The organism is Sphingomonas sp. 22176 (assembly GCF_052045505.1).
In the GTDB taxonomy this organism is placed as follows: Bacteria; Pseudomonadota; Alphaproteobacteria; order Sphingomonadales; family Sphingomonadaceae; genus Sphingomonas.
Window position 1 is genome coordinate 115,344 of record NZ_JBQEPL010000008.1, and the last position, 48,137, is coordinate 163,480.

Genomic DNA, 48,137 nt, shown 5'->3' on the forward strand with positions numbered 1-48,137 from the left:
CGGTGCCCGCGCGATCGTGCAGCCGGCCTCGGCCACCCTCGCGTGCAGCGCGTCGACATCGGCGCGGCTGTCTGCCGACAGCGCAATCACGTCGATCCGGTTCTCGTCAGCGGGGCGGAGGCGGACGACATGATGCTCATCATGCCCCTGTGCCTTGAACCAAGCGAGGCCATCGTCGCTGGGCACGGGCTCCAGGCCCCATACTTCTTCGTAAAAGCGCTTCTCGGCGTCGAAGTCGGCGACGGCATAGCCGACATAGCGGATCTCGGTGACACGGGTCATGATCGGTCTTCCTGGGGGAGGGTCAGAGAGGTTGGGCGGTGACGGCGAACATCTCGGCCGTCGCCTTGGCGTTATCGACCGGCGGGCCCTTGCCGAGCTGGCCATGGCAGATCGCCAGGCTCTCGCGGACGATGTAGGCGCAGCGATCGAAGCGGCGGGCGCGATAGGCGGTGAAGGCCTCTTCCACCGTCTCGCCCTTGGCGAGTTCGTCGGCGAGGACGAGGCTGTCCTCGATCGCCATGCCGGCGCCCTGGCCGAGATGCGGGGTGGTCGCATGCACCGCATCGCCGAGCAGCACCACCCGGCCGTGATGCCACGGCCCCTCGACCAGCATGCCTTCGAGCGGCCGATAGACGACACCGTCATCGTCGGTGATCTGCTCCGCGAGGTCCCGGATCACGGGCGCGCAGCTGGCTAGCTTGGTGCGCATCGTCGCCGCCAGTCCCTCGCGCGGATAGCGCGGATTGTCCGGCTCCGGCGTGGTCGCGTACATGTACATCAGCGCATCGCTGATCGGCACGAAGCCGACGCCGGTCGGGCCGTTATAGACGTGAAGCGAATCCAGCCCCGGGAAGCGCGGGAAATTGTAGCGCCACACCGCCTGCCCGGTAAATTGCGGCCGCTCGACATCGGGGAACAGCGTCTGACGAGTCTGCGAATAGACGCCGTCGGCACCGATCACCAGATCGTAGATCCCGCTGCTCCCGTCCGAGAAAGTCACCGCGACGTGCTCGCCATCGTCGACGATCGTCTCGGCGGTGATACCCAGCCGCACCTTGGCCCCCACGGCTATCGTGCGGTCGCCCAGCACCTTGTGGAGCGCCGGCCGGCCGATTCCCACATTCGCCGGATAGCCTTCGAGCAGCCGGGGCGCCGGCACCCGGGCGACCTGCACCCCGTCGGGGCGAAAGATCTCCACCGCGTCGAAGCCGACGCCCGCGTCGAGATAGTCGTCGAGCAGATCGAGCGCCTTCATCGCCCGCAGCACATTGGCCTGCTGGATAATGCCCACCCCGTACACCGACCAATTGGGATCGCGCTCGATTACGTCGACCGCGAAGCCCTTGCCGCGCAGCGCGATGGCGGCGGTAAGCCCGCCGATGCCGCCGCCGATGACGAGGACCTTGAGAGACTGCATGCTGATCTTCCTCAGAATTTCGACGTCACCCGCACGCCATAGGTACGCGGCGGCGAATAGACGGCGAGTGCGGCCGAGCCCGCGCTGTAGATTTGCGCGCTCGCCTGGTAGCGTTCGTTCTCGATGTTCCGGACATAGGCGGCGATCGACCAGCGATCGTCGGCCGCGCTGAAGGCGATCTGGGCGTTGCTCACCCAGGTCGCGCCGACCAGCTGGTTGGGCATATATTCGAAGCCCACCACCCGGCTGGAGCGATATTGGGTATCGGCCGAAAGCACGGCCTTGTGCTCGCCCAGCGGCACGGTCTGCTGCGCGCCGAGGTTCATCGTCCATTTGGGCGACAGATAGGCGGTGCGCCCCGAGCAATCGATGTCGTACATCCCCGCCGTCGCGCTGGCGCGATAGGGGCAGCCGGTCACCGGCGGCGTTGGGCCGATCGGCTCGCGATAGACGAAGCTGTCATATTTGGCGTTGAGATACTGCACGTTCGCGCTGAGCAGCGTCGTCGGCGTCGCGAGCAGCTGGGCTTCGACCTCGACACCCTGGTTCGTGGACTTGCCGACATTCTCGGTGAACTGGCCCTGGTTGCCGTTCTTGTCGATGCCGGTGTGGTTGACCTGCTGGTTGCGATATTTCCACAGGAACGCCTCGACGTTCAGCTGCAGCCGGTTGTCGAAGAACCGGTTCTTCATGCCGATGGTGTAGGCATCGATATATTCGGGCTGGAACGTCTCGTAGCCGGCCGACAGCGCGAAGCCGCCCGAGCGGTAGCCGGTCTCGTAATTGGCATAGAGCAGCGAGTGCGGACCGACGTCGAATTCGGCGCCGAGATGATAGGTCAGCCGATCGTTGGACAGCGGCGTGTTCACCGGCGTTACCGCATGGATCAGCAGGGCGCCGGTCGTACCGATCGGCCGCGCCTGGTTGTCCGGCACGCTCGGATAGATGGCGGTCGGCAGATCCTGATAGCGGCCCGCGGAGGGCAGCAGCGGTGCGGTCGGGCAGCTTGGCTGGCCCTGCACCACCACTGTGCAGCGCACCAGGAACACATCAGCGCGACCGTCGAAGTCCTTGTCGTCCTTCGTGTAGCGCAAGCCTCCGATCAGCCGCAGAGGATCGCCCAGGTTGGCGGTGACCCGCCCGAACCCGGCATAGGACTTGGTGCCCGAGGTGAACTTCTGATAGGCGTTGAGCGCCTGCTGCGCATAGAGATAGGTCGCGGCGACCGACTCATCGAAATAATTGGCGCCCAGCATATAGTCGAAGATGCCGACGCGATTGCCGGCGAAGCGGACTTCCAGGCTCTTCTGCTCGTCGGTCTCGGCAACGTCGCCGTAGAAGGCGGGCACGGCAAAGCGGTTGTTGAGCTTGGAATAGCGCCAGGACGGGATCACGGTCAGCGTCCCCGCGCCGGTGCGCAGGGTGATCTCGGCATTGGCGCCGTAATAATTGTTGTCGAGATAGGGCTGCACGTCGAGCGGCGCGAGCGTGCGTCCGGCAAGCCCGCTGTACAGGGTCTGGCGATAGGCCTGGGCGTCGGCGGAGAACAACCCGCTGTCCGCCCCGAAGCCCGAAGGGACGAACTGGTTGGTGGTGCCGTTGAAGACGATCCGACCGGAATAGGTCGAACCCGGCCCCTTGCCGCCGCTGTGCGAGAAGTCCCCGCCGACGCGCACGGTAAGGTCCGGCGTCAGTTCGGTGAGCAGCTGTACGCGCAGCGCCTGGGTCTTCTCGTCGCTGGTGCCGTCATTCTGATAGCCGTCCCGGCTCACGACATTGCCCGCGATGCGCAGCGCACCATGCTCGCCCATCGCCAGATTAACCGCGCCCTGCACGTTGACGGCGTCGTAATTGCCATAGCTTGCGGTGACGAAGCCGCTGTTCTCGCCCAGCTTGGGGCGCGTCGGCAGGACGTTGATCGCGCCGGCGGTGGCGTTGCGGCCGTAGAGCGTGCCCTGCGGGCCCTTCAGCACCTCCACCCGCTCGAGATCGTAGAAGACGCCCGAGGTCGAGGTGGCTCGGCCGAGATAGACGCCGTCATAATTGAAGGCGACGGCCGGATCGCTATAGCCGTTGACGGTGAAGTTGCCGACGCCGCGCAGGAAGAAGGTCGTGTTGGCACCGCCCTGCGGCTGCGCGCTGAGCGAGGGGACCGAGTTCCCCAGCTCGTTCGAGCTGGTAAGGCCGCGGCTGACCAGCTGATCGCCGGTGACCACCGCTACGGGAATACCCGCGCGCTGCAGATTTTCCGCCTTGCGCTGCGCGGTGACGATGATTTCCTGCAGCCCCTGCTGGTCCGTCCCGCCGGCCGGGTTCTGCTGCTGTTGCTGCTGCGGTGCGTCGCTCGCTGCCTGGGTCTGCGCCTGCGCCTGTGACCCAACGCCCGCGATCGTAAGCGCCAGTATCGAACTGGTCCGCCTCCATGCCCGGTTCACATCCATTCTCCTGATCATGCGGATCTTCGATCGTCCGCTGCGCACGAGAATGGGGGGCCTTTGACATTAATCAAAATTCTAATATTTTATGGTGATGCAATCACAGGATTGATACATGCGGCTCGATCGTTTTGACCTGAACCTGCTCGTCGCCTTCCACACGCTGATGGAGGAGCGCAGCGTCACCCGTGCGGCGGAGCGGCTCCATCTCACCCAGCCGGCGATGAGCGCGGCGCTGCGGCGGTTGCGCGACTCCTTCAACGATCCGCTGCTGGTCGCCAACGGCAAGCAGATGGTGCCGAGCCCGCACGCGCAGGAACTCGCGCCCCGGGTAGCCGAGATCGTGGCGAACGCGCAGGCACTGATCTCCAGCTCGACGCTGTTCGATCCGCGCACCTCGCGGCGCAGCTTCCGGATCGCGGCCTCGGATTATGTCACCTCGATCGCCGTCCAGCCGCTGCTCGCCGAAATGGCGGTGCAGGCGCCCGGCATTCGCTGCTCGGTGATCCCGCCGCATACCGCCGTCACCGAGCAGATGGAGCGCGGCGAGGTCGACTGCATCATCTCGCCCGAGCAGTTCCAGGCGCACGGGCACCCGACGGAGCTGCTGTTCGAGGAGGAGCATGTCCTGCTCGGCTGGGCCGAGAACCCGCTATTCGCGAAGCCGATCACCGAGGCCGAGTACCAGGCGGCCGGCCATGTCGTGGTGGAGCTTTCCAACACGCCGGCCTTTGTCGAGCAATTCGTCCGCGCCCGCGGCGACACGCGGCGCATCGAGGTGACCGTCACCTCCTTCACCCTGGTGCCGTGGCTGCTGCCGGGCACCCATCGGATCGCGCTGGTGCACGCGCGCCTGGCGCGGCTGTTCATGGGCAAGCTGCCGCTTGCGATGGCGCCGCCCCCCTTTCCGCTGCCCAGGATGCGCGAGATGATCCAGTTCAATCGCGCGCGTGCCAGCGACCGTGGCCTGGTATGGCTGCGCGAGCGTCTGCGCCACCATGCCAGTGCGACGGACGCAGGCAGCTAAGTCCCAGACGCAGCGGCGGCAGCCATCATCACATGCCGCCGTCGCGCCAACGCTTCCGGTCGCTCAGGCGCCTTGCGCATAATCGGTCGAGCGCGTCACCGTTTCCCAGCGATCGATCTCGTCGATCACCGCGTCCAGCTTCTCGCGGGCGCGCCGCAGCGCGTCGCTGCCGAGCAGCAGGTGCAGCGGCGGGTTGGGTGCGTCGACCAGCGCAAGGATTGCCGCAGCCGCCTTGCCCGGATCGCCGATCTGGCGCCCGGCCATCGCATCGAGCCGCGCGATGCCCGTCCCGACGCTCTCCGCATAGGGTGCGCCGCCCTGGCTGCGACGGATCGAATGGTCGCTGAGAAAGTCGGTGCGAAAAGCACCCGGCGCGATCGCCGTGGCGTTGAGACCGAGGGGCGCGATTTCCTGTGCCAGGCTCTGCGTCAGACCTTCCAGTGCTGCCTTGGTCGCGGCGTACAGGCCCGATGATCCCGCGGGGGCACGGCCCGCGATTGAAGTGATGTTGAGGATGTGACCGCTGCCCTGCCGCCGCAGAGCGGGAAGTGCGGCGCGGATGATCGCGAAGGGCGCGAAGACGTTGACCGCGAACAGCCGCTCGAACTCCGCGTCGGTCGCTTCCTCCAGCGCCCCCAGCAGGCCGTAGCCGGCATTGTTGACCAGCACGTCGATACGCCCGGCCTTGTCGAAGGCCGCCTGCACGGCGGGTGCGATCGCCGTGGCGTCGGTGAGGTCGACGGGGATGACATGCAGCGTGCCGCTGCCCGTCGCCAGGTCCGGCGCCGCCTCGCGCACCGTGCCGACGACGGTATCGCCGCGCGCGAGGGCGGCCTCCGCAAGGGCCTTGCCGAGACCGCGCGAAATGCCCGTGATGAACCAAGTCTTCATAGCTGTTCTCCTTCGCCGCCGGATGTAGCCGTTCAGCCGAACCGGATAATCGGCCGGTTGCTACCCGGGCTTGTAAGTCCAGCTTCACAATGCTGAGATGCGCCGCATGATCCATCCCAGCGAATTCGGTGCCTTGCGCGCCTTTGCGGCCGTGGCCGACCAGCGAAGTTTCAGCCGGGCGGCCGAGCAGCTGGGAGTATCCTCTTCGGCGCTGAGCCAGCTAATCCGCGGGCTGGAGGAACGGCTGGGTATCCGGCTGCTCCATCGCACCACCCGCAGCGTTTCGCTCACTGAGGCGGGCGCTGCCCTGCTGGCCGACGTCGCGCCCGCGATCGACAGTCTGGCTGGTGCGCTGGAGCAGGCACGCACCGCCGCGCGGCAGCCCACCGGCACCGTGCGCTTGCACTGCTTCCATGCCGCTGCGGACCGGTTCGTGGTGCCGATCCTGCCCACGCTGGCGCGCACCTTCCCCGACATCACGCTGGATCTCACGATCGACGACACGGTCGTCGATCTCGTCGGCAGCGGCTATGATGCCGGAATCCGCATCGGCGAAGTAATCGAGCGGGACATGGTCGCGGTTCGGCTGGGCGGCGATATTCGGCAGCTGGCGGTGGCTGCACCTGCCTATCTCGCCGAGCACGGGGTTCCGCAAACACCGAAGGACCTGCTGCAGCATCGCTGCATCCGCTGGCGCTGGCCGGGGCAACCCGGCCCCTATGCGTGGGAGTTCTTCGAGAAGGGGCACTGGTTCTCGGTCGCCGTGGAGGGCCCGCTGATCACCAGCAGCCGCGCGGTGATGATGGACGCGGCACTGGCCGGCGTCGGCATCGCATTCCTCAAGGAGGAGTCGGTGCTCGGCGCCTTCGCCCGGGGCCAACTCGTTCCGCTGTTGACGGGCTGGTCGATCCCCTTTCCCGGCTATTATCTGTGCTACCCCCAGCAGCGGCAAATGGCGCCGGCGCTGCGTGCGGTGATCGACACGATCCGCGCGGGCGAGACCGACTAACGATTGTCGTTCCTGGACAGGCGGAGGCGCGAGGGCGTTTCCCACCCACCGATTTGCCGCCGCCTCGTGTCACCGCCGGCTGAGAAACCGGACCGCTGCCGCCCTTCATACAGCCCTTCGGACTCCCTCCCCGGCTTCATCGCCGCTATGCCGCTATGCCGCTTTTGCCTTTCGCTTCGCGCGCCTGGCCCGTTGAATGTTCCACTGCGACCGCCAGAACGCATAGACTGCCAGGCTCCCGAGCAGGGTCAGCGCGATGCCGGACCCGGTCATCGCCAGTTTCCACAGCAGGCCCCCGGCCTTGGCAGCATGAAGCGGGTAGAGCTTCTCGCGGATCGATGCGGCAGCGCCTGCCGTCGCCGGATCCTCCCGGCCGACGATCGCCAGCGTGTCCGGGTCGGCATAGACGAAGGTCCGGCCGTTCGGCGTCCATTCGAACGGCTGGCGAAGCCGGAGGGCGATCGGCGCACCGGCTTTGCGCGGCCATTGCAGGCGGTGGAACTCCGCGCCGGGGAAGGTCGCAGCGGCGGCCTCGAACAGCGGGCGCAGATCATGGCTCCCCCGCCCCGCCCGGACCTCGACCCGCGGCGGACGCGAACGCGTCTCGGCAAGCAGCCCGCCGCCCAGCGCGGGGAAGACCATCAGCACGCCCGTCACCAGCGACACGAGCAGCAACGGCGCGGCCACCACGCCGAGGTCTCGGTGATGGTGGACGATCGCGCCGGGCTTCATCGTCATGGGCCAAAGCCGCAGGCGAAAGCGGCGCCGCGTCCGCCACCACAGCAGGATGCCCGTGACGACGAAGAACAGGCCGACAAGCCCGGCGATGCCGGTGATCGTCTCCCCCGTATCCCCGATCAGCAGGCGATGGTGGAGATCGAACAACCAAAGCTCGGGCCGCTGCCACGCGCTGGACCAATGGGCGACGGTCTCACCCGCCTGGCTGAGATAGGCGCCGCTGCCGTCCCTGAACACGACCTGGTGGACGCCGAGTCCGTCGCCGGCGAAGGTGATCCGATCGATCGGCTTCGGCCCGCTGGTTATGCTGGCAACGGCCTTGGCAAGCGACGCAGGATCGGCATGGACGGGATCTCCCGCATGGGGAACGAAGGTCAATTCGTCCCGCCACACCAGCAGCGTGCCCGTCAGGCCGAGCAGCGCGAGCAACAGGCCGCCGATCGCGCCGATCCAGCGGTGCAGCAGGGCCAGAAGGTGCATCAGAACCCGGCCTGCCAGCTCAGCGTGAAGTTGCGGCCGCGGCCCGTGTAGAAGCGGGCGTTGTCGGTCGGACCCTGGGTGTCGCTATAGTAGGTCACATAGGCGGTGTTGCCGAGGTTCTGGACGCTCAGCATCATGCGGCCGATCGGCAGGTCATAGGCGATATAGGCATCGAACAGCCGATAGCCGACGAAATCATTGGCGATCGGCTGTCCCTGGAACCGGCGCGACAGATAATAGCGGCCCTGCACGCGGGCGCTGAACCGGCCGCGGCTATAATCGATGTTGAGGTTGAGCCGGTCCGGCGAGATGTTGGCGCCGTCGAGATCGGCGTCCATCTTGCCGTCCCCGTTGGTGTCCGTGCGCCCGCTGACATGGGCGAAGCCGGTGCCGAGCTTGAGCCCCGGCAGCGGGGTGCGGACGTTGAGGTTCAGTTCCAGGCCCTGGATGTCGATCGGCTGGCGCGAAACGTTGAAGATGCCGTCGCTACCGCGGACCAGCACCTGGCCCAGATCGCTCGACGACCAGTAATAGGTGGCGCTCGCGTCCAGCGGGCCTTGGGTGACTTCGACGCCGATTTCGCGGTTGTTCGAAACCACCGGCGTCAGGTCGAGGAAGTCGGTGATGCGGATGTTGGGCTGGGTGATGCCGCGCAGAACGCGACCGATATCGGCGATCGTATAGCCTTCGGCATAGCTGCCATAGGCGCGGATTCCCTTGATCGGCTCCACCACCACCCCGCCATTCCACAAAGCACGCTCGAACGAGGGCTTGCCGCCGATCACCGCCCGCGCGCCAGCGCTGGCCAGCGTCGTATAGTTGGGGATGTCGAGCTGGACGTTTTCGTAGCGCACGCCGCCGGCGAGGCGCACGACGCCGTCGAACAGCTTCAGATTGGCCTGGCCGAACGGCGCCAGGCTGCGAAAGTCGGTCTGCGGCACCCAGGCGCGGCCGGTCTGGACGAGGTCCTGCTTGGTGCGATCGATCAGCGCGTCGAACCCCGCGGTCAGCGTCAGCGCCTCGAAGCCCGGCACGGCGCGTTCGTAGCTGACCTTGCCGCCAATCTTGCGCGACACGTTGCGCGACTGGTCGAACAGCGTGCCCACCGGCGCGATCCGCGCATCCTGGAACGTCGCGACGACACCGCCGGCGAACGTGTCGCTGGTGCGGTTGTAGAAGCCCTGCAGCGTGAACGCGCCGCCGGCCAGATCACCGTCGGTCAGCGATGCGGACAGCATCTCGGCCACGCCGGTGGACGGCTGCCCGGACGTCTGCCCGCGCCGGCTGGTGGCGGGAATGCCCAGCACCCGGTTGCCGTCGACGGGCAGATAATGGTTGTTGCCTTCCAGCCGGAAACGGTTGGCGATCACCTCCAGCCGCGCGCTGGACGACAGGTCCACCCCGACACGGCCGAAGAAGGACAGACTGTCGGTATCCTGGATCTCGCTCTGGTTGCCGTCGAGCCCGACGCGGCGCCCGCGCCCGTCGAGGAACACGCCGCGCCGCTCGAAGGCAACGCCGCCGGTGGCATCGAACGAACCGCTGCGGACATTGACCAGCCCGGCGATCTTGCCTCCGAGCGAGGCACCGGAGAAATCGTCGCCGCTATTGCCCTGGAGCAGGGTCCGCCCGCTCCAGCCATTTTCCTTGGGCGCCGCCACGGTCACCTGATTGACCACGCCGCCGGTCGCGCCGATTCCCTGCAGGGCGTTGGAGCCGTAGATCACCTCGACCCGATCGATGAAGAAGGGATCGATGGTGTAGCCGTCGCGCGCGCCGTTGCGGATCGGCGTCGTCTGCGGGATGCCGTTGATCGCGTAGAGCAGCGACCGACCGCGCAGCGTTTCGCCGAAGCCGGTGATCTTCTCACGCGTCGGCGAGAAGGACGGCAGCAGGGCAGACACGGCATCGACGGTGGAGCCAGAAACCGCGACCTGGCGCGACAGCGTCTCGCGATCAATCACGTCCACCGTCAGCGGCAGCGCGCTGGCCGGTAATTTGGTCCGCGCCGCGGTCACGACGATCTCTTCCCGCACGGTGGTGGCATCGATATCGGAACGGCCTTCCTGGGCCTGTGCGCTTCCCGTCGAAATGGTAGCTGCGGCAAGCACGCTGAGTGCGAACTTCATCATTTTCCCCTTTCGGGGGGCAATAGAAAACTCGCACCACTTTTGCAACAGCCTCGCATTAGCAGGCTGTTGCTGTGCTCCTGGGTTTGCCGGATCGTGGCGGTTCGTGATGCGCACGGTGACGCCCGTCGGCGCCCATGCGCTCATGCAGATTGCGGGACCGCCTTGGCAGCGCGTGCTGCGTTCCGCCCGGCCGCCACCGCAAGTGCCTCGCCGACGAGGATGAGAGTCGGCTGCTCGTTGGAAAAGCCGGCGACGGCGATGTGCAGCAGATCCAGCCGGGTATGCAGCAGCCGCTCGCTGTCCAGACTGACATCGCACGCCAGCAGCACCGGCGTGGCGCCGGGAAGCCCTGCGGCCTGAAGGTTGCGGCTGATTTCCGCGGCGGCGCTGCGGCCCATGTAGAAGACGGTGGTGCAATGCGGATCCGCCAGCGCGGCCCAGTCCAGGTCGAGGGGCGCAGCGCCGCGCTTGTGTGCGGTCGCGAACTGTACCCGCCGTGCCAGCCCGCGCAGCGAGAGCGACACGCCGGCGGAAGCGGCCGCCGCGCTGGCGGCGGTGATGCCCGGGCAGATCCGCACCGGCACCCCCGCCTGGACCAGCGCCGAACACTCCTCCATCGATCGCCCGAAGATCGAGGGATCGCCCCCCTTCAACCGCACGACGCGCTCGCCTGCCAGCGCCGCGGCGACGAGCAGGTCGTTGATCGCGCCTTGTTCCTTGGAATGCCGCCCGGCACGCTTGCCCACCGGCACCTGCCGCACCGATGCCGGGATCAGTGCCAGAACCCCGTCCCCGACCAGCGCGTCGTAGAAGACGATGGTGGCGGTGCGGAGCAGCCGCTCCGCCTTGCGGGTGAGCAGGTCGGGATCGCCGGGGCCGGCGCCGACCAGCCAGACGCTGCCTGCAGGGAATTCGTCAGCCATGCGCGGCCTCCTTTGGCATGTCGTTGAGAATGCGGGCAAGCGCCGGACGGCACGATCCGCAATTGGTCCCCGCCCCCAGTGCCGCCCCGATCGCGGCAACGTCCTGCAAGTGCTGATCACGGATCGCCGCGGTGATGCTGTGCAGGCCGACGTCGAAACAGGCGCAGACGACGGGCCCGCGATCGCTCCTGCGGCCTGGCGCGCGACCGGCGAGCACCTGCGGGCCTTGCGGCTGCTGCAGCTGGCCGATCAGCCAGTCGCGGCTCGGCAATTCCCCATGGCGCGTGACGAACAGCACCGCCGCCAGTCGCCCATCGCGCAGCACGCCCACCCGCAGGCTGCCCCGCGCAGGATCGCTCGCCTCGATCCGCTCTCCGGGCGGCAGCGCCCGGTCGAGCCCGGTCGGCGCGCCGATGCCGGCCAGTTCGTAGAGCACGCCGCCCGGCACCGCCACGCGCGTCGCCCACAGGCAATCCGGGGCGGGCGCGTCGCCATGCACGATCAGGAAACCGCGCCAGTCGACGGCCACCGGCGCCACCCGTGCGGGCGCGAGCTTGAAGCCGGGCTGCCCCGAATGCGGATCGGCGAGATCGCGGGCGAGGAATCCCGTGCGCCCACCGCAGGATTGCTGGTCCGTCCAATGGATCGGCGTGAACAGCTCGCCCCTGCGCTGGCCGCTGCTATGGGCCGCGCGGAACAGGCTTTCGCCCTGCGGCGTCGTCACCCGCGCGAGCGCGCCATCGGCGATCCCCAGGGCCGCGGCGTCCTCCGGGTGGATCTCGACCAGCGGCTCCTCGCGGTGCCGGGCGAGCTTGGGGGAGAGGCCGGTACGCGTCATCGTATGCCACTGGTCGCGGTATCGGCCGGTGTTGAGCGTCATCGGCCAGTCGCGCAGCGGCGCGTCGAGCGGGCGCTGCGCCACCGGCACCAGCTGCGCCCGGCCGCTCGCCGTCGGAAAGCGGCCATCGGCGAAGGGCACCACGGCCCATTGGAAGGGCGCCATGTCCGCATAGTCCTGGTTGCCGATCGCCGCCTTGGCCGTGAGGTCGAGCAGGCGCGTGCCCGGATTGCGATAGGCGGTCAGGCGGGCATGTTCGCGCCAGATGTCGGCGGGGCGATCATAGGCGAAGGCGGTGCGGAACCCCATGCGCCGCGCCACCTGGCTGACGATCCACCAGTCGGGCTTCGCCTCGCCCGGCAGCGGCAGGAAGGCGCGCTGGCGGCTGATCGTGCGTTCGGAATTGGTGACGGTGCCGTCCTTCTCGCCCCAGGCGGCGGCGGGCAGACGGACATGGGCGTGCACGCTGGTGTCGGTCTCGGCGACCACGTCGGACACGACGACGAACGGGCATGCGGCCAGCGCTTCGCGCACCCGGCCGGCATCGGGCATCGAGACGGCAGGGTTGGTCGCCATGATCCACAAGGCCCTGATCCGCCCCTCTCCGACCGCGCGGAACAGGTCGACCGCCTTGAGGCCCGGCTTGGTCGCCATCCGCTCCGCGGCCCAGAAGCGACCGACCTCGGCGACGTCCTGATCGCCGAACCCGCGATGCGCCGCCAGAGTCGAGGTGAGCCCGCCCACCTCGCGTCCGCCCATCGCATTGGGCTGTCCGGTGATCGAGAAGGGCGCGGCACCGGTCACGCCGATTCGGCCGGTGGCAAGGTGGAGGTTGAGGATCGCGTTCACCTGATCGGTGCCGCGGATCGACTGGTTGATACCCTGGCTGAACAAGGTCACCGTGCGGGGATGTGCCGCAAACAGCTGGTAGAAACGCTGGAGATCGGCGGGGGCGAGGTCGCAGGTCTGGGCGGTGGACCAGAGGTCGTGTCCTTCCCCCAGCGCCTCCCAGAACCCTGCCGGCACGTCGAGGTTCGCGGCATCGGCGAGCCCCTCTGCCCGGCAATGCGCGAGCAGGCCGTTGAACAGCGCGACGTCGCTGCCGGGGCGGACGGCCAAATGCAGGTCCGCCTCCTCGGCGGTCTCGGTGCGGCGCGGGTCGATCACCACCAGCTTGGCGCCGCGCTCGGCGCGTGCGGCCATGATCCGCTGATAGACGACCGGATGGCACCAGGCGGTGTTCGATCCCACCAGCACGATCAGGTCGGCGGCGTCGAGATCGGCATAGCTGCCCGCCACCACGTCCTCGCCGAACGCGCGCATATGCCCGGCGACCGCACTCGACATGCACAGCCGCGAATTGGTGTCGATGTTCGCCGATCCGATGAAGCCCTTCATCAGCTTGTTGGCGACGTAATAATCCTCGGTCAGCAGCTGGCCCGAGACGTAGAAAGCGACGCTGTCCGGTCCATGTTCGGCGATGGCCTGGCGAAAGCGCCGCGCGACGAGGTCGAGCGCCTTGTCCCAGCCGGCGCGGCGGTCGCCGATCATCGGGTGGAGCAGGCGCCCCTCCAGCCCGATCGTCTCGCCGAGATGCGTGCCCTTGGAGCAGAGCCGGCCGTGATTGGCGGGATGCTCGGGATCGCCCTCGATGCGAACGGCGCGCGCGTCGCTGACGGTCGCGCGGATGCCGCAGCCGACCCCGCAATAGGCGCAGGTGGTGCGGACGGCGTCGCTCACGTCGCCGTCCGCACCGGCATGGCGAGCAGGATACGCTCGCCCTCCACTCGCACCGGCACCACCGGCGTGCAGCCGGCATCCTCTCCCAGGGCAGCCCCGGTCGCGAGCGAAATGCGCATATTGTGGAGCGGGCAGGCCACCGCATGGCCATGCACGATCCCCGCGCTCAGCGGCCCGCCCTTGTGCGGGCAGCGGTCGATCAACGCGAAGACCCTGTCGTCATGGGTGCGGAACACCGCGATGGGCTCGCCACCCAGAGTCAGGGTGCGGCTGCCCCGCAGCGGCAGGTCGGCAAGGGTGCCGATATCGATCCAGTCGGTCATGGGCATCACTCTGCGGCGGCGAGAAGGGGCTGGTGGAGGGCGGCGTCGGCCCCGGCGACGCGATCGGCCCAGGGGTCGTCCTGGCTGAAGGACTGCGAATGCCAGAAGCGCGCGGCGAGCGCGTCACGGCCGGGCTCGTCCTCCACCACCCGCGACTTCACATAAGCGAGCCCGGCCCGCTCGATCCACGGCGCGGTGCGCTCCAGATAGCGCGCCTCCTCGCGGTAGAGCTGCACGAAGGCGGCGGCGTAGTGCATCGCTTCCTCTTCGGTCGCCACCTTCACCAGCAGGTCGGTGGCGCGGACATGGATGCCGCCATTGCCGCCGACATGCAGCTCGTAGCCCGAGTCCACGCACACCACGCCGAAGTCCTTGATCGTCGCCTCGGCGCAGTTCCGCGGGCAGCCGGAGACCGCCATCTTGAACTTGTGCGGCATCCAGCTGCCCCAGAAGCCGCGCTCCAGCTTGATGCCGAGCCCGGTCGAATCCTGCGTGCCGAAGCGGCACCATTCGGAGCCGACACAGGTCTTCACCGTGCGCAGCGCCTTGGCATAAGCATGGCCCGAAACCATTCCCGCCGCGTTGAGATCGGCCCACACCGCAGGCAGATCCTCCTTGCGGATGCCGAAGATATCGAGCCGCTGGCCGCCGGTGACCTTCACCATCGGCGCGTTGTACTTCTCCACCACGTCGGCGATCGCGCGCAGCTCGGTGGGGGTGGTCACCCCGCCCCACATGCGCGGCACCACCGAGTAGGTGCCGTCCTTCTGGATGTTGGCGTGGAGCCGCTCGTTGACATAGCGGCTCTGCTGGTCGTCGACATAGTCGCCCGGCCACGCGCAGAGCAGATAGTAATTGAGCGCGGGGCGGCACGAGGAACAGCCGTCGGGCGTCGACCAGTGCAGCGTCTGCATCACCTCGGGAATGGCACGCATGCCCTGCTCGACGATCGCGCGGCGCACCTCGTCATGGCCGTAGCTGGTGCATTTGCACATCGTCTTGGGGCCGGCCTGCACGCCGTCCTCACCCAGCGTCAGCGCAAGCAAATTCTCGACGATACCGGTGCACGACCCGCAGCTGGCAGATGCCTTGCAACCGGCCCGCACCGCATCGAGACTGCACGCGCCGCCGTTGATCGTGGCGACCACCTTACCCTTGGAAACGCCGTTGCAGCCGCAGATCTCGGCATCGTCCGAGAGCGCCGCAACGGCCGCCTTAGGGTCCAGCTGCCCCCCTCCCGAGGCGAAGGCCTGGCCGTAGATCAGCACGTCGCGAATGGGGGCGACATCCTCGCCCTTCTTGAGCAGGTCGAAATACCAGCCGCCGTCGCTCGTATCGCCGAACAGCACCGCGCCGATCACGCGGTCGTCCTTCAGCACCACGCGCTTGTAAATGCCCCGCGTCGCATCACGCAGCACGATGTCCTCGCAGCCGTCGCCGCCGGAGAAGTCACCGGCCGAGAATACGTCGAGCCCGGCCACCTTGAGCTTGGTCGAAGTGACCGAGCCGCGATAGGGATTGGCGCGCGCGACCAGCCCGTCCGCCAGGCTGCGGCACATATCCCACAAGGGCGCGACCAGCCCGTAGCACTGCCCGTCATGCTCGACGCATTCGCCGACCGCCAGCACATCGGCATCGCTGGTAACCATATGGTCGTCGACCTGGATGCCGCGGCCTACCGCCAGCCCGGCTTCGCGGGCCAGCTTCACCGAAGGCCGGATGCCGACCGCCATCACCACCAGCTTGGCGGGGATGACGCGGCCGTCCTTGAGCTGCACGCCCTCGACCTTGCCCTCGCCGAGGATCGCGGCGGTGTCGGCGCCGGTGAGGATGGTCTGCCCGCGCGCTTCCAGCGCCGACTTGAGCAGCCAGCCCGCGGCTTCGTCGAGCTGGCGTTCCATCAGCGTCGGCATCAGGTGGAGCACAGTGACCTTCATGCCGCGCAGGGTGAGGCCGTGCGCCGCCTCCAACCCCAGCAGCCCGCCGCCGATCACCACCGCGTCCCCGCCCTCGCTCGCCGCGGCCAGCATCGCATCGACATCGGCCATGTCACGGAAGCTGATCACGCCGGGCAGATCGTGCCCCGGCACCGGGATGATGAACGGGTCCGAGCCGGTGGCGATCAGCAGCTTGTCATAGCCGGTGACGCGGCCCGACCTGGCGGTGACGGTGCGGGCGGCGCGGTCGATCGCCACCACCGGATCGCCGGCGACCAGCTCGATGCCATGCTGGGCGTACCAGCCATGATCGTTGATCACGATCTCCTGGTACGTCTTCTCGCCGGCCAGCACCGGCGAGAGCATGATCCGGTTGTAGTTCACATGCGGCTCGGCGCCGAAGATGGTGACCCGGAAGCGCGTGCCGTCGCGCGCCAGCAGTTCCTCCACGGCGCGACACCCGGCCATGCCGTTGCCGATCACCACCAGATGCTGGCGCGTCTCGGCCGCCTGGGCAGCCTCGGCGGGGCGTTCATCGGCAAGAATCGCCGTGGCTTCGAGAAACTCCATCCGCTTCGCTCCAAAACGAAAAAAGCCGCCATCCGGCGCCCGGTCTGGTGAACCGAGCGCTGGATGGCGGCTTTGCCATCAACAGGACCACGTTTTGCCCATCATCGGGCTGGCGTGGCTATGTGGGGAAGGACAGCCTTGTCCTTCGCGTTGCAACATAACGCGATTCGTGGAACCGCTCAAGCGATTCCGCTCAGTAACTCCAATCCAGCTGCAGCCAGAACTTGCTGGTATCGGTCGCCAGCCGATCGGCCTCGTACCGGGCATAGCGTGCCGAGAGCAGCGTCTTCTTGACCTTCACCGTGGCGAGCAGATCGATTTCGTCGCCATAATGCTGGTCGAGCCGATCGCTTTCGAAGCGATGCCAGGTCGCCTGCAGCGTCAGCGCGTCCACCTTGCCCAACTTCTTCCAGCCATAGCCGCCGCCGGCATAAAGATCGCGGACGCCGTTGGGCGGCGTGGTCAGGAACTTGTCGGCCCAGCCCTGGAACTTGAAGTTGGTGCCGAGCGGCATCTGGAAGCTGGTCAGCGCCGCGCCCTTGTACGCGCCCAGCACTTCATAGCCGGTGTTCAGCTTCCAGCCGCGCAGGTCGAGCGTGGCATCGGCCAGCCAATAATCGGCGCTGTAGCGATTGGGGTTGCGGTGATAGTCCGACTGGGTCGCCCAGCTGAGCTGGTAGCTCAGCTTCACCTTCGGCGCGAGGCCGCGGCTGCCCGCCAGCCGCCCGCCAAAGGTCTGGCTGGCCAGGCGATAGCCCTGCACTTCCGGCTCGTCCTGGTCGATCAGATAGGCGAAGCCGGTCAGCGTGCCGATCGGCGTCGCCACGCCGAGATTGGCGAACACATTATCGCCGCCCACCCCGCGCTGCCGCGCGCCGCGCCCGTCGGTGCCCCAGATCGTCCGCACGTCCCAGGCATAGCTGAGGTCGAGCTTCACGCCCTTCAGCGGCACCAGCTCGGCGCGCACCGCATCGAAGGTCTGGGCATTGTTGCGGAAGCCGACATTGCCGACGAAGCGCTCGTCGTCCAGCGCGATCCGCTGGCGCCCGGCGGTCACCGTCAGCGGCGCGGTGCGATATTGCAGCTGCGCGCGGTAGATCGCGACGTCCTGCGGATCGGCGACCAGCGGCCGGTTTGCGGCGCCGTGCAGACCGTCGTCATAGTTGCCGGCCAGCGCCAGATTGCCCTGCGCCTCGCCCAGCACGGCCCAGGGGCCGCTGCTGAGTTCGGCACCGGCGCGCACGCGCAGCGTCCAGGCGTCGGCGGCCTGCGCCAATCCGTCCTGGTCGACATGCTCGTAGCGGGTACGCGCCTCGATCAGCGGCCTCACCGCGATATCCTGGGCACAAGCCGGCCCGGCGACGGCCAGCGCGGCCGCCGTGCAGAAGATGGTTCGCATGGAATTCCCCCGAAACGGGGCGGCGCGGTTCGTCCTGCGCCGCCCCCCTCTCCGATTCAGATACGCGCGCCGGTTGTCCAGCGGGCGCGCCACGAGGCCTTGACCAGCATCAGACCCAGCAGCGCGACCAGCGCCAGCCCGGCAAAAATCAGGAAGCCCGGTGCAAAGCTGCCCGCCAGCTGCTTGGCCAGGCCCAGCGAGGACGCGAGGTAGAAGCCGCCGATGCCGCCGGCCATGCCGACGAGCCCGGTCATCACGCCGATCTCGGCCTGGAAGCGCTGCGGCACCAGCTGAAACACCGATCCGTTACCGGTGCCCAGCGCCAGCATCGCGACGACGAAGCAGCCGAGCGCCACCGGCAGCGTCGGCGCGACGCTCACCCCCGCCAGCGCGGCGGCGGCCACCAGGAACACGCCCGTCAGCGCCTTCACGCCGCCGATCCGGTCCGCCAGCGCACCGCCCATCGGCCGCACCAGCGAGCCCGCGAAGACACAACCCGCGGTGCAATATCCCGCGACCACGGTGCTCAGCCCGAACTGATCGGTGAAATAGATCGGCAGCGATGCCGCCAGCCCGACGAACCCGCCGAAGGTGACGGCGTAGAAGCCCATCAGCCACCACGCATCCGCCGACTTCAGCGGGTGGAGATACTCGATCAGCGTCTTGGGCGAGGGCGGGTTCGGCGCATCCTTGGCCAGCGCCAGATAGAGCAGGAAGACGATGCCCAGCGGAATGCAGGCGAGCCCGAGCACGGCGTTCCAGCCGAACAGCTTGGCAAGCGCGGGCGCGAACAACGCCGCCAGCACCGTGCCCGAATTCCCCATGCCGGCGAGCCCCATCGCCTTGCCCTGATGCTCGGCCGGATACCAGCGGCTGGCCAGCGGCAGCGCGATCGCGAAGCTGGCCCCGGCAAAGCCCAGGATTACGCCCAGCGCCAGCGTGCCGCCGAAGCTGTTCACGCCGAGCATCCAGGCGGAGAGCAGTCCTCCGATCACGATCATCTGGCTGATCGCGCCCGAGCGCTTGGGCCCGATACGATCGACCAGCAGGCCATTGACGACGCGAAGGAGCGCGCCCGCCAGCGTCGGCGTCGCCACCATCAGCCCCTTTTGCGCGGCGGCGAGGTGGAGCGTCCTGGCAATGTCCGGCGCCAGGGGACCGAGCAGCACCCACACCATGAAGGCGAGGTCGAAATACAGGAAGGCCGCAACCAGCGTCGGCCAGTGCCCGCTGCGCCAGAAGCTGCCGTCGCTCGCCTTGGTGACCCGTGGTCCCACGCTTCGATCCAGAAATGCCGTTGCCATGCTGACTTCCCCAATGCCGATCTGAAAAGGACAAGAAAAAAGCCGCTCGCCGGACGTTCGCATGGGTGCGAAATCCGGTCAGCGGCTTTGCTGCGTTCAGAGGGGGAGGCAGGCCCCGGCGTTGGGGTGCCCTCCCGATGGGCGCGCTTCGATGCGCGACTCCGAGATCATCGCGCGGTTTGCGGCTTGCTGCAAGTGCGAAATTAGGGCGAAATCGCCCTTGGCATTACCCGCGCGGGGCCCCGAACCCGGCCAGATATTCTTCGAGCCGCTCCGGATCGAACACGCGGCCGTCGAAAAATCGATCCGGCCCCAAGGTCAAGGTGCCGCGATGGGCGCCGACCCCGATCGGCGCGGTCACCGCGCCCTCTAGCTTCATGCTCGCCCCCGGCATCGCCTCGCCGCTGGCACCCAGCGCGCGGCGGTACACGTCGGGTCGGAATACCGCGCCGGCCGCCGCCTCGGCCTCGAGGCTCGGCTCGGCCTGCTTCCAGCGGACGAGCTGCGAATAGATCCACAGGGCCTGGCTGCGCCACGGGAAGGCGGTCGCCTCGCGGTGGAACAGCAGGAAATCGGGCTGCTCCACCGCCGGGGCATCCGCGCGCGGCACCACCTGCCCCGCCAGCCCCGCCTCGATCAGCTCCGCCGGTTCGCCGACATAGGCGTCGCGTGCCAGCAATGCCGCCAGTTCGCCGCGATTCTCCGGATCGTCGCACCAGCGCGCGGCCGCCGCCAGCGCCACCAGCAGCCGGTCGACCGTGTCGGCATTGGCCTCCATCCAGTCGGTGCGCAGCGCGAGCACCTTCTCGACCCCGCGCTGCCAAATTCGCGCGCCGATCGCGACCGCTTCGGCCAGCCCCTGCGCGATCGCCGCCGCCGGCCAGGGATCGCCGGCGATGAAGCCGTCGATCTCACCCAGCCGCATCGCCTCCACGGTGAGCGAAGGCGGCAGGACGCGCAGCACCACGTCGCGATCGGGATCGATACCAACGCTACCCAGCCAATAGCGCAACATCAGCGCATGGCCCGAGAACCGATGGACGATGCCGACGATCGGCTTGCGGCGGAACAGGCCGATCGCGCTGGCGAAATCATGGCCCGTGCCCAGCGGGTCGGCCAGTCGCGCGGGCAGGTTCTGCTCCAGGGCCGCGGCGAACTCGCCCGACATCACCAGCATGTTGCCATTGCTGTTGAGCTTGAACGGCGCGGAAAGCGCGGCGGGCTGCTGGCTCAGCCCGAGCGTCACCGCCACCGCGAGCGGCGCGAGCATTTGCGCAGCCTGCACCTGACCATAGACCAGCCGGTCGCGCAGCGTCGCCCAACTGGTGGTCCGCACCAGCTCCAGGTCGATGCCTTGGGTCTCGGCAAACCCCATCTCGCGCGCCGCGACCAGCACCGCGCTGTCGGTTAGCGGCAGAAAGGCAGCGCGGACCGGGGTCATGCCGCGCCTCCGCCGAGCAGGCTGCTCGCGGTGATCAGCGCCTCGGCGACGTCGACGAGCCGACGGCCCTGGTTCATCGCCGTCGAGCGCAGCAGCGCATAGGCATCGGCTTCGTTCAGTCCGCGTTGTGCCATCAGGATCGCCTTGGCCTTGTCGATGGTCTTGCGGTTGGCGAGCGCGGTGCGCGCTTCGTCCAACTCGCTCTGCATCCGGGAAAAGGCGGTGAACCGCCGCACCGCCAGCTCGAGGATCGGCTTCACCCGATCCTTACGCAACCCGTCCACCACATAGGCGGACACGCCGGCATCGATCGCCGCGCCGATCATCGTGTCGTCGGACTGGTCCACGAACATCGCGATCGGCTTGGCGAGTGCGCGGCTGACGAGCAGCATTTCCTCGAGCGTATCGCGGCTGGGGCTGCCCAGGTCCATCAGCACGACATCGGGCGCCATCCGCTCGATGCGCGCGACGAAGGCGCCGCGCGGCGGCACGAAATGGATGTCGTCATAGCCCGCCTCGCGCAGCCCCTCTTCGAGGACCGATGCGCGTGCCCCGCTGTCATCGACAATGACGATCCGCAACCCGAGCACCTTTCGCAGTTGCGGAAAGAACTGGCAGCAAAGCGCAGGCGCGTCAAACGATCGGCGGGCGAGCAGATGGTCATCGACATCAACGCTGGGTCAGTCTGGGCGGAGCCGCGCACGCTGCTACTTAGTTACGAACTCCATGCCTTCGCGCCGCACCATCCTCCAGTGGCGGCGTTCCTGCAGCGTTGGATGGACAACAGCCGCACTGCCCTGGAGCGGTTCTTTGATCCATTGTCTGCGCGCGGCGTCCGCTTCTGGAGAGGGGCCACCGCCTCCTTGTTACGAGAGTAGGGGCACAGCTGCCCAAGCCCTATTCGCTTCTCCCCGCCCGCGCGGCGCATTACTGCCTGCGCGAATCGCATAGCGGTCCCTGCATGTAGACAACATCGGCAAAGGCTTACCCGACGCGTTGTCGCCGCCATGCCGGGATAATTCGCCTACCAGAAAAGTGGAATTCATTAGAAAGGCGGCCTACCGGGCACGCGCACCAATCAGAAAGAAAAGTTGAATTATTTAAGTTGACCGCGTCGCCACTTCATTTCAAATGGAGTTCGAGACGGCAAAAGCCGCTTGTCTGGGGAGGGGAAGGTTGCGCACCTTTGAAGGCGCCCCACCGCCTCCCATTGCCTGGGAGATTGAGACATGGTGAAGTCCTTCCGCCTCCGCCGCAGCAGTCTGCTTTGTGCAGCCTCCTTTCTTTGCCTTGCCGCGAGCGGAACTGCATTTGCGCAGGATGGCGCACCGGCCGCTGACAGCGCTGCCGGACAAGAGGGCGAGATCGTCGTTACCGGCATACGCGCCTCGCAGGCTCGCGCGATCGAAGTGAAGCGCGACGCGGCCTCGGTGGTCGACGCGATTTCGGCGGAAGACATCGGCAAGCTGCCGGACGTGACCATTTCCGACTCGCTCCAGCGAATTACCGGCGTCCAGATCCGCCGCGACGCGGGCGAAGGCGCGGCGATCAACATTCGCGGCCTGCCGCAGGTGACCACGCTGCTCAACGGCGAAGCTTATCTCGGCGCCAATTCGATCACGACGATCCAGCCCAATTTCAACGACATCCCGTCGCAGCTCTTCTCCGGTGCGGACGTGATCAAGTCGACCACGGCGGACCTGCTCAACGCGGGCATCACCGGCACGGTGGACCTGCGCACCCGCCGCCCGTTCGACCTGAAGCGCGGCCTCACCCTCGCCGCCACCGCCGAGGGTTCCTATGGCGACAAGACCAAGAGCTGGGACCCGAACGTCAACGGCCTGGTCGGCTGGCAGAACGATCGCGTCGGCTTCATCGTCTCGGCCGCCTATTCGGATCTCAAACTGTCCAACTCGCACAACGGCATCCAGGAAGGCTATGGCGCCGCGCTGCATAACGAGGGGCTGGCCGATGCCACGAGCTGCGGCGGCTTCTCTCCCCAGGCCCCGGGCTGCACGGCGGCCACGCGGCCGCGGGGCACGCCGGTGGCTGGCGGGATCGACGTCAACGGCGACGGCGATGCCAACGACACCTTCATCGTGCCGCAAGGCTTCACCGCGTGGAACCGGATCACCCAGCGCCAGCGCCTGGGCGTCAACGGATCGTTCCAGGCCAAGCTCAACGACGCGCTGAGCTTCACCGCCGACGGCTTCTACACCAAGCAGACCCAGTATAACCGCACCGCCGGCATCCAGATGCAGAACGTGAACTGGCAGGCCGCGGAGTTCGTGCCGCTCAAGTCGCAGGACACGGGCGCGACCTCGGGCGGCTATCACGTCAACACGACGCAGGTGTATCAGTACGATCTGGGCAACTTCGATTCCTACTCGGAAACTTACAAGTGGAAGTCGGAATCGCAGAATTACAATGCCGAGCTGCACTTCGATAAGGGCGGCAAGTTCCGCGCGACGCTGCGCGGCCTGTATGGCAAGGCGACGCAGAACCAGGACCAGAGCTACCTCCAGTTCAGCCTGAGCAACGGCATCCAGTGGCAGCCGGGCGGCATCGGCCACTATCCGGCGGCGCTGGGCGGGGACCGCGCCTTCAACCCCGGCGGCTATACGGTGAACACGCTCGCCGGGCTCAACTCGCTCCGCGCGACCGTCGATTATACCGGCGACGAGCCCAGCTTCACCCTGCCGACCCAGCTGACCTCGCTGCTCGGCAACGCGGCCAATTACGCGCTCAAGACGATGTCGTCCGAGGACAATTACCGCCGCCGCGCCGACCTGAAGGTCGGGCGCTTCGATGCCGAATATGACGTGAGCGACGGGTTCAACATCACCGGCGGCATCCGCTACAGCGATCGCTCGGTCGACAATTACCAGTTCGAGCGCGTGGCACCGGTCTATGCCGGTCAGGGCGCGAGCAATGCCGCCGGTTGCCTGGTCAAGTGGAAGGCGTTCGACGTCTCGGTCAAGGACTCCACCTGCTCGGCAGGCGATGGCGCGGGATTCTACACGGCAGGGCTGACGCGCAAGGCGACCGATCCCGTGTTCAACGGCCAGGTCAAGCCGTACAACCTGCCGGGCAGCGGTCTGCCGGCGGTGTACGTCCTCGATCCGCACACGATGGACAATGCCGCGGCGTTCCAGAACGGCTTCTACCCGAACGAGCAGGAGCATCTGAACCCGGGCGCGTCCTACGACGTCGGCATCCGGCAATGGTCCGGCTATGCCCAGCTCAACTTCAAGGATCTGGAGCTGGGCGGCATCACCGTGCGCGGCAATGGCGGCCTGCGGGTGATCAATACCAAGCTTGACATCCGCCAGAATGTGGTGGGCGGTCCCCTGCCCTATGGCCTGTCGAACCAGGATGGCGGCGACCTGCGCACCCAGCGCGAGTTCACCGATTTCCTGCCGGCGTTCAACCTCGCGTTCGACTTCACGCCCAAGCTGCGCCTGCGCCTCGCCTATGCGCGGACGATGACGCTGCTCAACCTCGACCAGTGGGGCGGCGGCCTGACCCCGGGCTATGCGATCGACACCTCCACCGGCCTGTTCCGCGTCACCGGCGGCAGCCAGGCCGGCAACCCGCAGCTCGATCCGTGGCGTGCGGACAATCTCGATGCCTCGGTCGAATATTATATCGGCCGCGCCTCGATGATCAGCCTCGCCGCCTTCTACATCGACGTGCAGAGCTTCATCCAGAACGGCATCATCTATCGCAGCGACCTGCCCGACAATGACGGCGTGGTGCGCAACCGCACCGTGCCGATCAACACGCTGGTGCAAGGGGCCGGCGGCACGCTGAAGGGCGTCGAGGCGTCGTGGAAACAGTCGCTCGGCGATATCGGCTTCATGCCGACCTTCCTGCGCGACTTCGGCTATGACCTGAACTTCACCTATTCGCCGTCGAGCACTGGCGACAAGGACCTGGCAGGCAAGGACATTCCGTTCCAGGATAACTCCAAATACCAGGCCAATGCCGCGATCTATTATCAGGCACACGGAATCCAGGCGCGCGTTGCGTGGAACTACCGGTCCAAGCGCGCGGTCCAGTCGAACTTCGTCAATGGGCTGACCGGATCCGAACTGTACCAGGCGCCGACCAATTACGTCGACGCATCGATCAGCTACGATATGACGCCGAACCTGACGATCTACGGCCAGGGACAGAATCTGACCGGCGAATATGAGAAATACTATATCGTCTACCCGGACGAGCGCGCCTACAACAACATCTACGAGCGTCGCTTCATGGCCGGTGTCCGCGCCAAGTTCTGACAATACGCTTCTTATCGCCTCGCTCCCGAGCGGAGCGGGGCGCTGTTTTTTCCAAGTGTTTTCGCCGATCGCGGCCGGGCCCTAGGAACAGGACATGCGCGCAGCCGGACAACCCATCCGCTCCATCCTGATCGTCGGCGGCGGCACCGCCGGCTGGATGGCGGCCGCCCTGCTCGAGCGGCTGCTCGACCGACAGCCGGTCACCATCACGCTGCTGGAGAGCCCCGACATCCGTACCGTCGGGGTCGGCGAGGCGACCGTGCCGGCGATCCGCGACTATTTCCGCGCGATCGGGGTGAGCGAGGCCGAGGTGCTGCGCGAGGCCAAGGGCACGGCGAAGCTCGGCATCGAGTTCCGCGACTGGGCCCGGCCTGGCGACAGCTTCTTCCATCCCTTCGGCATGTACGGGATCGCCTCGCGCGGCGTCGGCTTCCATCATTACTGGCTGAAGCGCCGTGCTGCCGGCGACGCCACGCCGCTCGCTGACTATTGCCTCGCCACCCAGATGGCGCTGCGCGGGCTGGTCATGCCGCCGGCCGAGAACCCGCCCAACGATCTCGGCATCTTCGACTGGGCGGTGCATTTCGACGCGGGGCTGTTCGCCCGCTTCCTCGCGCGCGTGGCTACCGGGCGGGGCGTGCGGCACGTCGAGGGCACCGTCGCAAGCGTTGCGCAGGACGGCGAAAGCGGCTTCCTCACCGGCGTGACGCTGCAGGACGGCAGCCGGATCGAAGCGGACCTGTTCCTCGACTGTACCGGCTTTCGCAGCCTGCTGCTCGGCGGAACGCTGGAAGTGCCTTATGTCGACTGGAGCCATTTGCTGCCGTGCGACCGCGCGGTGGCGATGCCCTGTACACACGGGGACGCCTTCACGCCCTATACCCGGAGCACCGCACTGGCGGCGGGCTGGCAGTGGCGCATCCCGCTGCAACACCGCGTCGGCAACGGCTATGTCTATGCCAGCGCGCACCTCTCCGACGACGAAGCCCAGGCCGTGCTACGCGGCCGGCTGGAAGGGGATGCTCTCGCGGAGCCGAACTTCCTGCGCTTCACCACTGGGCACCGTGCGAGGGTTTGGGAGAAGAACGTCATCGCGCTCGGGCTGTCCGCAGGCTTTCTCGAGCCGCTGGAATCGACCAGCCTCACGCTGATCCAGTCGGGCGTCGAGCGGCTGGGCAATCTGATGCCCGATCGCGGCTTCGCGCCCGAATTGGCGGACGAGTTCAACCGGATCACCGCGCTCGAATATGCGCGCATCCGCGACTTCCTGCTGCTCCATTACTGGGCGAACCGGCGCACCGGCGAGCCGCTATGGGATGCCTGCCGCGCAACCCCGCTGCCGGCGGAACTCGCGCACAAGGTGCAGCTGTTCCGCAGCCGCGGCGTGTTCGCCCGCTATGAATGGGAGTCGTTCCGCGATCCCAGCTGGCTGTCGATGTATGCCGGGTTCGAGCTAATGCCCCAGCGCTATGATCCGCTTGCCGATCATTTCACGGACGGCGAACTGGAAGGCGCGTTCGGCCGGATGCGGGAGGCGCTGGGCCGCGCCTTGGCGCTGGCCGAGCCACACCGGAAGTATCTCGAACGCATCGGCGCTGTTGCATAAGGCGCAAACCGCCCTCCCGGCGTCCGCACCAATCCTGGCATGCGCGCATGCCTGCTACTGATCCGCCGCGCGCGGCCGAGCAGCGGATGAAGGTTTACAGTCAACTCATTCATCACCGACGAAACGCTCGCGGCTGCGGCCATTCGTGCTGATTCCGGACTGGGGTAGATGATGTGCCACGGCGTCGTGGACGATTTAGTCGGGGGTCGATTGATCTCGGTTTTGGAAGATGTGTATTTGAGGGGTGTCAGCTCCATTCGCCAGCCTGGCTAATAACGCGCCGGCGCTCCACTGTCTGGTAGATACCTGAAGGCGCACCGCGTGGCCTCGCGCTCGCGAGTAAAAAGGGGATCTCGGCCGCCTTATCAGCCGTACCAAAGGCGCCAAGAACACGAAGCCCCATGCCATCGCCGACGCGGTGGGCGCGTGTTGAGCTTCTTTATGACAGCAGGCCAAGTGAGCGACTATACCGGGCGCGCCTGCGCTGCTCGATGATATACGCAAGGCGCAGCGGCTTCAGAGCGAACCCCTACAGATCCATTACAGCTCTGCTGCAACCTCGGTGATCAGGTTGCGCAGCCAGCGATGCGCCGGATCATGGCGATAGCGGACGTGCCAGGCCATCTCGACCGGGAAGGTTCCCAGATCTACTGGCGCCTCGAGCACCTTCAGCCTGGGATCGTGCGCCAGCCTGCGGCAGATCAGCGACGGCAAGGTCGCGCAATAATCGGTGACCGCGATCATCTCCGCCACCGCAAAGAAATTGGTGACCGAGATCGCCACGTCGCGCTTCAGCTGCTGCTGCGCCAGCGCCTGGAACAACCCGGCGCGCATCCGCCCCGGCGGCACGATGTTGACGTGCTTCATGCCCTCGAACTGCGCACGGGTGATGCTGTCCCCCACCTCGGGATGCCCCGCCCGCACCACGCAGGCCAGCCCCTCATCCATCACATGCTGAACGACGAGATTGTCAGGCGGATCGATGACTCGGCCGAGCACCAGCGCCGTCGTACCCGAGACGACGCCGGTCTCCGCCAGGTCGTTGCCATAGGGGGTGAGCCGCAGCTTGATGCCCGGCGCCACCTTCTGGAGCCGCGCCACCACCGCCGGCACGAGCACGAACTCGACATAGCCGTTGGGCGCGATGGTCAGCAGGCGCTCTGCGGTGGCGGGATCGAACTCCTGCTGGCCGAGTATCGAATCGTCGAGCCGGGCCAGCGCCTCGGCGATTGCGGGCGCCAGCTCCAGCGCGATTGGCGTCGGTTGGATGCCGTAGCGCTCGCGGATGAACAGCTGGTCCTGCAGCATCAGCCGCAGCCGGGCGAGCGCGTTGGACAGCGCCGGCTGCGTCATCCCCATCCGCTCGGCCGCACGGGTGACGCTGCGCTCCTCCATCAGCGCCACGAAGATCGGCAGCAGGTTGAGGTCGTAGCGCATACAGTCATATTGCTGACAGCATATCTACAATCAAGAAGATAAACTTCTGGAATATGTGCTGCGGGGCCATTGTGCAGGGGCCGCAGCGGTTGCGGCGCACCGCAGGAAAGGCTCCCCCCATGACCAAGGCAACCATTCTCATCCTCGGCTCCAACGCAACGCAGATCGAGCTACGCGGCGGCGGCAGCGCGACGATCGGCCAGTATCTGAACGAGACGGTGGTGCCGACGCTAGCGCTGATCGACGCCGGCTACGACGTGGTGCTCGCCACGCCCGACGGCACCAAGCCGATCATCGACGCTGTGTCGGACACGGTCGACCATTTCGGCGGCGACCAGGCTGCCTATGATCGCGCCCGCCGCTTCTTCGCTGACGCGCCGCAGATGAACAGCGTGCAGACGCTGCGCGCCGTGATCGAGGGCGGGCTGGACCGGTTCGCCGGTGTGTTCGTCCCCGGCGGCCACGCGCCCGCCGTCGACCTGATGCAGGACGCCGATGTCGGCACCATCCTGCGCCACTTCCATCAGGCCGGGAAGCCGACGGCGCTGCTCTGCCACGGGCCCGTGGCGATCCTCGCCGCGCTGCCCGACGCGGCAGCCTATCGCGCGGCGCTGATCGCCGGCGAGACCGCACGGGCCGCAGCGCTGGCCCAGGACTGGGTCTATGCCGGCTATGGCATGACCGTGTTCTCGGCGAGCGAGGAGAAGATCGCCGAGCAGCATCTGCTGGGGGGCGAGCTCCTGTTCGACATGGAGCGCGCGTTGCGCACCGCGGGCGGCAACGTCTCGGTCACCGTGACCAACTTCGCGCCGAACGTGGTCGTCTACCGTGAACTGATCACCGGGCAGAATCCCGCCTCGGACCACCAGCTCGCCGCCGCGCTGGTTGACGCGCTCGACCGCGCCCAGGGGTGAGCACCCGCATGACCGGTGGAGCGCTACGCCTGCGCTCCACCGCCCCTCTCAAACCGAAAAGGAAATCCATCATGTCCACCAAGGTGAAAACCGTCGCGATCCTCACCGCCCATGCCGGCAAGGTGGCGGAACTCCGCCAACTCCTCGATGCGATGCTCGCGCCCAGCCGCGCGGAGCCGGGCAACCTGCGCTACGACCTCTGGCAGGACCGCGACGACCCCGCCCGCTTCGTGATCGACGAACTCTATGTCGATGCGGATGCCGTCGTCGCCCACCGTGCGAGCCCGCACTTCCAGGCCTATGCCGCGAAGATTGCAGATCTCGCCGAGCGGACCGCGATCCCGCTCACGCCCGTCGCCGTCGCCTGATCACCCCCAAGCTTGCCGGGAAATCACCGTTTGATGAGATGCTTTTGCTTTGGCGCTGGAGTGAGCGAGAAGCTGGATGCTCGGGTGTCGTGCGAGCACCTGAACGACGCCATGACGTTCTGCTCGGGCAGGCAGTCGCCTTCCCATCCCTCTCCGGCGCTGCCCGCACCGTAACAGCGAAGGGGGTAATTGCGAACCGAGGGGAGGCATTTCAGCTTCCGGGCAGCGCACCGCCGTGTTCGGACGGCCGAATGGGGGCGCAGCACTGCCGCTATGGCTAGCGACGAACGAAGTCGAGGAACGCACGTAGCGGCGGCGGCACGAGACGACGACCGGAATAATACAGAAAGGGGCCCGAGAAGGACTGCCACCACTCCGGCAGCACCGGCTCCAGCGCCCCGCTGTCCAGCGCCGGACGCAGCCAATCCTCGAACAGGTGGAGGATGCCGCCCCCCGCGACCGCAACGTCGACCAGCAGATCCACCGCGCCGGCGACGCTGGCGATCAGCGGACCCTGCGGCTCGATCCGAACAATCTCGCCACCATGCTCGAACTCCCATGGGCTGATCAGCGCTCCACTGGTGAAGCGGGCGCACAGGCAGGCATGGTCGAGCAGGTCGCGGGGATGGGTCGGCCGCCCCCGTGCGTCGAGATAGGACGGCGCCGCAGCCGTGGCGAAGCGCTGCACGCGCGGGCCGATCGGCACCGCGATCATGTCCTGCTCCAGCCGCTCGTCATAGCGGATGCCCGCGTCGCATCCCGACGCCACCAAGTCGACAAAGCCGTCCTCGGCCACGATCTCGACGCGGATGTCCGGATAGGCGGCAAGGAATCCCGGAAGTATCGACGGCAGCACGAGCCGCGCCGCGCTTACCGGCACGTTGAGCCGAAGCGTGCCCGCCGGTCGATCGCGGAACAGGTTGACGACGTCGAGCGCCGCCTCGACCTCGCCGAGCGCCGGCGCCAGTCGCTCGATCAGCCGCGTTCCTGCCTCGGTGGGCGTCACGCTCCTGGTACTGCGATGGAGCAGCCGCACGCCCAGACGCGTCTCCAGTCGGCGCACCGCCTCGCTCAGCGTCGATGCGCTCGATCCGATGGCGCGCGCCGCATCGCGAAAGCCGCGCGCCCGCGCGACCGCGAGGAATGCGTTGAGATCTGCAAGATCGGCTTTCATCGTTCGGATTTCCGTACAGCCCGTGCGGATCCCTCCAACTTATCGCGCGCCTCGGCAAGCCGTATCTCCAGTTGAGAAAAGGAGAATTCGGATGATCGATCAAGCAGGTAGCTATACCTTCGCCGGACGCGAGGTGAAGCGCCTCGGCTACGGCGCGATGCAGCTTGCCGGGCCCGGCGTGTTCGGGCCGCCCCGCGACCACGACGAGGCGCTGGCCGTGCTCCGGGCCGCGGTGGCGGCAGGGGTGAACCACCTCGACACCAGCGACTTCTACGGCCCGCACGTCACCAACCGGCTGATCCGCGAGGCACTGTCCCCCTACCCGCAGGACCTGCTGATCGTCACCAAGATCGGCGCGCGCCGCGGTGACGATGCGTCCTGGCTGCCCGCGTTCGCGCCGGACGAATTGGCCCGCGCGGTAAACGACAATCTCGAAAATCTCGGGCTGGAGGCGCTGGAGGTCGTCAATCTCCGCTTGATGTTCGACGTCCACGGCCCGGCGGAAGGATCACTGGCCACGCCGCTCAAGGCAGTGGCCGACCTGCAGCGGCAAGGCCTGGTGCGCCATATCGGGCTCAGCAACGTGACGCCGACGCAGTTCGAGGAAGCACGGGATATTGCCGAGATCGTCTGCGTCCAGAACCAGTACAACCTCGCGCACCGGGACGACGACACCTTTATCGACGCTCTGGCGGCGGAAGGGGTCGCCTATGTGCCCTTCTTCCCGCTCGGCGGCTTCAGTCCGCTCCAATCGGCGACCCTGTCCGAGGTTGCGGTGCAACTCGACGCGACGCCGATGCAGGTCGCGCTCGCCTGGTTGCTCCAGCGATCGCCCAACATCCTGCTCATCCCGGGCACCTCGTCGGTGGCGCATCTCCACGAGAACCTGGCAGCAGCATCGCTGACACTGCCTCAGGACGCCGTCGCCCGGCTCGATGCGATTGGCGGCTGATCAGGCAGGCCGATTGGCAAGCACCGCGTCTAGCAGGCCCGGAAAGCGGCGATCGAACTCCGATCGCCGCAGCGTGTTGATCATCTCGCGCCCCACCTGCGTGGTCTCGATCAGCCCGGCGGCCCGCAGCAGCTTGAGATGATTGGACAGCGTGCTCTTGGGGATGGCTTCGCACGGCGCGGCATCCGAGCAGCGCAGCCGCTCGGTCGCTGCCAGCCGTGCGACCATCTCCAGCCGGTTGGTATCGGCCAGCGCGTGCAGCGCCAAGTCGAGCGGAACGTCTTCCAGCCTTGGGTGGGTGAAGCGGGCCATGCCACCGATATAGGGCATCGCGATAAATTTAATAGTTCGGGAATATTGAACTATAGGCCCACCGCGCCATATCCCAGCTGCCGACAGCGCACGACGCCGTGATCGCGGGCCACATCTTACGGAGTATCTACATGTCACTTCAAGGCAAGAAGGCGCTCGTCACCGGCGGATCGCGCGGGATCGGCGCTGCGATCGCCAAGCGGCTGGCCGCCGATGGCGCCGCGGTCGCGATCACTTATGCCGGTAACAAGGCGGCAGCGGACGCGACCGTGGCGGCAATCGAGAGCGCAGGCGGCACCGCCTTCGCCTTTCAGGCAAATGCCGGCGATCCGGCGTCGCAGCGCGGCGGTATCGAACAGGCCGCCGCGGCGCTGGGCGGAATCGACATCCTTGTCCACAATGCGGGTGTGGCCGAATTCTCCACGGTCGCAGAAGCCACCGACGACACTTTTGATCGTCAGTTCGGCGTCAACGTGAAGGGCCTGCATGTCGGCACGCGCGCGGCGCTGCCGCACCTGCGCGACGGCGGACGGATCATCCTGATCGGCAGCATCTCGGGCGAGATGGCCTTCCCGGCGACCACGGTCTACAGCGCGACCAAGGCGGCGGTAGCAGCGCTGGCCCGCGGCTGGGCCAAGGACCTCGCCTCGCGCAACATCCTGGTCAACACGATCCAGCCAGGGCCGATCGACACCGATATGAACCCGGCCGACGGCGAGTTCGCGGGGCAGGTCCTCGGCGCCATCCCGCTCGGGCGCTATGGCAAGGTCGAGGAGATCGCGGGTGCGGTCGCGTTCCTTGCCGGACCGGATGCCAGCTACATAACCGGCACCACGCTCAACATCGACGGCGGCGCGACGGCGTAAGAAGACGCCTTCGCCCCCGATCAGCACTGGTCGCCGAGATAGGCGGCCAACTCTTCCGGCGTTCCGTTTGGGAAAGCCTCGCGCAGAAAGTCCAGAAACGCCGACACCCTGGCGCTCAGCAGGCGGCGTGAAGGGTATAGCGCCCACAAGGCGATGTCCGAGCCCGCCACATCGCCCCACCACGTCAGCCGCTTTGCGGCGATGTCGCGGCTGACCAGCGATAGCGGCAGCCGTGCCGCCCCGGCTCCGGCGCGGACCGCATCCCGGATCATCACCATGGACGACAGCCGCAGCACCGGATCGATCGCGATCTCGTGTTTGCCGTTTGTGCCGGTGACCATCCAGTTCCGCGCAGGATCGCCGCCGCGTACCACGGCAGGAACCGCGTCGCTTTCTGGCAGCGCCCGTTGTGCGCTCGTCACCACCACCAGCCGATCGTGCAGGAAGGGCCGGCCGACCAGCGTATCGTCTGCGGCTGGATCGACGCGGATCACCAGATCATAGCCCTCCTCGATCATGTCGACCGCGCGATCGTCGGCGGTGACCTCCAGCTGGACCTCGGGATACCGGCGCGCGAATTCGGCTGCCAGCCGCCCCATTGCGGTTTGCGAGAAGAGCAGCGGCGTGCTGATCCGCAGGCGCCCCCGCACGCGCGCGCTGCCCTGCGCGATAGCAGCGGTCGTTTCCTCCAGTTCGGCCAGTAGGGCGCCGGCGCGCTCGAACAACGCCCGCCCCTCCTCGGTCAGCTTGAGGTCCCGCTGCCCCCGCTCGAACAACCGAAGATCGAGTGCCGCCTCCAGATCGGACACGCGGCGGGAGAGCGTCGCCTTGGGCCGGCGGGCGGCGCGCGCCGCTTTGCCGAAGCCGCCATGGCGCGCGACCAGCGTGAAATCGGCGAGGGCAAGAAGGTCCATGATGTTCCACCAGTGAGACGGTTCGTCCAGAATCCGCGTCTATTTGCGCGCCCATGGATCACGCATCTTCCTCGGGTCAGCAAGACCCAAGGAGAAATTCCATGACCATTCTCGTAACCGGTGCCACTGGCCGCGTTGGCCGCCAGGTCGTCGACCAGCTCGTCGCTCGCGACGCGCAAGTCCGCGTTCTCACCCGCGATCCTGCCAAGGCTGACTTCCCGGCCGGCGTCGAGGTAGCGCAGGGCGACCTGCTCGACATCGACGCCGTGCGTGCCGCCTTGGCTGGCGTCCGCACGCTGTTCCTCCTGAACGCCGTGACAGGCGACGAATTCACCCAGGCGCTCATCACGCTCAATCTTGCCCGCGAGGCCGGGGTGGATCGGATCGTCTACCTCTCGGTCTTCGACGCGGACTGGGCGGTCAACGTGCCGCACTTTGCGGTCAAGTCGGGTGCCGAGCGGATGCTGGCGGCAATGGATTTCGGCGCGACGATCCTTCGGCCGACCTATTTCATCGACAACGAAGCGATGGTGAAGGACGTCATTCTGCAGCACGGTGTCTATCCGATGCCGATCGGCAGCAAGGGCGTCGCGATGGTGGATACGCGCGACATCGCGGAGGTCGCCGCGCGCGAGCTGCTTCACCGCGACCGCGCACCGGGCAAGCTGCCGATCGAGACGATCAACCTCGTCGGCCCCGATACCCTCACGGGTGAGAGCGTCGCCGCGATCTGGTCCGATGTGCTGTGCCGCCCGATCGTCTATGGCGGCGACGACCCGCGTGGGTTCGAGCAGCAGATGGCGACGTTCCTGCCACGCTGGACCGCCTATGAAATGCGGTTGATGGCGGAGCGGTATGTCAGCGACGGCATGATCCCGAACGACGGCGATCGCGAACGCCTGATCGCGATGCTCGGCCGCCCGTTGTACAGCTATCGGGAAACCGCTGTCGCATTGACGGCGGCCTGACCTGCCGTTTCCTGGGCCTGCCGGTTCCCGGACCGCGCATCCGGCGGCCGGCACGCCTGGACAATTCCTTACCTGCCGAACACGGGCGAATATCGGTGGTGTCGCACGTGCGCATCGAGCATATCTCAGTGCTGCTGTCGCAGCCCGCATAGCGGCTGCTTTGATCGCGAACGTTCTTGCAATGATGGCGTGCAGGGCAGTCCCCCGCTCACAGGTGCCCTTTCTCAGAGCCCCAATTGCTTGCGCAGGCTCTTGTCAAACGCCCCGTCGGGCACGAAGCGGCGGAGCAGACTGAACTTCTTGCCCTTGCCCGCAGGCCAGCGGAGACGGGGCTTGCGTGACAACGCAGCGGCCACGACCGCATCCGCCACCACCTTCGCCTCATCTCCTGTTTCCATCATGCCCTTGAGCATGAAGTGGACCATCGGGCGCGTCGTGGCATAGGCGTCGAGATGTCGGTCGCCATAGGCAAGGTTGGCGTCGAACGCTGTCTTGGTGTTCGCTGGCTCCACCGCGATTGCCCGAATGCCGAAACTGCGCACCTCATGGTCGAGCGACTGGGAATAGCCTTCTACGGCGTGCTTGCTGGCCGCATAGACGGCCATGTAGGGCGCCGGCATGAAGCCGAAGGCAGAGCTGATGTTGAGGATCCGCCCCCTGCCCGCGTCCCGCATGTGCGGCAGCACCGCCTGGGTCATGCGGATCAGACCGAAGAGATTCACCTCGAACAGCTGACGGGTCTGCTCGAGCGAGGTCTCCTCTGCTGCCCCCGCAATGCCGAAGCCGGCATTGTTGACCAGAAGATCGATCCGTCCGGCGCGTTCCAGCACGGCGGCGACCGTCGCCGCGACCGAGGCATCGCTGGTGACGTCACAAGCGAGCATGGTGACGCCGTCCTTGGTGTATCCGTTTGCCCGGCGACCGGTTCCGAACACCCGGTAGCCTGCGCCGCGCAGCGCCTGTGCAGTCGCGAGCCCGATGCCTGACGATGCGCCGGTGACGAGCGCCACCGGCATTGCCTCGATTGTAGCCATTGCTTGCTTTCCTCAGATCGCCCGCCAGGCGGGCGTGGTTTCAGGAGTTTGGGAGCCGTGTGGCGGCAGATGCCGACACGTTACTTGCTTGCCATGCGAGGCCCGGCAGGATCCCAGCCCCCACCCAGCGCGCGAAACGATGCCACCGCGCCCCGGCTTGCCGCCGCCCGCGCCTGCACTACGCCATCGCGTGCCTCAAGCAGGCTGCGATCCGCGTCGAGCACCTCGATCAGGCTGACCGCACCACCCTCGTACGCGGCGAACGACGCGCTTCGGGCGCGGGCGAGCGACGATTCCGCCTGGGCGAGCGCCTCGGCCCGGGCTTCCTGCTGGACGAGCGTCGAAAAGGCATCCTCGACATCCTGCGAGGCGCGGAGCACCGTCTGGCGATAGGCGGCGAGCAGCTCGGCATTGCGCCCCTTGGCAGCGCGGATCTCGGCATCGACGCGGCCGAAATCGAACAGCCGCCATCGAAGCCCCAGCACGCCATTGGCCTGGGTCGCGCCGACGCCGAACAGGCCGGCAGTGCTGGTCGTCGCGGTGCCGAGCAGCGCGCTCAGCGAGAATTTGGGGTAATATTCGGACATCGCGGCGCCGATCCGCGCATTCGAGGCAGCAAGCAGGCGCTCGGCGGCGATGATGTCCGGCCGGCGCCGAACCAGCGCCGCCGGACCGCCCGCGGCCGAGATCGACGGCGGCGCGGGAACGGGCGCGTCGGCGCCGAGGGTGGCACGCGCGGTGCCCGGCTGTTCGCCCACCAGAATGTCGAGCGCGTTCATCGTCACGTCGAGCTGGTTCTGGAGCGCCGGAAGCGCAGACCGCAACTGGCCCAGCGCCCCTTCGACCTGGCGGAGCTGCAACTCCGCCGCGACACCCTTCTGGTACTGGAGGTGGACCAGATCGGTGAGCCCCTGCTGGGCCTTGACCTGATCGCGCGCAATGCCGAGCCGCGCCTGCAGCGCGCGGATCTGGATATAGGTGTCGGCCGTCTGCGCAATGACGGCGAGCCTTGCCGCCTGCGCACCGGCGGCCGAGGCCTGCCACTCCGCACGCGCCGCATCCCGCGTCGCATCCCGCCCGCCGAACAGGTCCAGCTCCCAGCTGGCGCCGACATCCAGCTCGTAGCTTTCGGTCGAGCGTTCGAACTGGGGGAAGGCACTGGCAAGCCGGCCGATCGGGGTTTCCTTCGACTGGTAGAGCTGGCCAGCCTGGCCGCTCACCTGCCCCACCGGCAGCAGCGCGGCATTGGCGCCCTTCAGCGACGCCCGGGCCTGCGACACCCGCGCCACAGCCTGCTGCAGGTCGAGATTCTGCGCAACCGCGCGCTCCACCAGGGCGGTAAGGGCAGGATCGTTGAACGCGCGCCACCAGTCGACCAGCGCGGCATCGCTGCCAGCGGCACGCGCTTCCACCGCCCGCCCATAGGCGAACTGCGCCGGCGCGGTGCTGACCGGGGCGACATAGCGCGGCCCGACCGCGCAACCGCTCAACAGCAGGGCCGTGACGGAAAGGGAGAGGGCAGATCGCGAGACGCGCATGGGATCACCTGAGGACGAGGAGTGCGTATGTGACCGATGTATACTTTGGTCACAGTTTGTCAATCCAGGGAAGTTTCCTTATGTGGCACGGATGACCGAACCATCCTCCCCTTCGCCCGCTCGCGGCCCGGCCGAACATGCCGTCCGCGACCAGATCATCGAAGCGGCGAACGACTGTTTCGCGCGCTACGGCTATGGCAAGACCACGGTGGCAGACCTTGCGCGGGAGATCGGCTTCTCGAAGGCGTATATCTATCGATTCTTCGAATCGAAGCAGGCGATCGGCGAGGCAATCTGCAGCGCGCGACTGGCGCGGATCCTCGACGCCGCGAAAACCGCGACCGCTGAAGGCGAAAGCGCAACGGACAAGTTCAGGCGGTTTTTCAAGGGCCTTACAACCAAGAGCGTCGAACTATTCTTCGACGATCGCAAGATCTACGAAATCGCTGCGTCCGCCGCCGCCGAGAAATGGGGCTCGGCGCAAGCCTATGTCGAAGCGCTCAAGCTGCTGATCGCCGAGATCGTGCGCGAAGGCCGCGAGCGCGGCGAATTCGAACGCAAGACGCCGCTGGACGAAACGTGCCGCGCGATCTTCTACGCGATGATGCCGTTCGTCGATCCCCTTCATCTGGAACGAAATCTGGACCTGTTGCCGGATGCCCAGACCGAGCTCACCGGGCTGATCCTGCGGAGCCTAGCCCCCTGATCCGCGTAGTGACGTATTGACAATATGGTCACATGAAAACATCTACGCTCCAGCTTTTTGGAGGATTCGTAGGTGTCGGATCATTTTCTCGCCCCCCTTAGGGCGGTTCGCGTTTCACTTCTGCTGGCGCTCGCGGCGTGCTCGCATGCCGAACCAGATCCGCGCACCGATCCCCCGCTGGTGCGTACGATCGCGCCGCAGGCGGCGCAGGCCGGCACCCGCGAGTTCACCGGCGTCGTCGCGGCGCGGGTGCAGAGCGATCTGGGCTTCCGCGTAGCGGGCAAGATCACCGAGCGACTGGTCAATGCCGGCGACGTCGTGCGCCGCGGGCAGCCGCTGATGCGGCTGGACATAACCGATCTCGCGCTCGCCACCCAGGCTTCGAACAAGACCGTCGACGCCGCGCGGGCAAGCGCGCAGCAGACCGCCGCCGACGAGCGCCGACTGCGCGATCTCGTCGCGGCGGGCGCCATCTCCGCCTCCACCTATGACAAGGCCAAGGCGGCGGCCGATGTCGCGGCGGCGCAACTGCGCGCGGCGCAGGCCCAGGCCGGCATCGCGCGCAATGGTGCTGCCTATGGCGTGCTGCTGGCCGATGCCGACGGCACGGTCATGGAAACGATCGCCGAACCGGGCCAGGTGGTCGTCGCCGGACAGGTCGTGGTGCGCGTCGCGCGCGCCGGACCGCGCGAGGCGCTGATCCAGCTGCCGGAGGATCTGCGCCCCGCGATCGGCGCCACCGCTACCGCCCGCACCTATGACGGCGGCACCGGATCAGCCACGCTGCGGCAGCTCTCCGACGCCGCCAACCCCGCGTCCCGCACCTTCGAGGCGCGCTTTGTGCTGGCGGGCAGCGCGGCGCGCGCCCCCCTGGGCGCGACCGTCAAGCTGACGCTCGCCGGCGCCCGCGAAGGCGTCACCACCGAAGTGCCGCTGGGCGCGATCCGCGACACCGGACACGGCGCCGGCGTTTGGGTGGTCCGCCCGGGCACGCAACCGAGCGTGGCCTGGCGTGCGGTGCGCATCGTCGGCCTCGGCGAGGAAACGGCGCGGATCGCCGCCAGCTTCCAGCCTTCGGACCGGATCATCGCGATGGGTGCGCACATGCTGCACGAAGGACAGCCCGTCCGTATCGAAGGGACTGCCAAGTGAGCGGCGGCGAACCCGAGAAGCGCGGCTTCAACCTTTCCGCACTCGCCGTACGCGAGCGCGCCGTCACCTTGTTCTTCCTGATCGCGATCATCGCGGCGGGCACGATCGCGTTCCTCAAGCTCGGACGTGCCGAGGATCCCGGCTTCACCATCAAGGTGATGACCGTGGTCACCGCCTGGCCCGGCGCCACCGCGCAGGAAATGCAGGACCAGGTGGCCGAGCCGCTGGAAAAGCGGCTGCAGGAGCTGCGCTACTATGATCGCAGCGAGACCTTCACCCGCTCCGGCCTAGCCTTCACCACATTGACGCTGCGCGACAGTACGCCGCCAGCGGAAGTGCCGGAGCAATTCTACCAGGCCCGCAAGAAGATGGGCGACGAGACGGCCAAGCTGCCGCGCGGCGTGATGGGCCCGTTCGTCAACGACGAATATGGCGACGTGACCTTCGCGCTCTACGCGCTGAAGGCCAAGGGCGAACCCCAGCGCAACCTCGCCCGCGAGGCGGAAACGCTGCGCCAGCGGCTGCTGCACGTACCCGGCGTCAACAAGATCAACATCGTCGGCGAACAGCCGCAGCGCATTTATGTCGAGTTCACCGAGCAGCGGCTGGCGACGCTCGGCGTTTCGATGCGCGACATCTTCGGCGCTCTAGCGAAGCAGAACCTCGTCACCCCCGCCGGCTCGATCGAGACCAAGGGCCAGCAGGTCGCGATCCGCCTCGATGGCGCGTTCGACGACCTGTCGAAGATCCGCGACCTGCCGATCATGGTCAACGGCAACAGCCTGCGCCTGTCGGAAATCGCAAAGGTCGATCGCGGCTATGAGGACCCCGCCACCTTCCTGATCCGCAGCGGCGGCGAGCCCGCGCTGCTACTCGGCGTCGTCATGCGCGAAGGCTGGAATGGCCTCGATCTGGGCAAGGCGCTGAATGCCGAAGTGGCCAAGGTGCAGAAGGAACTGCCGCTCGGCATGACCCTGACTCCGGTTACCGACCAAGCAGTGAACATCAGCGAAGCCGTCGACCAGTTCATGCACACCTTCTTCGAGGCACTGGCGATCGTGATGATCGTCAGCCTGATCAGCTTGGGCTGGCGCGTCGGCCTGGTGGTAGCCGCCGCCGTACCGCTGACGCTGGCGATCGCGCTGGTGGTGATGTGGGCGACAGGCCGCGTGCTCGACCGCATCACGCTCGGCGCACTGATCCTCGCGCTAGGCCTGCTGGTCGACGATGCGATCATCGCGATCGAGATGATGGTGGTGAAGATGGAGGAAGGGTATGACCGCATCCGCGCCTCCGCCTATGCCTGGAGCCACACCGCCGCGCCAATGCTGGCGGGCACGCTGGTCACGGTGATCGGGCTTATGCCGGTCGGCTTCGCCCAGTCGACTGCGGGCGAATATGCCGGCAACATCTTCTGGGTGGTCGGCTTCGCGCTGATCGCGTCGTGGTTCGTCGCGGTGATCTTCACCCCCTATATGGGCGTGAAGATGCTGCCCCACATCAAGCCGGTGGAAGGCGGCCATCACGCCATCTACCAGACGCCGCGCTACCAGCGCGTGCGCGGCATCATCGCCTGGGCGGTCCACCACAAGAAGCTGGTCACGCTGCTCACCGTCGGCGCGTTCCTCGTCGCGGGCGCGGGCATGCCGTTCGTGAAGAAGCAGTTCTTCCCCACCTCGGATCGCCCGGAGCTGCTCGTTGAGGTCCAGATGCCCAAGGGCACCGCGTTCGCCCAGACCAGCGCGGCAACGGCCCAGGTCGAGGCATGGCTGCAGAAACAGCCGGAATCGAAGATTGTCACCGCGTACATCGGTCAGGGTGCGCCGCGCTTCTTCATGGCGCTCTCGCCCGAGCTGCCCGATCCGTCCTTCGCCAAGGTCGTCGTCCGCACGCCCGACGAGGCAGCGCGCGACCGGCTGAAGCTGAGGCTGCGGCAGGCGGTGGCCAACGGACTGGCCCCGGCGGCGCGCGTCCGCGCCACCCAGCTGGTGTTCGGTCCGCCCTCGCCCTTCCCCGTCGCCTTCCGGGTCGCCGGCCCCGACCTCACGACCGTACGCGGCATTGCTGAGCGGGTGCAGGGTGTAATGCAGGCCGATTCGATGCTGCGCACGGTCAACAGCGATTGGGGCGAGCGCGCACCTGCACTCCACTTCGTGCTCGACCAGGAACGGCTCCGGGCGTTCGGCCTCACCTCCAGCGACGTCGCCGACCAGCTCCAGTTCCTGCTGAACGGCGCGTCCGTTGCCCAAGTGCGCGAGGACATCCGCTCGGTGGAAGTCGTGGCCCGCTCGGCCGGCACCGATCGGCTCGATCCCGCCCGGATCGGCAACTACCAGCTGATGGGCGCGAACGGCCAGCGCGTGCCGGTCAGTCAGATCGGCAAGATCGAGGTGCGGATGGAAGATCCCATGCTCCAGCGCCGTGATCGCCTGCCGACCATCACCGTGCGCGGCGACATCGCCAACGGGCTGCAGCCGCCCGACGTCTCGACGGCGATGTTCGCCAAGCTGCAGCCGATCGTCCGGAGCCTGCCGAGCGGGTACCGCATCGACATGGCGGGCTCGATCGAGGAAGCGGGCAAGGCGAATGCCGCCCTGGCGCCGATCTTCCCGATCATGATCTTCCTGATGATGATTGTGATCATCCTGCAAGTGCGCAGCCTCTCGGCGATGGGCATCGTGCTCTCCACCGCGCCGCTCGGCCTGATCGGCGTAGTGCCGACGTTGCTGGTGACCGGCCAGCCCTTCGGGTTCAACGCGATCCTTGGACTGATCGCGCTGGCAGGCATCCTGATGCGCAACACGCTGATCCTGATCGGCCAGATCCACGACAACGAGAAACTGGGCATGACGCCCTACGACGCGGTGGTGGAGGCGACCGTCCAGCGCTCGCGGCCGGTGATCCTGACCGCGCTGGCGGCAGTGCTGGCCTTCGTGCCGCTGATCCAGTCGGTTTTCTGGGGCTCGATGGCGGTGACGCTGATCGGCGGGACGCTCGGCGGCACGGTCCTGACGCTTCTCTTCCTGCCCGCACTCTACGCGCTGTGGTTCCGGATCCGCCCCGCGAAGAAGGGTTTGCACGAAAGCCACAAAGACCTTTCACCTTCTTGATGAACCTCCCGACAATACGAGGACAAGCTGTTGACTACGACCATGCGAGCTTCCAGGCTAACGATGACTCAGCGCTGAGATTGGTGATCTACACTCCCCGGGGAGTAACCGTCGTCCGGCACTGGTTGCATCGTTGCAAGGTGCGAACCCTTCAGCCGAGACCGTCCAGTTTTGCTATGTCCGTGATCGATCGTAAGCGGTTGCGGCATCCGCCATGACCCGCTCATGCGCCAATGCCCAGGAGCACAGCGCTTCAAAGGGCCCACGAAGCGAGTGTCCCAAGGGAGTGATCGCATAGACGACCCCGATCGGCGTCGTCGGGATTACCGTGCGGGTCACCAGTCCATGGCGTTCGAGACGCTTCAGCGCGTCCGCGAGCGATTTGTGGGTGATGCCGTCCAGCCGCCGCTTTATCTCATTGAAGCGCGCCGGTTGCGGGCACAGCACGGTCAGGATCATGATCGTCCACTTGTCGGCGATCTTGTCGAGCACGGGACGGATCCGGGGCACGTCCAGCATCGCCTGGTGTGACAGGGCATGCAGATCGGTATCATCCGGCATATCTACGCCACTCCAGATGCGTTCTTGATATCAGATATGCCACATATATCTGCGTTGCCGTCTCGAATGGAAGGACGGACGATGGCAAGGATGACGGACAAGATCGCAGTGGTTGTCAGCGGGGCGAAGGGGATCGGTCTCGCGATCGCCCGCAGGCTCTCGATGGAGGGCGCGACGGTCCTCGTGACCGGTCGGAAGCCCGACAAAGTCGTAGCTGCCGCAGAAACCATCGGCGCGTCAGCACAAGGCATTCAGGCAGATGCGGCAAGCCAGGCCGATCTGGAGCGGGTCATGGCCGAAGCCAGGCGTCTCCACGGAAGGATCGACGTGCTGGTGCTGAATGCCGGGCTTTCGGAGCCGGCAACGATTGCCGAGGAAACAGGCGAGCACTTCGACCGGCATTTCGCGGTTAACGTGCGCGGCGCGCTGTTCGGTATCCAGGCGGCGCTGCCCGCGATGAAGGATGGGGCGTCGGTGGTGCTGGTCGGGTCGATCGCGGACGTGATGGGCGTGACGCCGTTCAGCACCTATGGCGCCACGAAGGCGGCGCTGCGATCCTATGCGCGCAGCTGGGCGGCCGAACTCGCGCCTCGCCGCATCCGCGTCAACGTCGTCGCCCCGGGGCCGACCGATACGGACATGATGGCGGCGGTGTCCGAAGAGATGCGGCAGGCGCTGATCGCGCCCATTCCGCTTGGCCGAATGGCGCATGTAGACGAGGTGGCGTCCGCGGCGGTATTTCTGCTTAGCGACGACGCCAGCTTCATCACGGGGGCCGAACTTTGCGTCGACGGCGGTATGCGGCAGGTATAGCGCGATCGAGGGCGCCGCCTGTTCGCGCGGCGCCTGAATCCTCGAAGCGACGAACGCAAGCCGCCTCTACACCTGCCTCAACCTGACGGAGCGCCAGCCTCAAGTGGCGGGGTGCGGCCGATGCTATATGCGAAATCCCGAGCTGAAGGATCCTTCATATCTTGCGCCTTCTACAGGCAAGATCAAAGGAATAGCTCGTGTCGATAGCCGCCTTGCCCTCGTAACCGGCGCCAATAAGGGAATTGGACTGGAGATCGCCCGTCAGCTTGCCCAGGCCGAGGTCGACGTCATCCTCGGCGTGCGCGACAGTGGTGGTGCCGAAGCAGCGATTGCCCGCCTCGCCGAACAGGAGTTGCCCGCGCAATCCGTCGCGATCGACCTCACCGATCCTGCCAGCATCACGGCAGCGGCCGAGACGATCCGTAGCGCGCATGGCCGGCTCGACATTCTCGTCAACAAACGCCGGCATCGTCGATCCGCAGGACGGCCCGCCCCGGCATCGGCACCCCGGAAGCCGCGCGTCGCATCTTGGAGACCAACTCATCGGCACGCTCGCGGTGACCCAGGCGATGCTGCCGCTGCTGCAGGCAGCACCCAAGGGCAGGATCGTCAACCTGTCCAGCGCCCTAGGGTCTCTGGCGGTGATGGGCGATTCAAGCTCACCCTACTACGCGGCCCGGCTCATCGGCTACAATGCGTCAAAGGCGGCGGTGAACATGCTGACGGTACAGCTCGCCGCCGAGTTGCAGGATACCGGTATCGTTATCAATTCGGTGGCGCCCGGCTATGTGAAGACCGACCTGACCGGACATAGCGGTTTCATGACGCCCGAAGAGGGCGCTCGGCGCCGAGGAAACGGGCCGCTTCGTCGAACCGGGCGGGGAAACGCCCTGGTAACGGTCGGTCCCCCGGAAGGGCATCCGACCGATTTCAGGGCCTGTTCGATATCTCGATGTGCAGGCTTTTTGCGGGCAGGTCGATGGTCATGCCTTCAGTGCCGAGCTTCCACGCATCGGAAGGTCGCACGGCAGCGACGCCGCGCAGGAAAATGGAACGCGTCAGCAGATTGTCCGGCGGCATCGGTCCGAGGTGGCTGAACACAGAAGGCGGACGTCCGCGGCATTGGCGATGGCCGCCGCCTGCCGGGGCGTGGTATGATAGGTGGCGATCCTGCCCATCATCCCGGCCAGTGCAGGCTGCCCGGCGTCGAGCGACCCTCGCGCGACAGCCTGCAGCATTTCCGCGCTCGGCGCTTCATGGACGAGCAGATCGGCACCTCGGGCCATGGCAATCATGTTGGCCGTCGCAACCGTGTCGCCGGATACCACCACCGATCGGCCGCCATAGTCGAACCGGTAGCCGACGGCCGGATAGACCGGTTCGTGGTTCACCTGAAACGCAGTGATCTTCAGCCCGCTATCATCGATCAGGATGCGCCGCCCCATATGCGCGCGTTGTTCACCTGCGCTCGCCAGGCCGAAGGGACGCGCCGTCAGCCCGGCGCCGGTCACCGAACCGCCGTCCAGCGCCGCCCGATAGCCATCATCTTGCGCGAAGGCGAGGTTGAACCCGTTCACTACCTGCTCCACCCCGTCGGGGCCATAGACCGGCAATTGCTCGCGCCGCCCTTCCGCCCAGGACAGGCGGCGGAACTCGCCGAGATCGCCAATATGATCGGAATGGAAGTGGGTCAGCAGGATTGCCGAGATTCCCGCCGTCGGGAAGTGCCACTGGTCGAGATTGTTGGCCGATCCACCGCCTGCGTCGATCACGAACACGCGCTTGCCGGCGATCACCACGGTACAGCTGCGGGCATGCGGATTGGGAGAAGGCGCGGCGACCCCGCACAGGATAACGCGCAGGCCATCCTTGGGCAGCGCGGTTGGATCGCGGCTGGCCTGGCGGGCGACGAAGAAGGCGACAAGGCGATCCTGCACCGCCGGGATCGACACCGCGCCGATGCCCAGCAGCGCCGAAACGCCGACAACGAACCCGAGCATGCGCGCGATCCGTACCCCAACCGAGCGACGCCGTGCGCCTGCCACGGGGGCCTCGCTGCGCTCAGGCATGCTGGCTGAATCCGTTCGGCGCCGTATCAGCAGAATTGGCCACGGTGTTCCTCCGCCCAGGTAGCGAAGGACTTGGGCTGCCTGCCGGTGATGCGACGGACCTCCTGCGTCACGGCAATGTCGTGCCCCTTGGCGACGACGGCGGTATATGGCGACCAGCCCGTTCCGAAGCCAGCGACCGACCCCCGCGAACCGCAGCGAAGCGCGATACAAGGGCACGGGCAAGTCGAGGTAGCGGACGGGCTTGCCCCGACCGGCCGACAGGGCGGCGGCGATGTCCTTCATCGTCAGCGCCTGCGGCCCGGTCAGGTGATAGGTCGCGTCGTCCTGGCCATGCTCGAGCAACACGCACGCGGCGACTTCGGCCACGTCGGCGGCATCGATGAAGGCGGCGTTGCCGCTGCCGGCCGAGATGGGCGACACGCCCTTCCGGATCGGCACCGCGAGCTTCTCGAAATTCTGGTAGAATGCCGACGCGCGCAGGATCGTCCAGCGCAGCCCCGAACGGTGCAGGGCCAGTTCGCCCAGCGCGTGCGCCTTAGCCCAGGGCACCGGAGAGGCGATGTTGGCATCGCCGGCCGAAATCTTCACGACGCGCGACAGCCCCGCGTCGCAAGCGGCCGACAGCGCATTGGCTTCCAGCTCGATCTGGTTTTTGAGGGGCGGCGGCAGCAGGATCAGCGTGTCGCAGCCGGACAACGCGGCCACCAGCGCATCGGGCGTGGCGAGATCGCCGATCACGGGATCATGCCCCATGGCGCGCAGGCGTTGCGCGTCCTCGGCCTTGCGGACGAGCGCCTTTGCCTTCACGCCGCGAGCCGCGAGGATGCGTGCGAGATTGCCGCCAATGCTGCCCGTGGCGCCGGTTAGGAATATCATGCACATGCTCCCTGATCGTCGGCTTCCGTCGCCGCCATGTCCAAGATTGCGTTCATTTCGCGCAGGACCCGCAGCGCGTCGGCGATACGAGCGTCACCGATCGCGTCGGCGATCCCCAACGACAGCGGCTGGTGACGGGCATCGATCTGGTCGAGCGTTGCCCGCCCCGCTTCGGTCAGGCAGGCCAGCGCCGACCTGCGATGTCGCGGGTTGGCTTCCAGCGAAACCAGCCCACGCTCGATCAGCAGGTCGACGTTGCGCTGTACCGATTGACGGGTAAGCCCCATGCGCTTGGCGATCATCGGCACCGACAAGGGTTCGCACGCGAAACCCAGCGCGCCCATCACCTGCCACAAGGCACTGGTGATCCCCAGCGGATGGGTCAGGCGGTTGCCGGTTTCGATCAGATTCCCGCTGGCGCCGAACACCTCAACGATAAGATCGCGAACCTGAATGACCCGCTCGCGGTCTCCCTGTGGTGTCGATTTTTCGTCAGTCATGCGGGAATAATGACAGAAGACACGCCCTGCTCGGTGACGGGGGCGACGAGGAAGGCCGGGCCGAACATATATTCGTCGCCGATCGTGGCCACGGCGGGATCGTTGGGGAATTCCATGAACAATGCGCGCATGAACGGCGCGCTGGTCTTGTAGGTCCGGAATCCCAGCGAATAGAGATACGGCACCAGCGCGTAGCGCAGCCGCAGGAAGTTGGCGAGCACCGGCTCGGCAGCTGCGCCATATTGCCAAAGCGCCGTCCCCGCCCGCTGGCCGTGGATGCGCAGCGTCGGCGTGAAGCTGTTATAGGCGAACCAGCGCGTGAACAGCTCGGGATAATCGGCATAGGACGGTGGCATCGCAGTCGCGCCGGCAGGGTCGAGCAGCGGAGCCCGCTCGGCCTTGGGCCCGGATGGATCCTGCCAGCCGCCGGTATCGCTGCTCCAATAGGCAAGGCCGGTCGCGGTGAAGCCGAGGCCTGCCGGCACCTGGCGGCGGAGCGCTTCCCAGGTCGACTGCACGTCGGACGACCAGAACAGCGCACCGTTACGCTGGGTGCCAAGATAGGCGGCCCGGGAGAGGATCAGGTTGCGCAGGTTCGGCCGGTCGCGTGCCGATCCTTCCGCGACGCCGCTGGTGTGCACCAGCGGGAACAGGTTGTGGTAGCGGTCGCCCGACCCGATCGAATAGAAGTGGCCGTCCGGCACCAGATCCGGTTCGGTTTCGTCGAGCCAGAACCAGTCGAACCCCTGCGAGGCGATATTGTCGCGGATCTTGCCCCAGAACCCGCGCGGGCCTCGGGAGCGGTAGAATCGAGCAGCGCGCCGGCGCGGTCGGCGCGAACGGGCAGGCCGTCGACGACGCTGCCGTGCTTGTCGTGCAGCAACCAGCCCTTGGCAGCGAGGAAGTCGTAATAGCGCGATTCCCGCTCGAACCGCGGCCACACGCTGATGATCGAACGCATGCCCAGGCCGCGCAGCGTGTCGTTCATGCCCTTCGGGTCGGGGAAGTAGGTGCGGTCGATGTCGAGCCGCCCCATCCGGGTCCAGTAGAACCAGTCGAGGACCATCACGTCGAGCGGCAGGTTGCGCTTGCGATAGCCCTCCGCGATGCCGAGCAGCTCGGCCTGGCTTTCGTAGCGGGCCTTGGACTGGATCAGGCCGAACGCCGCCTTGGGGGCAGGGGTGTGCTGCCGGTCAGCTTGGCATAGCCCGCATAGAGCTGGTCAGTCGTGTCGCCGGTGATGATGAAGAACGACACGCGCTCCCCGACCTTGGACTGCCAGTGCGTGCTGTTGTTGAGGCCCGGCGACACGGTTGTGGCGGACGGATTGTCCCACACGATGCCATAGCCCTTGTTCGTCACCATGAAGGG

38 protein-coding genes and 3 pseudogenes (1 of these 41 only partly in view) are annotated in these 48,137 nt (G+C 66.9%); 17 read left to right on the forward strand and 24 right to left on the reverse strand.

Features of this window, described 5'->3' with window-relative positions:
* The 3 genes in view from ACTJKY_RS19255 to ACTJKY_RS19265 are tightly spaced (at most 22 nt apart) and all read right to left on the reverse strand, a layout consistent with a single transcriptional unit that may run on beyond the window.
* Positions 1–282 carry the start of a VOC family protein gene (locus tag ACTJKY_RS19255; protein WP_440847709.1) on the reverse strand. The gene continues 621 nt to the left of window position 1, outside the view, so the window shows 282 of its 903 coding nt (coding positions 1–282); its start codon is at positions 280–282; the stop codon falls past the left edge of the window.
* 22 nt (positions 283–304) lie between these two features.
* Positions 305–1,420: an FAD-dependent oxidoreductase gene (locus tag ACTJKY_RS19260; RefSeq protein WP_440847710.1), complete on the reverse strand. Its 1,116-nt coding sequence runs from the start codon at positions 1,418–1,420 to the stop codon at positions 305–307.
* Between the two features lie 11 nt (positions 1,421–1,431).
* Positions 1,432–3,855 carry a TonB-dependent receptor gene (locus tag ACTJKY_RS19265; RefSeq protein ID WP_440847711.1) on the reverse strand — a complete coding sequence of 808 codons (2,424 nt, stop codon included), beginning with the start codon at positions 3,853–3,855 and terminating at the stop codon, positions 1,432–1,434.
* Positions 3,856–3,970: 115 nt separating this feature from the next.
* On the opposite strand from ACTJKY_RS19265, the gene ACTJKY_RS19270 reads away from it, so the two are divergent.
* On the forward strand, positions 3,971–4,882 hold the full coding sequence (locus ACTJKY_RS19270) for a LysR family transcriptional regulator (protein WP_440847712.1): 912 nt from the start codon (positions 3,971–3,973) through the stop codon (positions 4,880–4,882).
* A gap of 63 nt (positions 4,883–4,945) precedes the next feature.
* On the opposite strand, the gene ACTJKY_RS19275 is transcribed toward ACTJKY_RS19270, so the two are convergent.
* Entirely contained in the window at positions 4,946–5,773 is an 828-nt protein-coding gene (locus tag ACTJKY_RS19275; RefSeq protein ID WP_440847713.1) for an oxidoreductase, read from the reverse strand.
* A 106-nt stretch (positions 5,774–5,879) separates the two neighbouring features.
* On the opposite strand from ACTJKY_RS19275, the gene ACTJKY_RS19280 reads away from it, so the two are divergent.
* Complete coding sequence (locus tag ACTJKY_RS19280) at positions 5,880–6,782, forward strand: LysR family transcriptional regulator (protein ID WP_440847714.1); 903 nt, start codon at positions 5,880–5,882, stop codon at positions 6,780–6,782.
* A 153-nt stretch (positions 6,783–6,935) separates the two neighbouring features.
* Here the strand turns inward: ACTJKY_RS19280 and ACTJKY_RS19285 are convergent, their stop codons facing one another.
* The 10 genes from ACTJKY_RS19285 to ACTJKY_RS19330 all read right to left on the reverse strand — a co-directional run bounded on the left by ACTJKY_RS19285 (position 6,936) and on the right by ACTJKY_RS19330 (position 21,188).
* Entirely contained in the window at positions 6,936–8,000 is a 1,065-nt protein-coding gene (locus ACTJKY_RS19285) for a PepSY-associated TM helix domain-containing protein (protein ID WP_440847715.1), read from the reverse strand.
* On the reverse strand, positions 8,000–10,132 hold the full coding sequence (locus ACTJKY_RS19290; protein WP_440847716.1) for a TonB-dependent receptor: 2,133 nt from the start codon (positions 10,130–10,132) through the stop codon (positions 8,000–8,002). The genes ACTJKY_RS19285 and ACTJKY_RS19290 overlap by 1 nt, the downstream gene beginning before the upstream one ends.
* A 140-nt stretch (positions 10,133–10,272) precedes the next feature.
* On the reverse strand, positions 10,273–11,055 hold the full coding sequence (gene cobA, locus ACTJKY_RS19295; protein WP_440847717.1) for a uroporphyrinogen-III C-methyltransferase: 783 nt from the start codon (positions 11,053–11,055) through the stop codon (positions 10,273–10,275).
* A complete protein-coding gene (locus ACTJKY_RS19300) occupies positions 11,048–13,633 on the reverse strand; it encodes a molybdopterin-dependent oxidoreductase (protein WP_440847718.1) in 2,586 nt (861 codons plus the stop codon). The genes cobA and ACTJKY_RS19300 overlap by 8 nt, the downstream gene beginning before the upstream one ends.
* On the reverse strand, positions 13,630–13,956 hold the full coding sequence (nirD, locus tag ACTJKY_RS19305) for a nitrite reductase small subunit NirD (RefSeq protein WP_440847719.1): 327 nt from the start codon (positions 13,954–13,956) through the stop codon (positions 13,630–13,632). Before nirD ends, ACTJKY_RS19300 begins: the two co-directional genes overlap by 4 nt.
* 5 nt (positions 13,957–13,961) lie before the next feature.
* Complete coding sequence (gene nirB, locus ACTJKY_RS19310) at positions 13,962–16,463, reverse strand: nitrite reductase large subunit NirB (protein ID WP_440847720.1); 2,502 nt, start codon at positions 16,461–16,463, stop codon at positions 13,962–13,964.
* 193 nt (positions 16,464–16,656) lie between these two features.
* On the reverse strand, positions 16,657–17,862 hold the full coding sequence (locus ACTJKY_RS19315) for an alginate export family protein (protein WP_440847721.1): 1,206 nt from the start codon (positions 17,860–17,862) through the stop codon (positions 16,657–16,659).
* Between the two features lie 56 nt (positions 17,863–17,918).
* Complete coding sequence (locus tag ACTJKY_RS19320; RefSeq protein ID WP_440847722.1) at positions 17,919–19,166, reverse strand: nitrate/nitrite transporter; 1,248 nt, start codon at positions 19,164–19,166, stop codon at positions 17,919–17,921.
* A gap of 226 nt (positions 19,167–19,392) precedes the next feature.
* Positions 19,393–20,607, reverse strand: a complete 1,215-nt coding sequence (locus ACTJKY_RS19325; RefSeq protein WP_440847723.1) for a CmpA/NrtA family ABC transporter substrate-binding protein — start codon at positions 20,605–20,607, stop codon at positions 19,393–19,395.
* Complete coding sequence (locus ACTJKY_RS19330) at positions 20,604–21,188, reverse strand: ANTAR domain-containing response regulator (protein ID WP_125976241.1); 585 nt, start codon at positions 21,186–21,188, stop codon at positions 20,604–20,606. Before ACTJKY_RS19330 ends, ACTJKY_RS19325 begins: the two co-directional genes overlap by 4 nt.
* Positions 21,189–21,206: 18 nt before the next feature.
* Here ACTJKY_RS19330 and ACTJKY_RS19335 point away from each other — a divergent pair, with 18 nt between their 5' ends.
* The 4 genes and pseudogenes from ACTJKY_RS19335 to ACTJKY_RS19350 form a co-directional block, all read left to right on the forward strand.
* Positions 21,207–21,485, forward strand: coding sequence for a hypothetical protein (locus tag ACTJKY_RS19335; protein WP_440847724.1), 279 nt, complete (start codon positions 21,207–21,209; stop codon positions 21,483–21,485).
* A 351-nt stretch (positions 21,486–21,836) separates the two neighbouring features.
* Positions 21,837–24,893, forward strand: a complete 3,057-nt coding sequence (locus ACTJKY_RS19340) for a TonB-dependent receptor (protein ID WP_440847725.1) — start codon at positions 21,837–21,839, stop codon at positions 24,891–24,893.
* A gap of 94 nt (positions 24,894–24,987) precedes the next feature.
* Complete coding sequence (locus tag ACTJKY_RS19345; protein WP_440847726.1) at positions 24,988–26,499, forward strand: tryptophan halogenase family protein; 1,512 nt, start codon at positions 24,988–24,990, stop codon at positions 26,497–26,499.
* A gap of 291 nt (positions 26,500–26,790) precedes the next feature.
* A pseudogene (locus tag ACTJKY_RS19350) lies at positions 26,791–26,979 on the forward strand (IS5/IS1182 family transposase); the annotation flags it as partial.
* A 60-nt stretch (positions 26,980–27,039) separates the two neighbouring features.
* Here ACTJKY_RS19350 and ACTJKY_RS19355 read toward each other — a convergent pair.
* Complete coding sequence (locus tag ACTJKY_RS19355; protein WP_440847727.1) at positions 27,040–27,936, reverse strand: LysR family transcriptional regulator; 897 nt, start codon at positions 27,934–27,936, stop codon at positions 27,040–27,042.
* Between the two features lie 119 nt (positions 27,937–28,055).
* On the opposite strand from ACTJKY_RS19355, the gene ACTJKY_RS19360 reads away from it, so the two are divergent.
* Together ACTJKY_RS19360 and ACTJKY_RS19365 are read left to right on the forward strand one after the other, a co-directional pair.
* Positions 28,056–28,850, forward strand: a complete 795-nt coding sequence (locus ACTJKY_RS19360; protein ID WP_440847728.1) for a type 1 glutamine amidotransferase domain-containing protein — start codon at positions 28,056–28,058, stop codon at positions 28,848–28,850.
* Positions 28,851–28,921: 71 nt separating this feature from the next.
* Positions 28,922–29,218: a putative quinol monooxygenase gene (locus ACTJKY_RS19365; protein WP_440847729.1), complete on the forward strand. Its 297-nt coding sequence runs from the start codon at positions 28,922–28,924 to the stop codon at positions 29,216–29,218.
* Between the two features lie 277 nt (positions 29,219–29,495).
* Here the strand turns inward: ACTJKY_RS19365 and ACTJKY_RS19370 are convergent, their stop codons facing one another.
* Positions 29,496–30,392, reverse strand: a complete 897-nt coding sequence (locus ACTJKY_RS19370) for a LysR family transcriptional regulator (RefSeq protein ID WP_440847730.1) — start codon at positions 30,390–30,392, stop codon at positions 29,496–29,498.
* A gap of 91 nt (positions 30,393–30,483) precedes the next feature.
* On the opposite strand from ACTJKY_RS19370, the gene ACTJKY_RS19375 reads away from it, so the two are divergent.
* Positions 30,484–31,344: an aldo/keto reductase family oxidoreductase gene (locus ACTJKY_RS19375; RefSeq protein ID WP_440847731.1), complete on the forward strand. Its 861-nt coding sequence runs from the start codon at positions 30,484–30,486 to the stop codon at positions 31,342–31,344.
* Here ACTJKY_RS19375 and ACTJKY_RS19380 read toward each other — a convergent pair whose 3' ends face one another.
* Entirely contained in the window at positions 31,345–31,674 is a 330-nt protein-coding gene (locus tag ACTJKY_RS19380; RefSeq protein ID WP_440847732.1) for an ArsR/SmtB family transcription factor, read from the reverse strand.
* Positions 31,675–31,787: 113 nt separating this feature from the next.
* Here ACTJKY_RS19380 and ACTJKY_RS19385 point away from each other — a divergent pair, with 113 nt between their 5' ends.
* Positions 31,788–32,522, forward strand: a complete 735-nt coding sequence (locus ACTJKY_RS19385) for an SDR family oxidoreductase (protein WP_440847733.1) — start codon at positions 31,788–31,790, stop codon at positions 32,520–32,522.
* Between the two features lie 20 nt (positions 32,523–32,542).
* On the opposite strand, the gene ACTJKY_RS19390 is transcribed toward ACTJKY_RS19385, so the two are convergent.
* Positions 32,543–33,436, reverse strand: a complete 894-nt coding sequence (locus ACTJKY_RS19390) for a LysR family transcriptional regulator (RefSeq protein ID WP_440847734.1) — start codon at positions 33,434–33,436, stop codon at positions 32,543–32,545.
* 101 nt (positions 33,437–33,537) lie between these two features.
* On the opposite strand from ACTJKY_RS19390, the gene ACTJKY_RS19395 reads away from it, so the two are divergent.
* A complete protein-coding gene (locus ACTJKY_RS19395) occupies positions 33,538–34,404 on the forward strand; it encodes an SDR family oxidoreductase (protein WP_440847735.1) in 867 nt (288 codons plus the stop codon).
* 224 nt (positions 34,405–34,628) lie between these two features.
* On the opposite strand, the gene ACTJKY_RS19400 is transcribed toward ACTJKY_RS19395, so the two are convergent.
* Both ACTJKY_RS19400 and ACTJKY_RS19405 read right to left on the reverse strand, forming a co-directional pair.
* The gene (locus tag ACTJKY_RS19400; protein WP_440847736.1) at positions 34,629–35,420 is read right to left on the reverse strand and encodes an oxidoreductase; all 792 of its coding nucleotides are present in this window, start codon (positions 35,418–35,420) and stop codon (positions 34,629–34,631) included.
* Positions 35,421–35,518: 98 nt separating this feature from the next.
* Positions 35,519–36,976 carry an efflux transporter outer membrane subunit gene (locus tag ACTJKY_RS19405; RefSeq protein ID WP_440847737.1) on the reverse strand — a complete coding sequence of 486 codons (1,458 nt, stop codon included), beginning with the start codon at positions 36,974–36,976 and terminating at the stop codon, positions 35,519–35,521.
* A 91-nt stretch (positions 36,977–37,067) separates the two neighbouring features.
* On the opposite strand from ACTJKY_RS19405, the gene ACTJKY_RS19410 reads away from it, so the two are divergent.
* The 3 genes from ACTJKY_RS19410 to ACTJKY_RS19420 all read left to right on the forward strand — a co-directional run bounded on the left by ACTJKY_RS19410 (position 37,068) and on the right by ACTJKY_RS19420 (position 41,944).
* Complete coding sequence (locus ACTJKY_RS19410; protein ID WP_440847738.1) at positions 37,068–37,682, forward strand: TetR/AcrR family transcriptional regulator; 615 nt, start codon at positions 37,068–37,070, stop codon at positions 37,680–37,682.
* A 180-nt stretch (positions 37,683–37,862) separates the two neighbouring features.
* Positions 37,863–38,834 carry an efflux RND transporter periplasmic adaptor subunit gene (locus ACTJKY_RS19415; protein WP_440847739.1) on the forward strand — a complete coding sequence of 324 codons (972 nt, stop codon included), beginning with the start codon at positions 37,863–37,865 and terminating at the stop codon, positions 38,832–38,834.
* Positions 38,831–41,944 (forward strand): efflux RND transporter permease subunit, encoded by a 3,114-nt coding sequence (locus ACTJKY_RS19420; RefSeq protein WP_440847740.1) that lies wholly within the window; start codon positions 38,831–38,833, stop codon positions 41,942–41,944. The genes ACTJKY_RS19415 and ACTJKY_RS19420 overlap by 4 nt, the downstream gene beginning before the upstream one ends.
* Positions 41,945–42,118: 174 nt before the next feature.
* On the opposite strand, the gene ACTJKY_RS19425 is transcribed toward ACTJKY_RS19420, so the two are convergent.
* Positions 42,119–42,505 carry a winged helix-turn-helix transcriptional regulator gene (locus ACTJKY_RS19425; protein WP_440847741.1) on the reverse strand — a complete coding sequence of 129 codons (387 nt, stop codon included), beginning with the start codon at positions 42,503–42,505 and terminating at the stop codon, positions 42,119–42,121.
* A gap of 90 nt (positions 42,506–42,595) precedes the next feature.
* On the opposite strand from ACTJKY_RS19425, the gene ACTJKY_RS19430 reads away from it, so the two are divergent.
* From ACTJKY_RS19430 to ACTJKY_RS19440, 3 genes and pseudogenes are all read left to right on the forward strand, one after another.
* Complete coding sequence (locus ACTJKY_RS19430) at positions 42,596–43,318, forward strand: SDR family NAD(P)-dependent oxidoreductase (RefSeq protein ID WP_440847742.1); 723 nt, start codon at positions 42,596–42,598, stop codon at positions 43,316–43,318.
* Positions 43,319–43,445: 127 nt separating this feature from the next.
* Positions 43,446–43,715, forward strand: a pseudogene (locus ACTJKY_RS19435) (SDR family NAD(P)-dependent oxidoreductase); the annotation flags it as partial.
* A 34-nt stretch (positions 43,716–43,749) separates the two neighbouring features.
* Positions 43,750–44,415 carry an SDR family NAD(P)-dependent oxidoreductase gene (locus ACTJKY_RS19440; RefSeq protein WP_440847743.1) on the forward strand — a complete coding sequence of 222 codons (666 nt, stop codon included), beginning with the start codon at positions 43,750–43,752 and terminating at the stop codon, positions 44,413–44,415.
* Here ACTJKY_RS19440 and ACTJKY_RS19445 read toward each other — a convergent pair.
* The 3 genes and pseudogenes from ACTJKY_RS19445 to ACTJKY_RS19455 form a co-directional block, all read right to left on the reverse strand.
* Complete coding sequence (locus ACTJKY_RS19445; protein ID WP_440847744.1) at positions 44,377–46,266, reverse strand: NmrA family NAD(P)-binding protein; 1,890 nt, start codon at positions 46,264–46,266, stop codon at positions 44,377–44,379. The genes ACTJKY_RS19440 and ACTJKY_RS19445 overlap by 39 nt on opposite strands.
* The gene (locus ACTJKY_RS19450) at positions 46,263–46,766 is read right to left on the reverse strand and encodes a MarR family winged helix-turn-helix transcriptional regulator (RefSeq protein WP_440847745.1); all 504 of its coding nucleotides are present in this window, start codon (positions 46,764–46,766) and stop codon (positions 46,263–46,265) included. The genes ACTJKY_RS19445 and ACTJKY_RS19450 overlap by 4 nt, the downstream gene beginning before the upstream one ends.
* A pseudogene (locus ACTJKY_RS19455) lies at positions 46,766–48,137 on the reverse strand (glycoside hydrolase family 31 protein); the annotation flags it as partial. The gene ACTJKY_RS19450 and the pseudogene ACTJKY_RS19455, both read right to left, overlap by 1 nt.

What these genes read in the sequence shown, in the direction of transcription:
- ACTJKY_RS19260 (WP_440847710.1), bottom strand. Translation starts at nt 1,420, where the DNA reads ATGCAGTCTCTCAAGGTCCTCGTCATCGGCGGCGGCATCGGCGGGCTT.
- ACTJKY_RS19270 (WP_440847712.1), top strand. Translation starts at nt 3,971, where the DNA reads ATGCGGCTCGATCGTTTTGACCTGAACCTGCTCGTCGCCTTCCACACG.
- ACTJKY_RS19275 (WP_440847713.1), bottom strand. Translation starts at nt 5,773, where the DNA reads ATGAAGACTTGGTTCATCACGGGCATTTCGCGCGGTCTCGGCAAGGCC.
- ACTJKY_RS19280 (WP_440847714.1), top strand. Translation starts at nt 5,880, where the DNA reads ATGATCCATCCCAGCGAATTCGGTGCCTTGCGCGCCTTTGCGGCCGTG.
- ACTJKY_RS19285 (WP_440847715.1), bottom strand. Translation starts at nt 8,000, where the DNA reads ATGCACCTTCTGGCCCTGCTGCACCGCTGGATCGGCGCGATCGGCGGC.
- ACTJKY_RS19290 (WP_440847716.1), bottom strand. Translation starts at nt 10,132, where the DNA reads ATGATGAAGTTCGCACTCAGCGTGCTTGCCGCAGCTACCATTTCGACG.
- cobA (WP_440847717.1), bottom strand. Translation starts at nt 11,055, where the DNA reads ATGGCTGACGAATTCCCTGCAGGCAGCGTCTGGCTGGTCGGCGCCGGC.
- nirD (WP_440847719.1), bottom strand. Translation starts at nt 13,956, where the DNA reads ATGACCGACTGGATCGATATCGGCACCCTTGCCGACCTGCCGCTGCGG.
- nirB (WP_440847720.1), bottom strand. Translation starts at nt 16,463, where the DNA reads ATGGAGTTTCTCGAAGCCACGGCGATTCTTGCCGATGAACGCCCCGCC.
- ACTJKY_RS19315 (WP_440847721.1), bottom strand. Translation starts at nt 17,862, where the DNA reads ATGCGAACCATCTTCTGCACGGCGGCCGCGCTGGCCGTCGCCGGGCCG.
- ACTJKY_RS19320 (WP_440847722.1), bottom strand. Translation starts at nt 19,166, where the DNA reads ATGGCAACGGCATTTCTGGATCGAAGCGTGGGACCACGGGTCACCAAG.
- ACTJKY_RS19325 (WP_440847723.1), bottom strand. Translation starts at nt 20,607, where the DNA reads ATGACCCCGGTCCGCGCTGCCTTTCTGCCGCTAACCGACAGCGCGGTG.
- ACTJKY_RS19340 (WP_440847725.1), top strand. Translation starts at nt 21,837, where the DNA reads ATGGTGAAGTCCTTCCGCCTCCGCCGCAGCAGTCTGCTTTGTGCAGCC.
- ACTJKY_RS19345 (WP_440847726.1), top strand. Translation starts at nt 24,988, where the DNA reads ATGCGCGCAGCCGGACAACCCATCCGCTCCATCCTGATCGTCGGCGGC.
- ACTJKY_RS19355 (WP_440847727.1), bottom strand. Translation starts at nt 27,936, where the DNA reads ATGCGCTACGACCTCAACCTGCTGCCGATCTTCGTGGCGCTGATGGAG.
- ACTJKY_RS19360 (WP_440847728.1), top strand. Translation starts at nt 28,056, where the DNA reads ATGACCAAGGCAACCATTCTCATCCTCGGCTCCAACGCAACGCAGATC.
- ACTJKY_RS19365 (WP_440847729.1), top strand. Translation starts at nt 28,922, where the DNA reads ATGTCCACCAAGGTGAAAACCGTCGCGATCCTCACCGCCCATGCCGGC.
- ACTJKY_RS19370 (WP_440847730.1), bottom strand. Translation starts at nt 30,392, where the DNA reads ATGAAAGCCGATCTTGCAGATCTCAACGCATTCCTCGCGGTCGCGCGG.
- ACTJKY_RS19375 (WP_440847731.1), top strand. Translation starts at nt 30,484, where the DNA reads ATGATCGATCAAGCAGGTAGCTATACCTTCGCCGGACGCGAGGTGAAG.
- ACTJKY_RS19380 (WP_440847732.1), bottom strand. Translation starts at nt 31,674, where the DNA reads ATGCCCTATATCGGTGGCATGGCCCGCTTCACCCACCCAAGGCTGGAA.
- ACTJKY_RS19385 (WP_440847733.1), top strand. Translation starts at nt 31,788, where the DNA reads ATGTCACTTCAAGGCAAGAAGGCGCTCGTCACCGGCGGATCGCGCGGG.
- ACTJKY_RS19390 (WP_440847734.1), bottom strand. Translation starts at nt 33,436, where the DNA reads ATGGACCTTCTTGCCCTCGCCGATTTCACGCTGGTCGCGCGCCATGGC.
- ACTJKY_RS19395 (WP_440847735.1), top strand. Translation starts at nt 33,538, where the DNA reads ATGACCATTCTCGTAACCGGTGCCACTGGCCGCGTTGGCCGCCAGGTC.
- ACTJKY_RS19400 (WP_440847736.1), bottom strand. Translation starts at nt 35,420, where the DNA reads ATGCCGGTGGCGCTCGTCACCGGCGCATCGTCAGGCATCGGGCTCGCG.
- ACTJKY_RS19405 (WP_440847737.1), bottom strand. Translation starts at nt 36,976, where the DNA reads ATGCGCGTCTCGCGATCTGCCCTCTCCCTTTCCGTCACGGCCCTGCTG.
- ACTJKY_RS19410 (WP_440847738.1), top strand. Translation starts at nt 37,068, where the DNA reads ATGACCGAACCATCCTCCCCTTCGCCCGCTCGCGGCCCGGCCGAACAT.
- ACTJKY_RS19425 (WP_440847741.1), bottom strand. Translation starts at nt 42,505, where the DNA reads ATGCCGGATGATACCGATCTGCATGCCCTGTCACACCAGGCGATGCTG.
- ACTJKY_RS19430 (WP_440847742.1), top strand. Translation starts at nt 42,596, where the DNA reads ATGACGGACAAGATCGCAGTGGTTGTCAGCGGGGCGAAGGGGATCGGT.
- ACTJKY_RS19440 (WP_440847743.1), top strand. Translation starts at nt 43,750, where the DNA reads ATGGCCGGCTCGACATTCTCGTCAACAAACGCCGGCATCGTCGATCCG.
- ACTJKY_RS19445 (WP_440847744.1), bottom strand. Translation starts at nt 46,266, where the DNA reads ATGATATTCCTAACCGGCGCCACGGGCAGCATTGGCGGCAATCTCGCA.
- ACTJKY_RS19450 (WP_440847745.1), bottom strand. Translation starts at nt 46,766, where the DNA reads ATGACTGACGAAAAATCGACACCACAGGGAGACCGCGAGCGGGTCATT.